Here is a 56,894-nt window from a genome sequence, read left to right as displayed (position 1 = left end):
TCGAAATTAAGTTCGAAAAGAAACTGCCGATGCCACTGCTTGCTGTTGTGGCAGCTGTAGTTGCGCCGCCGCGCGTTTCATTTGATTCATACATTTGAGGCGGTATCATTTGCTCAGGATGTTGCTGCATGTATGGTTGATATTGTGGCGGCGGTGGTGGTTGCTGATGCATCATCGGTTGCCCTTCCATTTGTCGGTAAGGTGGAACCATTTGCATAAAAGGCTCGGTTGGATCGTGTTTTTTAAAAAGCTTAGCAAGAAAACCTTTCTTTTTTTGTGCCATTGGTGGTAGTTGTGGAATTGGATATGGTGTATAAGGTTGCTGCCCTGGATTCGGATACATTTGCCTTGTAGGGGATTTCGGAAACATGTGAGAAATCCTCCTTTCTTCAGTTAGGTATATACACATACAATATGCAATAAAAGGGAAGAAGGTTAGTTTTTGAAGTGAAAACCTAAACTAAAGATGGATTTTACTTGTAGATTTCGATATAATGTAGACTTGACTGATTTGTGCGCGCAGTAGAAATTTTAGAAAGAAGGTGTAACTTATGACACAACAAACTTTTACACAGTATGATTTTAAACCATTTTTAATAGATGCAGTTCGTGAACTACGCTTTACAGAGCCGACAGGAATTCAGCAGAAAATTTTCCCGGTCGTGAAAAAAGGTGTAAGTGTAATTGGACAATCCCAAACAGGTTCTGGGAAAACACATGCATACTTACTTCCTACATTAAACAGAATTAATGCAAGTCGTGAAGAAGTACAACTTGTTATTACAGCGCCTACTCGTGAGTTAGCACAACAAATTTACGAAGAAATCGTGAAATTAACAAAGTTTTGTGCGGAAGACCAAATGATTACAGCACGTTGTTTAATTGGTGGAACTGATAAACAACGCTCAATTGAAAAGTTGAAAAAACAACCTCATATCGTAGTTGGAACATCAGGACGTATTAAAGATTTAGTAGAAGAGCAAGCATTATTTGTTCATAAAGCAAATACGATTATTGTCGATGAAGCAGACTTAATGCTTGATATGGGATTCATTCATGATGTAGATAAAATTGCAGCACGCATGCCTAAAAACTTGCAAATGTTAGTTTTCTCTGCAACAATTCCTCAAAAACTAAAACCGTTTCTGAAGAAGTATATGGAGAATCCAGAGCATATTCATATCAATCCAAAACAAGTTGCAGCTGGAAACATTGAACACTATTTAGTGCCTTCTAAACATCGTAATAAAATTGATTTAGTGCATAAAATGCTACTTCAATTTAAACCGTATTTAGCAGTTGTTTTCACGAATACGAAAAAGATGGCAGACCAAGTTGCTGATGGATTAATGGAACGTGGCTTAAAAGTTGGACGAATTCACGGGGATTTATCACCACGTGATCGTAAAAAAATGATGAAACAAATTCGTGACCTTGAATTCCAATATATTGTTGCGACTGATTTAGCAGCACGTGGTATTGATATTGAAGGGATTAGCCATGTTATTAACTATGAGCTACCATCAGATTTAGATTTCTTCGTTCACCGCGTTGGAAGAACAGCACGTGCGGGGCATTCTGGTATTGCAGTGACGATATATGATCCAGCAAACGAAGAAGCATTAGATAGTTTAGAAAAACAACGTCATATTGAGTTCAAGCATGTAGATTTACGCGGAGATGAGTGGGCCGATTTAGGTGAGCGTCGTCGTCGTAAGAGCCGTAAAAAACCAAATGACGAACTTGATGTTATGGCAACGAAAGTTATTAAAAAACCAAAAAAAGTAAAACCAAACTATAAACGTAAACTTGCAACAGAACGTGACAAAGTGAAGAAAAAATATGGCAATAAAAAAAGATAAGGGGTTTCCCTTATCTTTTTTTTATCCCGCTATTTGTGGGAGGTGTAATCAATATGGATAGAAAAGTATTGATTAAAGTTTCACTTAATCCAGCTAATTTAAATGAAAAGTATAGTCTGTATAAATAGTCATATAAATTTGTGTAGTGCATCTTTTGTGAACAAACAATTCACTACATATTTCTACAAATTATGCTATCATTATATCTATTGTATATTGAAGAGGTGATTGTATGTTAAAGATTGGATCTCATGTTTCCATGAGTGGTAAGAAAATGTTATTAGCAGCAAGTGAAGAGGCTGTTTCATACGGTGCAACAACGTTTATGATTTATACAGGTGCACCGCAAAATACACGAAGAAAACCAATTGAAGAATTGAACATAGAAGCAGGAAGAAAACATATGGAGCTGAACGGAATTGAGGAAATTATCGTCCATGCGCCGTATATTATTAATGTTGGGAATACGACGAAGCCAGAAACATTCCAATTAGGAGTAGACTTTCTTCGCATGGAAATTGAAAGAACATCGGCATTAGGTGTAGCGAAACAAATTGTTCTTCACCCAGGAGCGCACGTTGGTGCTGGAGCAGATGCTGGTATTCAACAAATTATTAAAGGGCTTAATGAAGTATTAACGCCAGAACAGACGGTTAACATTGCGTTAGAGACGATGGCAGGAAAAGGAACAGAATGCGGTCGTAGTTTTGAAGAAATTGCAAAAATTATTGATGGTGTAAAATATAATGAAAAGCTATCTGTATGCTTCGATACATGCCATACGCATGATGCAGGATATGATATTGTAAATGACTTTGACGGCGTATTAAACGAATTTGATAAGATCGTTGGTATAGATCGTTTACAAGTACTTCATATTAATGATAGTAAAAATGTACGCGGAGCAGGAAAAGACCGTCATGAAAACATTGGATTTGGTCACATTGGGTATAAAGCATTGCATCACATTGTACATCATCCACAGTTAATGCATGTACCAAAAATTCTTGAAACACCGTATGTAGGGGAAGATAAAAAAGATAAGAAGCCACCATACAAATTGGAAATTGAAATGCTGAAAAACGGCACTTTTGATGAAGGGCTTCTTGAAAAAATTAAAGCGCAATAAGGAGGGGGAAATCCCCTCCTTATTTTAGTAGTTGCTGAAATAATGTATTTACTTGTTGGGCAGTGGCAGGGGAAGTTACTTTTGCGATTTGTTTTAAGAGCTCTAGTCGCTCGTTGTTATCGTAAATATTAATATTTTTACCCTTCATAAGTAAAACGATTTGATCAGCTTGTGCGGCTGTAATGGGAACTTCATATTCTTTGCTATATTTTAATAACTCTTTTGTAGAAATATGATTTAATTTTTTATTAACAATTTGTTTAATGAGGTTCATCTTATTATCCTCCTTCACGCGTTCTTCTATCGAAATATATGAGCATATAGCTTGTACATATTCGTATGGAGTTTCTTTTTTCATGAGGAAAAGAAGCGTATGTTATAATATAAGGACAAAACTACAGAAAAAGAGTAAAGGGAGGACTTATGGAGCAAAAGCAACATCGAAAAGAAAGTGTTATTCATCTCATTTATCGTTTAGTTATGATTATTTTTGGAGCAGCATGCGCGGCGGTAGCAATTGAACTATTTTTAATGCCAAATAAAATTATTGATGGTGGAATTATTGGTATTTCTCTTATATTAGATTATCTTACTCCTAACATTTGGTGGTTAAGTTTTTCTACTTTAGTCGTTGTTCTCAATATCCCATTTATGTATTCCGGTTATAAGCAAATTGGAAAAACATTTATGTTATCTTCGACATTTGGTATTGTAGCGTTAGCTTTCATTGAGTCAACGTTACATGCGGTACCACCATTTACAACAGAACCTATTTTAGCGACAGTGTTTGGTGGTCTTATTTTAGGTCTTGGTGTAGGACTTGTAATTCGTCATGGTGGATCGCTAGATGGAACTGAAATTATGGGGATTTTATTAACGAAGAAATTACCATTCTCTGTTGGTGAATTCGTAATGTTTGTGAACTTATTTATTTTTGCATGGGCAGCATTTGTGTTTGGTGTGGAACAAGCGATGTATTCTGTTATGACGTACTATATCGCATTTAAAACGATCGATACAGTAATTCAAGGGCTAGATGAAACGAAGGCGGTTTTAATTGTATCTGATCAATATGAGGAAGTATCAAACGCGATTTTGCATCGTCTTGGCCGTGGAACTACAAAGCTTGTAGCGAAAGGTGGTTACACGGATAAAGAAAAAGAAGTTATTTATGCAGTTGTAACGCGTCTAGAAGTGACGAAGTTAAAATCAATTGTGCATGAAATTGATGAAAATGCGTTTGTTACGATTATGAGCACGCAAGAGACAAATGGTGGTAAGTTTAAATCGGCTATTCACTAAAAAGTTTATAGGAATATTTTTCGAAAGCAGAGAATTTTTCTCTGCTTTTTGTTATAATAGTAAGGTTTCTTGAAAAAATAGATATATTTTAGGCAGATTGGTTTACAACTATAATAAGCTGTACTATAATTCAAATAGATATAAATCGGAATCATTCTGAATTAAAATAGGTGAGATGCTATGAATAATATATTAGAAATTGAAGGTTTAACATTCCGATACGAAGATCGGAATGTGTTAGAAAATATTAATTTGCAAGTTCCGAAGGGAGCTTTTTTAGGTTTAGTGGGACCGAATGGTTCAGGTAAATCAACTCTACTTAAGTGTTTATTAGGTGTTTTAAAGCCAAAAGAAGGAAGCATTCGCGTGTTTGGCGTTGATAGTAAGAAGTTTAAGGAATGGAACAAAGTTGGTTATGTATCCCAAAAGGCAAATAGTTTCAATTCTGGTTTTCCAGCAACTGTTTCTGAAGTTGTGTCAATGGGACTTGTTTCGAAAAAAGGGCTTTTTCGCTTTTTCACAAAAGAGGATAAGAAAAAGGTAGAAAAAGCAATTGCTGATGTAGGGATGAGTGAGTTTCAAGGTCGTAACATTGGAGAGCTTTCTGGTGGACAGCAACAGCGTGTATTTATTGCTCGTGCGCTCGTTAGTGATCCTGAATTGCTTATTTTGGACGAGCCTACTGTTGGAATCGATGTAAAAAATGTGGAAAGTTTTTACGAAATATTAGAGGATTTAAACAAAAGGCTCGGGATCACATTAATTCTTGTTACTCATGATATGGGAGCTGTTACTGAAAAAGTAACACATGTTGCATGCCTAAACCAACATCTACATTTCCATGGAAATGTAGAGAAGTTCCGAGAGTTAGAAGATGCAGAAATGTCCGTCTTATATGGACATCATGTTCATCGTTTAGAACACGAACATGAGCATCACGGGAGGATATAATGATACAAGATTTTTTACAATATGACTTTTTACGTAATTCTTTATACGCAGGTATTTTAATTGGACTTGTTGCACCGCTAATTGGTGTGTTTGTTGTTATTCGTCGTTTATCTCTTATTGCGGATGCATTAAGTCACGTGACGTTATCGGGTATTGCAGCAAGTTTATTACTTGAAAAAACCATTTTTACAGGTGGGTTTTTAAACCCCTTATATATGGGGATGATTTTCTCGATTGGTGGAGCGCTACTAATCGAAAAGTTACGAACTGTATATAAGCACTATCAAGAATTAGCAATTCCAATTATCCTTTCGGCAGGGATGGGGGTTGGAGTTATTTTCATTTCACTTGCAAATGGATTTAACACAGACTTATTTAGTTATTTATTTGGTAGTGTCAGTGCTGTAACAAGTACAGATTTAATTATTATTGGGATTGTAGCAATTGTTGTTGTTGCGACAATTATTTTATTATATAAAGAGCTGTTTCTATTATCATTCGATGAGGAATACGCAGTATCAACTGGTTTAAGAGCGAAATGGATTCACTTTATTTTCATTATATTAGTTGCTCTTGTCATTGCAGTATCAATGCGTGTAGTGGGGGTTCTTCTTGTATCATCATTAATGACGTTACCAGTTGCAGCAAGTATTCGTATTGCTAAAGGATTTAAACAAACAATTTTCTTTTCCATTTTATTCGGTGAAATTGCAGTAATTGGTGGAATGTTTGCTTCGTATCAACTTGATCTAGCGCCAGGTGGTACAATTGTTATGATAGCAGTTCTTATTTTAATCGGTGCGATTTTATGGAAGAAGAAAAAAACTGCATAAAGTAGGGATAGGTATGAATCTAACAGAAGCTTTACGCCTAATGAAAGAAAAAGGATACAAACATACTGGAAAAAGAGAAGAGATGCTCAGATTATTTGCAGCACATAATCGTTATTTAACTGCGAAAGACGTTTTAGAGCATATGAAGGACGATTATCCAGGACTTAGTTTTGATACGATTTATCGTAACTTAACAGTTTTTGCTGAGATTGGTGTTTTAGAACAAACGGAATTAAATGGTGAAAAACATTTTCGTTTTACTTGTTCTATTATGGAACATCATCATCATTTTATTTGTTTGGATTGTGGGGGAACGAAAGAGATTACTTCCTGCCCAATGGATTTTATGAATAAAGATTTTACCGGTTATGAAGTAACGGGTCATAAGTTTGAAATATATGGTCGTTGTCCAAAATGTGCAAAGTAAAAGCTCGTCGGTTAAACTGACGAGCTTTTTTACGTAGAAAAGAAGGTTGCTCACAAATATTGTGGCAACCTTCTTTTTATTGTTCTTGTGTCTCTTTTTCTTTTTCTTGCTCAGCAGCCATTTCAGCAGCAATTACGTCGATCTCTTTTTTCAGTTCTTCTACCATTGTTTCTTCTGGTACTTTACGAACGACTTGCCCTTTACGGAATAATAATCCCTCTCCACGTGCACCGGCAATACCGATATCAGCTTCACGAGCTTCACCAGGGCCATTTACAGCGCAACCAAGTACTGCAACTTTAATTGGTACTTGAAGTGTAGAGATGTATTCTTCCACTTCGTTAGCGATGCTAATTAAATCGATTTCAATACGACCACAAGTTGGACAAGAGATAAGTGTTGCTGCGTTAGACGCAAGACCGAATGATTTTAATAGTTCACGAGCAACTTTTACTTCTTCAACTGGATCAGCACTTAATGAAATACGTAGTGTATTTCCGATACCTTTATTTAAGATTGCTCCAAGACCAGCAGCACTTTTTACAGTTCCGGCAAACAATGTTCCGGACTCTGTAATACCTAAATGTAATGGATAATCAAAAGCACGAGCAGCTTTCTCGTATGCTTCAATTGCTAAGTTAACATCAGAGGCTTTCATAGATACGATAATATCGTGGAAATCTAAGTCCTCTAAAATTTTAATATGATGTAGCGCACTCTCAACCATACCATCTGCAGTTGGGTACCCGTACTTTTCTAAAATGTGACGCTCTAATGAACCAGCGTTTACACCAATACGGATTGGAATACCGCGCTCTTTTGCTGCATTTACAACAGCTTCTACTTTATGGCGACGACCAATGTTACCTGGATTGATACGTACTTTATCAATGCCGCCTTCAATTGCTTTTAAAGCAAGGCGATAATCAAAATGAATATCAGCAACAAGTGGAATGTTGATTTGTTTTTTTATATCAGCAATAGCATCTGCTGCGCGTTCATCTGGAACGGCAACGCGGACGACTTGACAGCCGGCTTCTTCTAAACGCTTAATTTCAGCAACTGTTGCTTCAACATCATGTGTTTTTGTTGTTGTCATACTTTGTATAATTAATTCATTATTACCACCGATTGTTAAATTACCGACTTTAACTGGACGTGTTTTTGTACGATGAGTCATTTCATTCACGAATAGATCGCTCTCCTTATAAAAGAAGTTTCTTATTTAGTCCCTCATATCAATGATAGTATACGTGATATAGGGCTATAGAAACCGAAGTACTCGGTTTCACTTTTACTATTGTATCAGCGCCTTTATGTAATTGACAAGGATTAAGTGATAGCTTATTGATATAAGGGGAATTTATAAGACTTTCCAATTTGTATTTTTGTAGCAGATGTACTTTTGTTTAATTGTTTAAAGTCGTCAATGACTTTTTCTATGGAAGGAATTTTTTTCTTGTTAATTTGTTCTGTAATAGAAAGAACTGTCTCACCAGTTTTTACTTCAATTGTTTTATAAGATACATCCGTTTCTTTTTCTGTTTTGTTCTCTTTATTTTGTTGACTGTCTGTGTTTTCTTTTTTAATCGTTTGAGCAGCAGTTGTTTTTTTATATGAACTTAACATCGGTAAAGTACCGATTTTTATATCGTAATAAAATATATAACCGAGAACAAGCACGAATAGGAATATACCTAATCTCTTCATATTCTTCACTCCTTTGCTAGGAATATATGCTTGTCCAAAAAAAAAATGCCTATTTAGGCATTTTTTTCGTTCTTATTTTTCTTTTGGTTTTGGAACTTCTTTAATCGTTAAGTACAGAACAATTAAAACAACTGCGATATAGATGAATGTTGATCCAGGTACGACAATCTTACATGCATCCATAATCATAAAGAAGATTGTTGGGATTGTGTAGCTGTATGCAGTTAGTGTCCAAACTTGTTTATAGGATAGTTTACGTTGACCGCTCATAGCAGAACCGATGAACGCAAGTAAAGTCACGCCTACAAAAGTGATGAATAATTGGAATAGGTACACTAAGAATCCAATAACAAATAATAAAATCGGATAAATATTATCGAATAAAGAAATAAATTCTTGTAGATCTTTTTTCTCAAGAGATGCACCTAACAAATCGTTATAAGAATACGTTTGTGTTTGACCATTTCCCATAGAGACTACTTTATCTTTTAAAACAAATAAACCTGTTTTATTTTGATATTTTTCTAGGTCTGTTGAATTTGGATCAAATACGAAAAGTGCATTTCCTTCTTCTTTTTCAATAGGTTGATCAATATCGGCTTTTAGTTCGCCATTTTCAATTTTAAAATCAGGTAAATCTTTATCGATGACTTGATTTACCATGCTTACACCATCTTGGATAAAACTACCGTACAAAAAAGTTCTTGGAATAGTAGTAATTAAGCAAAGTAGCATAATATACAAAATGGTTTTACCGATTTTTTGAAAACGGAATAGCGCCATATCTTTAGGCGAGTATATGCTTTTTACGAATTGGGTAAATATGGACATAGATTCACTTCCTTTATGTATGTATAAAATCATTGTAACGTAGTAATCTAGAGAATCTCAAGATATATTATATTTACATATAGTGGAGATAACTAAATTTCTTTTTATTAACTTTCTTCTTTTAAATAAGAAAAATACAATTGACACTTTTCTTTTCTATATGGTAAATTTATCTTACCTTTCTTAAAGGGCATATCCGATAGGAATTCCTTTATTTGATATGTTGTTACATACATAATTGTGGACCCTTAGCTCAGCTGGTTAGAGCAGACGGCTCATAACCGTCCGGTCGTAGGTTCGAGTCCTACAGGGTCCATATCCATTTCGCATGTTTATTATGTTAGCAGGAAGCTTCCTTGTAGAAGGAAGCTTTTTTACGGAATATATGAGCATTTTAATTGAAAAGAAGTGGGAATTTTGCTACTTTAATGATAGCAAGACAATGTGATTTATTTGTTTGCACCCTATGGCAATTAGGGTAGAATGAAGTTGTATGTCACTTAAGTGGCAATACATAAACTGGGAGGAATATAACAATGGCAAAACACGAATTACCAAATTTACCTTATGCGTATGATGCTTTAGAGCCTCACTTTGACAAAGAAACAATGAACATCCATCATACAAAACATCACAACACGTACATTACAAACTTAAACGCTGCTTTAGAAGGTCATGCAGAATTAGCTGACAAAAGCGTAGAAGAATTAGTTGCAAACTTAAACGAAGTACCAGAAGCAATCCGTACAGCAGTACGTAACAATGGTGGCGGACATGCTAACCATACATTCTTCTGGACAATCCTATCTCCAAACGGCGGAGGACAACCTGTAGGTGAACTTGCAACTGCAATTGAAGCAAAATTCGGTAGCTTCGATGCATTCAAAGAAGAATTCGCAAAAGCTGGCGCAACTCGCTTCGGTTCTGGTTGGGCTTGGTTAGTAGTAAACAATGGTGAGTTAGAAGTAACAAGCACTCCAAACCAAGATTCTCCTTTAACTGAAGGTAAAACGCCAGTTATCGGTTTAGATGTTTGGGAGCATGCTTACTACTTAAACTACCAAAACCGTCGTCCAGACTACATCGGTGCATTCTGGAACGTTGTAGATTGGAACGCTGCTGAAAAACGTTACCAAGAAGCAAAATAATCGTAATAAATATAGAAAAAGCTAGGGGAGAGCCCCTAGCTTTTTTCTATGCTTTCCTTTTACATAATTGGGCTTGTCTTTGGAAGACTAGAACATGAAGTAAAGGAGAGTTGTGTATGAAATGGAAACATATAATTGGTGACGTTGAAGTGAATCGGGATTTAGTGTTATTGCTCCTTATAGGAGGTTTATACACGCTCGCAATTTCTTTATCGAATACGTTTGTAAATATTTATTTATGGAAACAAACACAAAATTATGTGAATCTTGGCTTGTATAATTTAGCCAGCGTGGTATTACAGCCTCTCACATTTCTTGTAGGGGGGAAATTAGCGAAACGTATCGATCGCTCGATTTTATTACGAATAGGGGTAGGAACGCTCGCAATTTTTTTTATCGTTGTCTTAGTAGCAGGAAAAAGTGCTTCTCAGTATATTTTATTAATGGGGGCTCTTTTAGGAGTAGGATACGGTTTTTACTGGTTGGCTTTTAACTTATTGACATTTGAAATTACGGAACCAGAAACAAGAGATTTCTTTAATGGGTTTCTTGGACTTCTTACATCCTTCTCTGGAATGATCGGACCAATAGCAGCAGGATACACAATTTCACGTATGGAGAAATGGAGTGGTTATACTGTTATATTCTTTCTTTCATTAGTTCTATTTGCAATTGCTGTCGTCTTAAGCTTCTTTTTATCTAAAAGAGAATGTGAAGGGCGTTATGAAATCGTGCAAGTATTGAAAGAACGACGGATTGATAAAAATTGGGGAAAGATTACACGAGCTCATTTTTTCCAAGGATTGAGAGAAGGAACGTTTATTTTTGTCATTTCAGTATATGTTTATTTAGCAACTAATAGTGAGTTCGCATTAGGGAAATACAGTTTAGTGAACTCTGCTGTATCCTTTGTATGTTATTACTTAGTTGCTCGTATGTTAAAGAAGGAGTGGCGAAAAAAAGCAATTTTACTTGGAGGCATTATTTTATATGCTGTCGTCTTTTTAGTTATTTTCAATGTTACATACACGAAATTACTTATTTATGCGGCATGTATTGCAATTGCATATCCTATTTTACTTGTTCCGTACGGATCAATGACATATGACGTAATTGGTAGAGCAAAAAATGCGAGAGAATGGCGTGTGGAATATGTCGTTGTTCGGGAGCTGTGGTTAAACGCCGGAAGAATCTGTTCCATTTTAAGTTTTTTATGTGCTGTACTATTCTTTCCACCTGAAAAAAGTTTACCTTACTTATTATGTATTTTAGGTGCTGGACATTTTCTTATTTATTTTGCAGTTAAAAATGTCAAATATGATGAGGGAAATGCGAGTAAAACAAGTGTTGTAACGCAAGGGAACGCGCAAAACCAAACTGAACCAGAAGGTTAACTTCTCGTTTGTTTTATGCTAGAATAGAAAAAGATGTAAGACAGCAGTGAGGACACCTGTATGAAGGTGTCCCTTTCACATTACATAGCTGTTGGTAGAGGGGGTTTGTATGAGCAAGAAGCAGAAGCAAAATAAGAAAAAGACCCACGTTCCTTTTCGATTAAACGTGTTGTTTTTCTGCGTGTTTTTAATGTTCTCCGCGGTTATTGTAAGGCTCGGATATGTACAAATTGTTCGCGGTGAAGAATATAAGAATGAAGTGGAGAAGAAAGAAAACTCAACGATAAGTAATCCTGTACCGCGTGGGAAAATATTTGACCGTTATGGGCGACCTGTAGTAGATAATGCAGCCGTTCGTACTATTACATTTACAAAAATGAAAGGATCAACTGCAGAAGATCGCTTAGAAACAGCGAAAAAGCTAGCAGATTTGATTGAAGTACCGACAGATAAATTAACAGATCGTGATAAAAAAGATTATTGGCTTGCTATGCATAAAGAGGAAGCTAAAGAAAAAGTTACGAATAAAGATCGTCAAGAGTTTAAAGATAAAAAAATTGATGATAAAGAATTAGACGAGCGTCAGCGAAGTCGTGTAACAGAAGAAGAGATTAATCAATTATCCGCAAAAGATCTAGAAATACTCGCGATTAAGAGTAAGATGGACGGCGGATATGCAATGACACCTCAAGTTATTAAAAAGGATGCTACAGAAAAGGAATATTCGATTATTAGTGAAAACCTAGCAGCATTACCAGGTGTAGATACGAATGTTGATTGGGAGCGAAAATATACGTACGATGATTTATTCCGAAGTGTACTTGGTGGGGTGTCGACATCTGATGAAGGCTTACCGAGAGAAAGACTAGATTACTATCTTGTTCGTGATTATAATCGAAATGACCGAGTAGGAAAAAGTTATCTTGAACAACAGTATGAAGATAGCCTGCACGGTACGAAAGCAGAAGTTAGAAATGTTACAGATAAAAACGGTAATATTTTAGAAACGATTAATGTATCAAAAGGACAAAGTGGTAATGACCTGAACTTAACAATTGATATGGAATTACAAAAGCGCGTGGAAGATATTCTTGCGAAGAATTTAATGGGGTTTAAAGGAAGCGAACCTCTTTTAGATCGCGCATTTGTTGTAATGATGAACCCAAAAAATGGTGAAGTTTTATCTATGGCGGGGAAACAATTAGTTAACGAAGATGGCCAAACGAAAGTAAATGACTTTGCATTAGGTACCATGACAAGTTCTTATCCGATGGGATCAACTGTAAAAGGTGCAACAGTACTTACTGGATATCAAACTGGTGCGATTCAACCAGGGGCAGTACAATTGGATGAACCAATTAAATTAAAAGGTACACCTACGAAGTCGTCTTGGAAAACGATGGGATACATTAATGACCTTACAGCTTTAAAAATGTCTTCTAACGTTTATATGTTTAAAACAGCGATGAATATCGCCGGTGTTCCATATGTGAGAGGTGGTACGTTAGATATACCTCAAAAAGCATTTGATACGATGCGTTATTATTTCGGACAGTTTGGACTTGGTGTAAAAACAGGAATTGATTTACCGAATGAATCTGCTGGTCAGAAGGGTAAGAGTAGTCAACCAGGTTTCTTACTAGATTTATCAATTGGACAGTATGATACGTATACACCGCTTCAATTAGCGCAATATATTTCGACGATTGCCAATGGTGGATATCGTATGCAACCACAAGTTGTAAAAGAAATTCGTCAACCGGCAGTGAAACCAGATGAAGTTGGGAAAGTTGTTCAATCTATGGAACCGAAAGTATTAAATCGTATTGATATGCCGGAATCGCAAATTAAACGTGTTCAAGAAGGATTTAGACAAGTGTATAATGATTCAGGTGGTACAGCTACAAAGTACTTTACAGGTGCAAAATATAAAGCTGCTGGGAAAACTGGTACAGCGCAAACTGTGTATGGTGGAGATAAAGAGATTGGTAGAAATGCAAAAGGTGAACGTGTGGAAACATATAACTTAACATTAGTAGGTTATGCGCCACTTGAAGATCCAGAAGTAGCATTCTCTGTTGTCGTTCCATGGGTACATGATGATAAGACTGGTATTAATGGATATATTGGTCGTGAAATTATGGACGCTTACTTTGATTTGAAAAACAAAGAAGTAAATGGTGAAGCTCCAAAAGATGATAAAGACAATAAAAATAAAGAGCAAGATGATGAATAAAAAAGTTGTAAAAAAGCACACTATCTGAAAAGATAGTGGGCTTTTTTTTATGGTTTATGCATATCGTGTAATAAATGTGGACAAGTATACAACATTGAAAAAACGCGGCCGTATAAATGATACTTGTATATGATGGGATAGGAGATAACTGTTTTATAGGGAAATCATCAGAGGAAATGAATAGCTACTACTGAATTAAAATTGTATCGTATGTTGATTTTTGTGGAACTTTACAAAACTTTTACAAACAATTAAAACCGAATTAATAGTTTAGCAGTATTCTTATATCTGTAATCCTGTTATTTCCGGTTACTTCTAGGAGGAAGAACACGTGAAATGGATGCGTACACCGATTAAGATTTTCGTATTATCAATATGGTTCCTCTGTTTTGAAATGTCTACTGCATTTGCTTTAAATGATACGGGAGAAGTGAGAGTTGATGGATCCTCAACGGTTTTTCCTATTATAGAAGCAGTAGCGGAGGAATATACAAAGGTGGATCCAGACGTGAAAATTTCCATCAGTATTTCTGGAACTGGGGGAGGATTTAATCGTTTCAGTAAAGGAGAAGTAGATATAAATAATGCTTCGAGAGTAATGAAACAAGTCGAGAAAAATGAAATGAAGAAAAACTCTATTCAGTTCACACCTTTTGAGGTTGCTAACGACGGTCTTACGATTGTTGTGAATCGCCATAATACATGGATAGACGATATGTCAGTAGACGAGTTACGACTACTTTGGAGTGAAGATGGAAGAGAGAAGCGATGGTCACAAATTCATTCAACATGGCCACGTGAACAAGTGAAGTTTTATGCACCAGGCGTAGACTCTGGTACGTATGATTATTTTCAAAATGTCATCTTACAAAATCATCGCATTGTAAAAAAAGTCTCTTTGTCTGAAGATGATCAAGTTATTATGCAAGGGGTAATGAATGATAAACATGCCATTGCTTTTGTAGGATATGCTTATTATATGGCTAATCGAGATAAGGTGAAAGCAATAAAAGTAAATGGTGTATTTCCGACGAAAGAGACCATTCAATCAGGTAAGTATAAGCCGTTATCTAGGCCGCTACTTGCTTATGTGAATAATGCATCTATCCGAAATAAAATGAATGTAGCAAACTATGTTGAGTTTATGATTCAGCATGTCGGTAACCTCGCTGAAGAGGTCGGGTATGTAAAATTACGAAAAGAAAAATACAATGAACAGCTGCGTATGTTAACAGAAATAAAAAGGTAATGTCGGGGTGGAAAGGGGTTTTCATCTTTGGCTCATAATGACAAAAGTCAAATTACATTTTCTGTACAACATTTGATTGAAAGAAATATAAAGCAAAGAAAAAAAACGCAGCGAATCAATCGAATAGTGCCTTTATTACTAAAAATAATTGCTAGCGTTTCTATTGTGACGACACTTGGAATTGTTTTTACGCTCTCTAATGAAACAATCATGTTTTTTCAAAAAATATCATTATACTCCTTTTTGACGGAGAAAGAATGGTTACCATTTTTTGAAGATCCTAAATTCGGTATATTACCACTTATATGTGGAACGTTCCTTGTAACAGCAATTGCTATGTTTGTAGCAATTCCTATCGGTTTAGCGTGTGCCGTATTTTTAAGCGAATATGCTTCAAATGGTGCACGGAAAATATTAAAGCCGATGTTAGAGCTATTAGCAGGTATCCCGACAATTGTATATGGTTTTTTTGCATTAACAATTGTTACGCCGCTTTTACAAAGGCTTATACCAGATTTACAGTTTTTTAATGCGATTAGTCCAGGAATCGTTATCGGATTTATGATGATGCCTACAGTTGCATCTCTATCTGAAGACGCGATGAGAGCTGTGGCGAAAGGGACGAAAGAAGCTTCATTAGCACTCGGAGCGACGCGGTTTGAAATGGTAAAACAAGTGGTGTTTCCGTCCGCTTTTACAGGGATTATGGCAGCGATTATATTAGCGGCTTCTCGTGCAATTGGTGAAACGATGATTGTTGTAATTGCAGCAGGATCCACACCGAATGTATCGCTTGATCCAACACATTCTATTCAAACGTTAACAGCCTATATTGTGCAAGTAAGTTTAGGTGATGCTCCGCATGGAACGATTACGTATTACAGCATGTATGCTGTAGGTGCAACGTTATTTTTGTTTACTTTTATTATGAACATCATTTCGCAGTCTATTATGCGCCGTTTTAGGAGGATGACATAATATGCGAATGTTGAATCATAAAAAAATACAAAAAAACATGGCATCACGCTTTTTAAAAGATCGAATTTACAAATTGTTATTTTATATAGCAATTTTATTTTCAATGGTAATTTTGTTTTTGTTACTTTTTCAAATTGTTGAAAAAGGTATAAGTTATCTTTCAATAAATTTCTTTACAAATTTCGCTTCACGTAATCCGAAAGAAGCTGGTATTGCTGCAGCTTTGTCAGGGACAATATTATTTATGAGTATTGTTATACCTGTTTCTTTTATATTTGGAGTTGGAACAGCGCTTTATTTAGAGCAATATGCGAAGGAATCTCTATTTAAAAAAATAATAGAGATTAATAATCAAACGTTAGCAGGAGTACCATCCGTTGTATTTGGATTGCTTGGTTTAACTATTTTTGTATATGCTCTTCATTTAGGAGAGAGTATAGTTGCAGCAGCACTGACGATGAGTTTACTCGTTTTACCAACAGTTGTTGTGGCGAGTCAAGAAGCAATTCGATCAGTACCAAGTGTATTATTAGAGGGTTCTTACGGATTAGGTGCTACGAAGTGGCAAACGATGTATCAAATTGTATTGCCATATGCTTTCCCAGGGATTATAACGGGCTGTACGTTAGCGATATCAAGAGCAATTGGAGAAGCTGCACCACTATTAGTTATTGGGGCACTTGCGTTTGCAAATTATGTTCCATTTAGTATGTTTGATAGATTTACAGTTCTACCAATTCAAATTTTTAATTGGATGAGTAGGCCACAAGAAGAATTTCAGTATGTAGCAGCAGCTGGGATGATTGTTTTGTTAGGTTTGTTGCTATTTATTAATATATTTGTTTTATGGTTACGAAATCGAAAATAAGTTGGAAGTGGATGAAAGGGGAATTCAAATGGTAGCAACAGTAGTAAATGTACAGGTGAAAAACGAAGAGAAAATCGAGACTGCGCCAAAGAAGGTAGTATTTGATACGAAAAACTTAAATTTATGGTATGGGGAAGACCATGCTTTAAAAGATATTAATTTAAGTATTCATGAGAATGAAGTTACAGCCATTATCGGTCCAAGTGGCTGTGGTAAATCAACTTATTTAAAAACATTAAATCGCATGGTAGAGTTAGTACCGATCGTTCGAACTACAGGTGTAATTGAGTATAGAGAACGCAATATATTTGATAAATCATATCCAGTTGAAGAATTAAGAACACATGTAGGAATGGTGTTCCAAAAGCCAAATCCATTTCCAAAATCTATTTATGAGAATGTAGCATACGGTCCAAAAATCCATGGTATTCGTGACAAAAAGACATTAGATGAAATTGTTGAAAAAAGTTTACGTGGAGCAGCGATTTGGGATGAGTTAAAAGATCGTTTGCACGATAATGCATACGGTTTATCTGGTGGACAGCAACAGCGTCTATGCATCGCGCGCTGCTTAGCTATTGAGCCAGACGTTATTTTAATGGATGAGCCAACATCGGCATTAGATCCAATTTCAACATTAAAAGTAGAAGAATTAATTCAAGAGCTAAAGAAAGATTTTAGTATTGTTATCGTAACGCATAATATGCAACAAGCAGCGCGTATTTCAGACAAAACAGCTTTCTTCTTAAGCGGGGAAGTTGTGGAGTATACAGATACAAACAAATTATTTACGACTCCTTCAGATAAGCGTACAGAAGATTATATTACAGGTCGATTTGGTTGATATCGTTTCAAAGCTAAGAGCAAATGCCCTCTTAACAGAGGGCATTTCTTATTTTATCTTACTGTTAATAGAGAAGTAATACTTCTCCTTATCTTAAGGTTTATTACAAGCATAAAAGCCCGATTGATGAGGGTTGATTAAAGTTTCACTTTTATATAATGGCACATAATATTGAGGGGGAAGAAAAATGGTAAGAGAACAGTTTCAAGGTGATTTAAAAGCGTTACAGCAAAAGGTGATCGAGCTTGGAGAATTAGCAAATGCGGCTTTATTGATTGCTATGGAAGGTCTGCATACAAGGGATGTAGAGAAAGCGTTAGAGGTCATTGATGGTGATTACCGCATGGATAATTTAGAAGAGGAAATAAACGATCTTGCGCTTATGCTCATTACGAAGCAGCAACCTGTAGCAAGTGACTTAAGAAGGATTTTTATTTCAATTAAAACAGCGACAGATTTAGAGCGTATTGCAGATCATGCTGTTAATATTGCAAAGGCTACAATTCGTCTTGGGGAAAAAGAAGTGGCTGTTAGTTTGCACAACCTGGATGAAATGTTTGCGGTTGCAAATGAGATGTTGCATTTAGCGTTAGAAGCATATGAACAAGAAAATTTAACTTTTGCGAAACAAATTGCTGAAATGGATGATTCCGTTGATGAAATATATGGAAAAGCAATTCGTGAGTTTATATCTTCGGTTCCGGAACAACCAGAAGCAATTACGCAAATTACACAATTATCATTTGTCGCGAGATATATTGAGCGTGTAGCAGATCATATTACAAATATTGCTGAAAATGTCTTTTATTTAGTAAAAGGAAAGCATTATTTATTGAATGAGTAGGAATTAAAGTAGGTGATGGGAAATCACCTGCTTTTTTTAGTCAAAACATGACAAAAAAAGCTCGTTGTTTCCTTTAGTTTATGATGATAAGATGTATCATAATGTAATGGAAAAATTAGTATATATGTTGGTCGTTAATAAGTATTATTTAACAATTAATAGTAAGCGCTTTCCTGTTGTTTGAAATGTACGTTTTTATAGGTGAGAAATTTAATTATATGGTCTTCTAAATGAGGATTTGTTTAACTAATCAAGTTTATGCAGCTAGTTCATGTGGGATAGGGAATATACATATGGTATATGGAGTTACTGAACATTATATAAGTGGAGGCTGAAGTATATGAAGGGGGTTATTTTAGCTGGAGGAAAAGGAAGACGCCTTAGACCATTAACATGTAATACTCCAAAGCCGATGTTACCATTATTAGAAAAACCAGTTTTAGAATATAATATTGAGTTATTACGTCAGCATGGTATTCGTGAAATTGCAATTACTGTTCAATATATGAGTACGACCATTAAGCAATATTTTGGTGACGGTAGTAAATGGGGAGTTAACTTGTATTATTTTGAAGACTCTCCTCCGCTTGGCACAGCAGGGAGTATTAAACAAGCAGAACAATTTTTAGATGAAACATTTGTTGTGATAAGCGGGGATGCATTAACTGACTTTCAATTATCAGAAGGAATTAGGTTTCATGAACAAAAGAAAAGAATGGTAACAATGTTTGTGAAAGAAGTAGAAAATCCACTCTCATTTGGTTTGGTTGTAATGAATAAAGACCAGGAGGTTACACGATATATAGAAAAGCCGGGCTGGAATGAGGTAGTATCTAATGTTGTGAATACAGGCATATATATTATGGAGCCAGAAATCTTTTCTTACATACCGCCTAGACAATTTTTTGATTTCAGTCATGATGTGTTTCCGTTATTGGCAAACAAAAATGTATTATTCGCATATTTGTCAGAAGGTTATTGGTTAGATATCGGCACATTTAATCAATATCGACAAGCACAATTTGATTTGTTAACGAAAAAGTTACAAGTACCTATTCCTTATACGGAAGTATTACCGATGGTATGGATGGGAGAAGGGGTGACGATTGGTAAAGGGACGAAAATTCATGGCCCCTCTTTTATTGGAGAAGGAGTAAAGATTGGTACAGGAGCTGTAATTGAGCCATATTCTATTATTGGGAAAAATAGTATCGTTTCAAGTTATTCTCATCTTCAAAAAAGTATTGTTTTTGCGAATGCCCACATTGGGAAGTATTGTGAACTATTAGAAACGACAATAGGAGAGCGTACAATAGTTGAAGATGATGTTACACTGTTTCAAAAAAGCGTTGTAGCGGATCACTGTCATATCGGGAGAAGTACGGTAATTAAGCAAAAAGGAAAAGTATGGCCTTATAAGGCGATTGATAGTCATTCGATAGTAGGAGCGGCTGGTATTCAAGAGAGTGAAATGAGTGCAGGGTGGTTACAAAAAAGCCGCATTGTAGGAAGAGGGAATGTTGAAATTACTCCTCAGTTTATCGTAAAGATTGCGATGGCGTATGGTTCTCTTTTTACAAAAGGAGAAAGTATATTAATTGGAAGTCAAGAAAATATAGAAACAACCTCTTATAAAAATTTATTTTTACATGCTATTCATGGTATAGGGATTCATACGATGGAATGTAAAGAAATGAACGAGTCACTTTTTCAATATAGTGTTCATCATTTGCAATGTGCAGGTGGTGTTTTCATTCAAGTGGAGAATGAGAATGAGATTGTTATAAAGTTATACGGTCAAGCTGGCATGCCGTTAACGTATAAGCAGCAAAAAGAGATAGAACAAGTATATATGTCCGAATTGTTTTATTACGTGCATGAGAAAGAAATGGGGCGTAATAAGCTCGCTCATGTTTCTATGAATGAGTATATAGAAGTTATATTGGAGCATATTGATATCGAGAAAATACAGATGCAGAAGTTTCATCTTCTTATTAATAAGAGAAATGATACGTTGCAACATTTACTCATGCTCTTTCTGCAAAGACTTGGTTGTACAGTTACATGGATTTATGCAAGCGAACAAAAAGATCATGTGAAAGCTTTGATGAAATCAAGTAAAGCGAATATGGCTCTTATGTTTTCTGAGCAAGGAAATCATTTCGAGTTATACGATAAACATAGTAATATTTACCAGGGGACAGATTTGGAAGAGGTAGATATTCCAGATTTCTTACTCGAATCGACAGGAAATATTTACCCAATGTCTTTGAAGTTAGGAGAATGTTATCTTCTATTTTATACGCAGGATGAAAGAAAGTCGTTTCAAGTAAGGTGGAAGCGAGATATTTTATATCGGATTGGAAAATTATTTGAGCTAATAGCATTGCAAGGAAAAACGTTCCTCAGCATAGTAGAGCAATCACCTCCGCTCTATTTACTTTATGATGAAGTGGTATGTTCATGGAATGAAAAAGGGGAAATTATGAGGAAATTATTGGATGATATAGAAAGGAAGGGAGAAGGTATATTTGAAGGAGTACAGTTCAAATATACTGAAAAAGAGTGGTCTTATATCGTTTCTGACACAAAACAACCAAAATTTTTGGTGTATTCACATGCTAGAAACCCAGTAATAGCAAGGGAAAACATGAAAAATCTTATAGAAAAAATTAGACAATATCAAAAGGTGTAGAATTTTTATTTTAAAAGTGGTATTATAGTATAGTCTGATTTAAGTTATTAGTACTGGAGGGAAATAAGAATGCGTGTGAATATTACTCTAGCATGTACAGAATGCGGAGATCGTAACTATATCTCAAAGAAAAATAAACGTAACAACGCTGAGCGTATCGAGCTTAAAAAGTATTGCAAGCGTGACAAGAAGTCTACGTTACACCGTGAAACAAAGTAAGCAGTAGGAATATTTTCCTACTGTTTCTTTTTTTATTCGATTCTTATGTTAAAAGTGATACACTATCAGCATAGAGTAAAGTGTCACTGTAAGGGGGAGAATGTGTGAAAGCAGAGAAAGTGCGTTTACGTAAACAAATAATAGAACACATGAATTCTTTATCAGAAGAACAGTATACAACTTTATCAGAACAGATTGCATTTTCGTTGTATGCGCAAAAAGAGTGGGTTGAAGCTAAAACAATTGGAATTACTCTTTCAATGGAAAATGAAGTGAATACATATCCTATTATTGAAAAAGCTTGGGAAGAAGGAAAGAAAGTTGTAGTTCCTAAGTGTAATAAAGGAACAAGAACGATGTCCTTCCGGCAAATTAATAATTTTGATCAATTAGAAACGGTGTATATGAATTTACGTGAACCGATTCCTGGGCTTACGGAAGAAGTGAATATGGATGAAATTGATCTTCAAATTGTCCCAGGCGTAGCTTATACAGAACGAGGAGAGCGAATTGGGTACGGCGGTGGCTATTATGATCGTTATCTCGTGTATTATAAAGGGAGAACGCTATCATTAGCGTATGATTTTCAAATGGTAAAACACATTCCGGTAGAGCCATTTGATAAAAACATAGAAAAAATTATTACAGAAAAAGGAACAATGCTTACAAATAAGCTTGTATAGACAAATAAAAATTGACGAGACTTTTTCTTCTTGATTATAATAAAATATGTGAACGTTTTCTTATTATAATTTTTTATAGTAAGTGAGCATAGAGGGTGATGAAATGGTATCCATTTATGATATTCAGCAATTGCTAAAGAAATTTGGTACGATTATTTATACGGGAGATCGAATTGCAGATTTACAATTAATGCAAGATGAATTGCGTGAATTAAATCAATCACAGCTAATCGATCCACAAGACTATCAAACAGCTTTATTTTTATTGAAGCAAGAAATTCAAAAAGAGCTAAATAAGAATTAGATAAAGGTAGGTAAGCAACATGGAAGAGAAATGGTTAGTTGGTGTTGACCTTGGTGGTACAACGATTAAATTAGCATTTATTAATGTATACGGTGAAATTTTACATAAGTGGGAAATCCCTACGAATACAGGTGAGCAAGGAAAACATATTACACTTGATGTTGCGAAAGCAATTGATAAAAAGCTAGAAGAATTAGGCGAATTGAAGAGCAAGTTAATTGGTATTGGTATGGGAGCTCCTGGTCCTGTACATGTGGCGTCTGGAATGATTTATGAAGCGGTTAATTTAGGGTGGAAAAACTATCCGCTAAAAGATTTATTAGAAGTAGAAACAGGATTACCTGTTGTTATTGATAATGATGCAAACTTAGCAGCGCTTGGTGAAATGTGGAAAGGTGCTGGTGAAGGTGCAAAAGATTTAATCTGTATGACACTTGGTACGGGCGTTGGTGGTGGTGTAATCGCCAATGGTGAGATTGTACACGGCGTGAGTGGTGCTGCTGGTGAGATTGGACATATTACAGTCGTTACAGAAAATGCTTTCCCATGTAATTGCGGAAAGTCTGGTTGCTTAGAAACAGTAGCATCTGCGACAGGTATTGTACGTGTTGCTATGCAAAAAATACAAGAGACTAATAAAGAGAGCATGTTGCGTTCTATGTTAGCCGAAGAAGGACGTATTACATCAAAAGATGTCTTTGAAGCACTTGGACAAGGTGATGAATTAGCAGGTGAAGTAGTAGAAAAAGTAGCTTCTTATTTAGGATTAGCTGTAGCGAACCTTTCTAGTACATTGAACCCAGAGAAAATTGTTATTGGTGGAGGCGTGTCTAAAGCTGGAGATGCGCTATTAGAACCAATTCAACGCTATTTCGAGCAATATGCTTTCTCACGTGCTGTAAAGAGCACGAAGTTAGCTATTGCAACACTTGGTAATGATGCAGGTGTTATCGGAGGAGCTTGGCTTGTAAAAAAGCACAAATACGAAGCGAAGATGATATAAGTTGTGAAATATGAAAAGAGGAAGGGGGAACCCTTCCTCTTTTTTGTGTGAAATCTCGATGAAGAATAAAGTGTAAACGAATTAAGCTGCTGGTGGATACCCGTTATATAGAACAGTCATGATCGTAAACCATCCGAAAACGAGTACAGTTGCAATTGCAAAGCCGCTCGCGAAAAAGTTTTTTTCACGAAGTGTTCTAAGCGTAGCAAATACAGCTAACAGAGTGACAAGTGTAAAAATAATAACAAGGCCCATACAATATCCTCCTCTGTCTACCCATTTCTTATTATGAGTTTTTGGAATATTTACTCTTTTATATTGTACATGTTTTAAAAATGATTGTCGAGATAGCATCCTTTCTTTTCCTCAGAGAAAGAAATGTTGTATCATTAAAAGTAAGTTTAATAACTGGAGGAGATTTTCATATGAAATGGATACAAATGCCGTTAGGCCCATTACAAACAAATGCTTATATTTTAATGAACGATCAAAAAGAGTGCATTATCTTTGACCCTGGTCATGAAGGTGAAAAGCTCGTTACATATGTACAAGAAGAACAATTAAAACCATTAGCTGTTTTATTAACACATGCTCACTTTGATCATATCGGTGCTGTTGATGCGGTAAGAGACACTTTTCATATTCCTGTGTACGTACATAAAGAAGAAGCAGATTGGTTAGGAGATGCAACTGTAAACGGCTCTCAAATTTTTATGATGAACCGCAGTATTACAGCAAAACCAGCGGATCATATTATTGATGCAGAAGGTACATTAACAATTGGATCATTTAATTTTGAAATTTTTGAGACACCAGGACATTCTCCAGGAAGTATTTCTTATTATAGTAAAGAGGCGAATGCTGTATTCTCAGGAGATGTATTGTTCCAAATGAGCATTGGAAGAACAGATTTACCTGGTGGAAGTTTCGCTGAATTAATTGGAAGTATTGAAGAGAAATTATTTGTATTACCAGATGAAACAGCGGTTTTATGTGGACATGGTCCAGAAACAAGCATTGGCTTTGAAAAAGAAAATAATCCGTTTTTACAATAAGGAGTCATTATGGGAATGGAGCTCATTTTAAGAGAATGGATGGGGAAAGAAAAGGATTATTCAATTTCATATAGTACGTATATGAACCTTGTATTGTATACAGAAGGTCATGGATATTATATGAAAGAACGTGAAAAGATTGGAAGACAAGGGGATTTTTTTACAAGTAGCAACGTATCCTCTGTGTTTGCAAAAACTTTTGCTAAACTTTTTATTCGTCTTGTTGAAAATGGTGAAGTTGCTCCGAATATTTGTGAAATTGGCGGAGGAACAGGGAAGTTTGCCTATGATGTTTTACAAGAATGGAAGCAATTATCTCCAAAAACCTTTATTGATTTAAACTATTCAATGATTGAAGTGAGCCCCTTTCATAGAAAATTACAGCAGGAGCACCTTGGCTCATTTTCTAATGTATCGTACTATACCTCCTATAGTGAAATGGGAGATTCTTTCGAGGGAATTCTTTTTTCGAATGAGTTGTTTGATGCATTTCCTGTTGAAATAATTGAGAAAAGAAATGGTATGTTGTATGAAGTACGTATTACATATACAGAGGAAGGAAGCCTTTCAGAAGTATGTAGGCCGTTAGATAAAAGAATTGGTCGCTATTTATTGAAATATAATATTCATATTGCTGAAGGGCAACGTTTTGAAGTACCAATTGTGATGGAGGAGTATATAAAAGAAATTGCGAAATGGTTTCAAAAAGGTATATGTATTACAGTTGATTACGGATACACAAAAGAAGAATGGATGCATCCAGCACACCGTGAAGGAAGTTTGCGAGGGTATTATCAGCATAAGCTAATACGTAACCCACTAGCGCATCCAGGTGAAATGGATCTTACTACTCATATTCATTGGGACGAGCTAAAGGAGATGTTTAGTATGCAAGGAATGAATGCAGTATGGCATAAGAAACAATCTGAGTTCTTGTTAGCTGCAGGGATATTAGAACAGCTTACGAGCCATCAAGATACGAATCCTTTTTCTGAAACGCAAAAACAAAATCGAGCTGTTCGTTCTATGATTTTGAATGGAGGAGTAGGGAGTGCATTTGATGTTGTTATACATACAAAAGATATGCAACATTTACATTTGGATCGGTATGTAACAATATAAAAAACAAGACACAGTATATACTGTGTCTTGTTTTTTAATACGACTTATGTAGTATTATATATTTCCTCTCATGATATATATTTATATTAAAGATATGAGATGAAAAATATAGAATACGTTCTTTTTCTTCGATTATTAGTCCCTAACCTAATAATACGCGAACGAGTTGAATGATTGTTTCATTCTCTACTTTGTAATAAATTTCTAATCCTTTTCTTTCACTAGAAACGATTTTAGCGCTTTTTAATTTTGCTAAATGCTGTGAAATTGTAGATTGTGGCATGTTTAAGCCAGTATACATTGTAGAAACGTTGCTTGGACCGCGCTCGATTAATCCTTTTACGATACATAAACGAACAGGATGAGCTAGCACTTTTAATAATTCTGCATTACTTTCATATAGTTCTAATTCTTTTTGAAAGGTTTCTAACATGTTCTTTTCCACCTCCGTGTGAGCTATTATACCATACTATACATACCAAAAATTTAAAGAAAAGAAAATAGTTGTTGCAGAAAAAAAGTCTTAAAGTAAAGAAATTGTAAGAAAAGAGACCCTGATGTAAATAAAATAGGTAAATTAGCATGTTTTTGTAAAATGACATTTTTGGGTGAAAATTTCGATGCGTTTTAAAAATTGAAAGATATAGATATATTTGTAACACAATTTTATCATGATTTTCTTATTCTTTCAAATGAATATACGAAATTTTTAAAATAATATGATAAAGGAATTATAATGATATATATAGAATATAAAACAGGTTAAAAGAAAAGAAGCTGAATGTAATTCGCTTCTTTATGGTGATAATGAAATATTTGATTACGGCTGATAAATCTTAGGATGATCAATTCATTAGTCATTTATTCTAAAATTCATCTTTTAGCAACGTTAAAAATCTGTGATTCCATATGTTCTCATAAAAATCAATTGTCTCTTTTGCGGACATAAAAGGATTATTCAACGTAGAGGTTGTTTTCTGTACCATAAAGTTTTCGTATCCTAGTCCGTGGGCAAACTTAATCGTAGCATCCATACAGTACTCTGTTTGGGCGCCACAAAATTCAATGCAATTTACAGATAATCGATCTAAAATTTCTTTTAAGTTTGTTTTATAAAATGAATTTGCATGTGTTTTTCTTACAAAAAAATCTTGTTCTTGAACATCTAGATCGGTATGAATAGCCCAAAGTTCTTTCTCGGGTACTAAATCATCATCACAATGTTGAACAAAAAGGATTGGTTTATTTAATTTTCTGTATGAATAAATTCTTTTATTTACTTTTGTTAGTAAGTTCTGTAAATCAAATAAATGCTCCTCGCTATAACATACGCCATTTTGTAAATCGATAACGATTAAAATATCTGAACAAGTATCCATTATTTTCACCCCTTTTTATTTCTTAATATATCAATTAATCCATTATTTAGAAATAGATGATATACTTTTATTTTTTTATGGACTATAAGAAAAGAAGAAATTCAAATGAATATAACTAAAACGCAGAAAAAGAAGATATGAAAACCTAATCTCATATCTTCTTTTTCTCTATGCATTTACAGGTTCTTCTACATAAGAAAGGGCATTTTCAAAATCGGATATTAAATCGTTAACATTTTCAAGACCGACTGATAACCGAAGTAATGAATTAGAGATTCCTCTTTCATCACGAGCTTCTTGCGACAGTGCTGCATGTGACATTTTTGCTGGATAAGAAAGAATTGACTCTACAGCTCCTAAACTAACTGCAAAAACTGGTAATCTTACTTTTGATAAAAATTGGCGGAGTGCATCTTCTGACTGCAAAGTAAACGATAAGACCGCTCCAGCTGATGTTGCTTGAGATTGTTGAATATCAAATCCGAGATGTGTTTGTAATCCCGGATAATAGACATTTTGTACTTTAGCATGCTCTTGTAAATAATGTGCAATTTTATTCGCATTTTTAGCTGAATGCTCGAGGCGTACATGCAATGTTTTTAGACCGCGAAGTACGAGAGAACAATCTTGAGATCCTAAAATAGCACCGAATGCATTTTGTAAAAATCCAAGCTTTTGAGCGAGTTCTGCATCCTTTACTACTGCTAATCCGGCAGTAACATCACTATGACCAGCAATAAATTTTGTAGCACTATGAAGAACGACATCAGCTCCAAGTTCAAGTGGTTTTTGGAATAGTGGTGTCAAAAATGTATTATCAACAAAAGTAAGAGCGCCAATAGATTTTGCGAGTTTAGAAACCTCGCGAATATCTGTCACTTTTAAAAGTGGATTAGAAGGTGTTTCTACATAAAAGAGCTTTGTATTTGGTTTCATGTTTTGTTTTATTTCTTCTAAATTGGTCATATCAACAAATGTATGTGAAACACCGTAACGGGAGAGTACCTCAGTTATCACTCGGTAAGTGCCTCCGTACACATCTTCTGAAATGAGTACGTGATCACCTTGTGAAAGAAGGAGGAATGCAGTGGAAATCGCTGCAATGCCTGATGCAAAGGCGAATCCTTTTGTTCCGCCTTCTAATAAAGCAATGATATCTTCAAGAGCTTCACGAGTTGGATTTCCTGACCTGCTATAGTCATATTTTCCGAACGTATCTACATCAAACTGGTGAAAAGTTGATGTGTTATAAATAGGAACGTTCACAGCGCCTGTTTGCGAGTCATGTTTATATTGGTTGTGTAGTAAGAGTGTATCTATAGAATAGCTCATATTCTTACACCTTCTTTTACGAGTTTAATGGCTTGCTTTAAGTCTTGAATTAAATCGTTACTATTTTCAATGCCAACTGAGAATCGAAGAAGACGATTGCATACGCCGTTTGCTGTTCTAATTTCTTCAGGAATATCAGCATGTGTTTGCGTTGCTGGATAAGTCATTAAACTTTCTACACCACCAAGACTTTCGGCAAATGTAATTAAGGATAAAGATTGTAAGAATGGATTAATCCAAGCTTCATCTTTAAGGCGGAATGAAATCATGCCGCCTCTTCCTGGATAAAATACATCTGTTACCCCGTCTTCATCGCTTAAATACGCAACAACTGCTTTCGCATTTTCTTCATGTTGTCTCATGCGAAGCGCTAACGTTTTCATACCGCGAATTAATAACCATGAGTCAAATGGGCTTAAAACTGCACCTGATGCATTATGATAATGAGCGATTTCCTCGCAAAGTTCCTTTCCTTTTGCAACGACAAGCCCGCTTAGTACATCGTTATGTCCTCCTAAATATTTCGTTGCGCTATGAAGTACAATGTCAGCACCTTCTGTTAATGGTTGCTGTATATAAGGTGTGTAGAATGTGTTGTCTACAATAAGAAGTAGTCCGTGCCTTTTCGCTACAGTTGCGACAGCAGCAATATCAGTAACTTGCATTAATGGATTAGTTGGAGTTTCTATGAAAATAGCCTTCGTTTCAGTTGTGATAGCTTGCTCAATTTGTTTAATAGACTGTGTATTTACGTATCTACATCGAACATTCCACTTTTTTTCATGCTCAGAAAATAATCGATACGTTCCCCCGTATAAATCTTCAGATACAATAAGTTCGTCTCCAGAGCGGAATAGAGAAAGGACGAGGAGAACAGCCGCCATCCCTGAACTACAGGCATAACCTTGTTCGCCATATTCTAAGTCTGCAATCGCCTGTTCTAAAAGACCGCGAGTTGGATTGCCAGTTCGTGAATAGTCAAAGCCAGTAGATTTACCAATTCCTTCGTGACGATAAGCGGTTGAGAAATAAACTGGTGGATTAACCGTTCCAGTTGTAGTTTCACTACGATTTCCGATTTGTGCTAGTTTGGTTTCGATTGTTGACATGTGAAAATTCCTCCTTTTTAAATTGAAACATTAAGTGAATATAAAATAAAAAAAGCCTTCTAAGAAGAAGGCTTTCGGTTTGAATAGAGTCTTCTTCTCATCTGTCAAATCTTTCACAATTTGCTGGAATTAGCACCTTATTAACAAAATGTTAATGGTTGCTGAGGCGTCACAGGGCCAGTCCCTCTACCTCTCTAGATAAGAATGTTCGTATGAAATTTTTATTATGTTTTTAACTTTACAATAAAAGATAATTGAATTGCAACTTTATTTTAAATAATTTTTATTTTTCCGCAAGTGTCATTGACTTTTACTTTTGTGCATGCTAAATTTATTAAAAAATTAACAAACATTGTTAAAAGGGGAACGCATTTCCTTTTAGCTACATAAATAAAATAATAAAGACAACTCTTATTGAGAGCGGTGGAGGGAAAGGCCCTGTGAAACCCGGCAACCTTCAAACGAAATGTTTGAAACGGTGCTAATACCTGCAAAACGAATGTTTTGCATAATAAGAGGAGGAACAATTATGTCCCCCTCTTCAAAGTGAAGAGGGGGTTTTTATATTGATAGAAATGAGGGAGATTCGTGAAATTACTAGATTTATTATCAAAAGGAATTGTAATAGGTGATGGTGCGGTTGGAACGTTATTGCATTCACATGGTTTGCAAAGTAGCTTTGAAGAATTGAACGTATCTGATCCAGATCTAATTATATCCATTCATAAACAATATGTAGCTGCTGGAGGATGTAATTCAAACGAATACGTATGGAGCAAATGAGGCGAAATTACGTATGTATGGTTTAGAAAATCAAGTTACAAAAATTAATAGAGCGGCAGTGAAATTGGCGAAAGCATCTGTGACAGATAAAAATGCAATTTTAGGAACAATTGGTGGTATGAAACATATCGGAGCTGTTACAACGACTGATATGGAAAGGGAGTTTATGTTACTTGAACAGGCGGGGGCTTTACTAGAAGAACAGGTTGATGGATTACTATTAGAAACTTTTTATGATGAATTTGAATTACTTCATGCTGTTAAAGTGTTGCGTAAGCAAACGAATATTCCGATTGTTGCGCAATTAGCATTACATGAAGCAGGTACGACTCAAAATGGAAATGATGTCAATGAAATATTAAAGCAGTTTATAGATTACGGTGCAAATGTTGTTGGATTGAATTGTCAACTGGGGCCGCTTCATATGACGGAAGCTTTCAAAATGATATCGATTCCGCAAAATGGCTATTTATCAGCATACCCAAATGCAGGTCTCCCGAATTATGTAGAGGGACGTTACGTATATGAGGGAAGCCCAGCTTATTTTGAAGCGATGACACCGAAATTTATTGAGCAAGGTATTCGGTTATTGGGTGGCTGTTGTGGTACGACTCCAGAACATATTCAAAGTATGAAGCGCGCTGTTGCGAATATTACCCCTGTAATAGAAAAAGAAACGATTCAAAGGCCAAAAGTCGTTCATACGCATGAGAAACGTTCGAAGGCTCACGTCACTCTAGCAGAGAAAGCAAAAAAACAAACGACAGTTGTAGTGGAATTAGATCCACCGAAAACGTTAGATACACAGCGTTTTTTTGAAGGAGCAAGAGCGTTAAAAAGAGCGGGAGCAGATGCTATTACTCTAGCAGATAATTCATTAGCATCGCCTCGTGTCTCTAATATGGCGATGGGTGCGTTATTAACGAAGCATGATATCCCAGTATTGACGCATTTAACGTGTAGAGATCATAACGTCATTGGACTACAATCTCATTTGTTAGGTTTATCGGCGTTAGGGATGGAAGAAGTGTTAGCTTTAACTGGTGATCCAGCGCGCGTTGGTGATTTTCCCGGTGCCACTTCTGTATATGATTTATCCTCTATTGAGCTTATTAAAATGATTAAAGAAATGAACGATGGACGTTCAATTTTAGGGAAATCAATTGGACCGGCGACAAGGTTTTCTGTAGGCGGCGCATTTAATCCTCACGTGAGGCACTTAAAAGCAGCGGTTAAGCGAATGGAGCGAAAAATAGATGCTGGAGCGGAGTATTTTTTAACTCAGCCAATTTACGATATCAAGTTAATTGAAGAAGTGTATGAAGCGACAAAGCATTTGGAACAACCTATTTTTATTGGAATTATGCCGTTAGTAAGTAAGCGGAATGCAGATTTTCTTCATTTTGAGGTGCCGGGTATTACTCTTCCTGAAGAAATAAGAGAGAGAATGGATGGACATGAAACGAAAGAGGCAGCAATTGAGGAAGGGATTCGCATTTCACAAGAATTGATCGATGCGGCAATGAAATATTTTAATGGTATTTATCTTATTACACCATTTTTAAAGTATGAAATTACAGAACATCTTGTTAAATATGTAAGAGAAAAGCAAGAAGTGAAAGAAGGTATTAATTGATGAAGTGTATAGAAGAAAAATTGAAAAATAGCATTTTAATATTAGATGGTGCAATGGGGACAATGATTCAGCAAGAGGATTTAACTGCTGAAGATTTCGGAGGAGAAGAGTACGAGGGCTGTAATGAATATTTAGTGGAAACAAGACCAGACGTTATTTTAAAGATTCATAAAGCTTATATTGAAGCTGGAGCGGATATTATTGAAACAAATACATTTGGGGCAACGAATATTGTACTAAGTGATTATGAGCTGTCTCATTTAGATGAAGAACTAAATGAAAAGGCAGCACTTTTGGCGAAGCAAGCTGTTAAAGAAAGCGGGAAGGAAGTATATGTTGCGGGAGCGATGGGACCAACAACGAAAGCAATTAGTGTTACTGGTGGTGTGACTTTTGAAGAATTGATTGAGGCTTATACAAGGCAGGCACGAGGATTATTAAAAGGAGAAGTTGATGTATTACTCGTTGAGACGAGTCAAGATATGCGTAACGTGAAAGCAGCTTATATTGGAATTCAAGCCGCTTTTGAAGAACTAAAAAAAACGGTTCCTATTATGATTTCAGGTACGATTGAGCCAATGGGAACGACTCTGGCTGGGCAAACAATTGAAGCTTTTTATTTATCAGTAGAACATATGAAACCATTATCTGTTGGGTTAAACTGTGCGACTGGTCCGGAGTTTATGAGGGACCATATTCGTTCACTATCTGATTTATCGGAGTGTTACATTTCTTGTTATCCAAATGCAGGTCTTCCTGATGAAGATGGACATTACCATGAATCTCCATCTTCTCTTGCTGAAGAAGGATGGGTTAATATTATTGGTGGTTGTTGTGGCACGACACCAGAACATATAAAAGCAATGAAATCCGCGCTAGCATCTCTTAAGCCTCGTGACCACCATGAGAGAGAAGGACATGGAATTAGTGGATTAGAAGCACTGCAATATGATGAGTCTATGAGACCGTTATTTGTAGGTGAAAGAACGAATGTTATTGGGTCACGTAAATTTAAACGATTAGTAGCAGAAGGGAAATTTGAAGAGGCTGCTGAAGTGGCAAGAGCGCAAGTGAAGAAAAATGCTCATATTATTGATATTTGTATGGCAGATCCTGATCGCGATGAAATAGAAGATATGGAAAACTTCTTAGCAGAAGTTACGAAAGTTTTAAAAGTACCGATTATGATTGATTCAACAGATGAAAATGTGATGGAGCGAGCTCTTACTTATATTCAAGGAAAAGCTGTTATTAATTCAATTAATTTAGAAGATGGAGAAGAACGATTTAAAAAAGTGACACCGCTTCTTCAGAAGTATGGTGCTGCTATAGTTGTAGGAACAATTGATGAAGACGGTATGGCGGTTAGTGCGGAGCGAAAGATAGAAATTGCGAAAAGAAGCTATGAATTACTTACAAAGAAGTATGGGATACGCCCGTCAGATATTATTTTTGATGCACTTGTGTTTCCGGTAGGGACAGGTGATGAAGAATATATTGGTTCAGCAGCAGCGACTATAGAAGGAATTCGCCTTATTAAAGAAGCGTTACCAGAGTGTTTAACGATTTTAGGGGTAAGTAACATATCATTTGGTTTACCACCGGCTGGACGTGAGGTATTAAATTCAGTCTTTTTATATCATGCTACGAAAGCAGGGTTAGATTACGCAATTGTGAATACGGAAAAATTAGAACGCTATGCGTCGATTCCAGAGGAAGAAAAACGCCTTGCAGATGCACTACTGTTTGAAACGACGAAAGAGACGTTAGAAGAATTTACAAACTTTTACCGAGTTGCTAAAAAGAAAGATATCGTTGTGCAAGAAACGTTAACGCTTGATGAAAGACTAGCAAATTATATTGTAGAAGGTACGAAACAAGGATTACACGAGGATTTAAGTCTTGCGCTTGAAGAAGGAAGAAAACCTCTTGATATTATTAACGGTCCGCTTATGACAGGGATGGATGAGGTAGGACGACTATTTAATAATAATGAACTTATTGTTGCTGAAGTATTGCAAAGTGCTGAAAGTATGAAAGCTGCTGTAAGCTATTTAGAGCCACATATGGAATCTAGTGATAGTGCGAAAAAAGGGAAAGTATTATTAGCAACTGTAAAAGGTGACGTGCATGATATTGGGAAAAATCTCGTTGAAATTATTTTAGCAAATAACGGATATGAGATTATTAATTTAGGAATTAATGTACGTTCGGATCGAATTGTTCAAGAAGTACAAGAAAAGAAGCCGGATATTATAGGCCTTTCAGGTTTATTAGTAAAATCAGCGCAACAAATGGTAACGACTGCTGAAGATTTAAAAGCAGCAAATATTGATGTTCCCATTGTTGTAGGTGGTGCAGCGTTAACGAGAAAGTTTACAGATAATCGGATTTCACCATCATATAAAGGGCTCGTTTGTTATGCGAGTGATGCGATGACGGGGCTCGATATTATTAATAAGCTTCAAAAAGAAGAAGAGCGTGAGAAGATGAAACAGGATAAAAAAGAACGTCATCTTCATATCGTAAAAAAAGAGGAGAAGAAAGTAGAAATTCCAGCAGTAATTGAGCCATTACCGAAGGCTGAAGTTATCGTGCCTGATTCAACAAAACGAATTGTATTACGCGATATTCCGGCCCTTCATCTCGCTCCATTTTTAAATAGACAAATGCTACTTGGGCATCACCTTGGATTAAAAGGAAATGTGAAGAAGCTTTTGAAAGAGGGAGATAAGAGAGCACATGAATTAAATGATTTAATAGATGAATTATTGCAGGAAGGACAATCTTGGTTAAAGCCGAAAGCAGTGTATCAATTTTTCCCAGCGCAAAGCGACGGACAAAACATTGTAATATATGATCCAGAAGATCATACGCGTGTTATAGAGCGTTTCACATTCCCTAGACAAGGAAAGGCTCCCTATCGTACTTTAGGTGATTATTTGCGCCCAATAGGAGATGAGATGGACTATGTTGCTTTCTTATCTGTTACGGTTGGGGAAGGAGTTCGGGACATTGCAGAAGAGTGGAAGGCGAAAGGTGATTACCTACGTAGTCATGCCATTCAATCGTTAGCGCTTGAATTAGCGGAAGGACTTGCTGAAAAAACACATATGCTCATTCGTGACCGCTGGGGCATTCCGGACTCACCGGAACTGACGATGGAAGAACGTTTCCGTACGAAATATAGAGGAATAAGAGTGTCATTTGGTTATCCGGCGTGTCCAGAACTTGCAGATCAAGAAAAGCTATTTCGCTTAATTCATCCAGAGGAAATAGGTATTTCATTAACAGAAGGATTCATGATGGAGCCAGAAGCGTCCGTAACGGCTATGGTATTTTCTCACCCTGAGGCAAGATATTTTAGTGTATTATAGTCTAGAAGGGGGAGACGTATGAAGAAAATAGTCTTTACAGGTGGCGGTTCGGCAGGACATGTAACACCTAATTTAGCCATTATCCCATATTTACAGGAAGACAACTGGGATATCTCTTATATTGGTTCTCATCAAGGTATTGAGAAAACGATTATAGAAAAGGAAGGCATTCCCTACTATAGTATTTCGAGTGGAAAGCTACGTCGTTATTTTGATTTGAAAAATATAAAAGATCCTTTTCTTGTAATGAAGGGTGTTATGGATGCGTATGTAAGGATTCGAAAACTAAAACCAGATGTGATTTTTTCAAAAGGCGGTTTCGTATCTGTACCAGTCGTAATTGGAGGATGGCTAAATAGAGTACCAGTTTTATTACATGAATCTGATATGACACCAGGACTAGCAAATAAAATTGCGCTTCGTTTTGCTTCGAAAATATTTGTTACGTTTGAAGAAGCAGCGAAACATTTACCGAAAGAAAAAGTAATATATACGGGATCTCCTGTACGTGAAGAAGTGCTGAAGGGAAATCGTGAAAAAGGTTTAGCGTTTTTAGGTTTTTCACGTAAAAAGCCAGTTATTACGATTATGGGAGGCAGCTTGGGCGCGAAAAAAATTAATGATACGGCTCGAGAAGCATTACCAGAACTTCTTAAAAAATATCAAATTGTTCACCTTTGCGGAAAAGGTAACCTTGACGAAAGTTTACAAAATAAAGAAGGATATAGACAATTTGAATATGTACATGGAGAACTGCCAGACATATTAGCGGTAACAGATTTTGTTATTTCACGCGCGGGCTCCAACGCAATTTTTGAATTTTTAACATTACAAAAGCCGATGGTTTTAATTCCATTATCGAAATTTGCAAGCCGTGGAGATCAAATATTAAATGCAGAGTCCTTTGAAAGGCAAGGGTATGCCTCCGTATTATATGAAGAAGATGTAACTGTAAAATCTCTTATAAAGTATGTCGAAGAATTGAATCAAAATAATGAAAAGTATAAAACAGCACTAAAAAAATATAATGGAAAAGAAGCAATTAAAACAATCATTCAAAATATTTCAGAGGCATGATGAAACAATCATGCCTCTTTTAGTAGGGTGAAAGATTCCAAGAATTGATATTTTTATGTTACAATAAAGTGAAACTTTAATCAGTTGGGTTCATCCCACATCTAACTTCTTTACTGTTATTGAATTTTGAGGAGGGAGTCTTACTGCCCTCAAATAGCGGGATAACAAATGGGTTAATAGGGAAATTCCAATTAATGAGGCGTGAAAATACGAATGGATTAGGAGTGACTGTGTTGGAGCTAAGTCTCTATGAAAATACTGCACTTATTATATGCTTTGTGTTGTACGTTGGTAGTGTTATTGTTTATATTTCAAGGAAATTTTCGCAAGAAAGAGAGCTTGAAAAGTCAGAGATAACAGCTGAACTAGAAATGTTAGCTGATGAAAGTTATAAAAAACAAAAAATAAAAGAAGACCATGAAGCATCCCATCATTTAAACGCAAATAAGTTTTAAAGATGGGGATTTTTTTTGAAGTTGTTCTTTATTATAGCTATAACAAATAACGCTAAAAAGGAGTTTCCCCATACATAATGAAGGAGTGTATATAAATGAATTTTTATATCGCCTCAGGTTTCCAAAATAAACATCTTGTACATTCCGTAGCAAATGAACTGAAACATGCAGGATGGCACCATACATATGATTGGACCAAAAACGAAAGAGCAGCGAATGAAGAACGATTAAGAGAAATTGGTCAGGCAGAACGAAATGCTGTAAAAGAAGCGGATGTATTTTTACTTATATTAGATGGTGGAAACGGGAGTCATACAGAGTTTGGAATGGCGATTGCACTAGAGAAAACGATATATGTATATCATGCAGGAAACCCGCTCCAAACAACGTTCTATCACTTGCCAGAAATAAATATTTTTGAAGGAGATGTAGCTGAGTTTGCATCTTATGTTATGAATCATGTGAAATAATAGTAACTACCTAAAAGGTTATAAAAGTGATCTTTTGGGTACAGTGATGATAAGAAACGTATATAAAGGAGTACATAATATGAAATTAGAAAATGGATGGGAAACGAGCTTTTTAGAAGTCGTACAAAATAGTGAATTTAAGAAAGAGGCACTTCTTAGTCAATTGCTTTGTCAGGATAGTGAAGAAGTAGAAGAGCTTGTGGATGATTACGGCTACGAAGAACTTGTTGAACGTGAACATGATGATGAGTTAGCTGAAATCTTAGGAGAAGAACTTTTTAGTGAGATGGAACGCCAAGTATTCTTATCTTCAAATCCAGAAGAAAAACTTATTTCATTCGTCAATGGATTAGGTTTTCATGTGCTAGATTGGATCGTTCTTCTTGAAACAGAATTTGGCATTGATAGTGCAAACTTTACATCAGATGCTGTGAAGGTGTTAGAAAAGCGTTTCAGACAGTTTCCATACATAGAGGACAAGACAATTTTTGATATGACATTTGGAGAATCGATGGATGTATTAGAATCTGTTACAGGATTACAACTAAAGGAAAAGATGAACGTATAATGAAAAAAGAACGTGATTGGATCACGTTCTTTTTTTACATAATAATAATTTTATCATCTAGTTTTGTCTGCCCGGTAAGAAGTGCGTTTAAATATTCCACTTTTCTTATACAAGCTTGTATATGTCTTTCAATCTCTTGTAACTCTGCTTGGTGATGCGTTTCAATCGGATGAATTTGTACGTTGAATTTTTCAAATTGACTACTATATGTTATTTCTGCATAGCCGCTCATAATATCGGTTTCGTTATGAAATAAAAATTGCTTCGTTTTGTCACAGAATGATACATCCTGAAAGCCATATACTTTTAATGCTTCAATTACTTTTTTAATCATTTTTGTATTCATTTTTTAACCCTCTTTACGAAGTTCTACTTATATATTATAACATAAAAAATTACATAGAAAGCGCTTCCAAGAGTATTTTATTATAAACTTTACGTTTCAATCACAAAAATGAAACAAAGAAAAAATAATTGTAAAGAAGGAAGGACTCTTTTATTGTTTCGTCATATATATATAGAAATAGTGCAATGAAAGGAAATTTTCCGAGGTGGAGATCGTATTTCCAATTTGAGCGCAGTAAAAGAGGTGAGAATTTTGAACTTTGATATTGTAGGACAAAAAGCATATATAAAAGATGGACCGCATCGGAACCGAATTGGAATTGTAAAGAAAAACGAGACAAAATTAGCATCGCAGTTTGCTATTGTAATTGGAGAACAAATCATTGATGTAGAGCTCAAGGATATCGTGTTAGTTGGAGTAGACGTAGGACAATTTCATAAATGGTGCGAACAAAATGGTTATTTGTGAAAAGGACGGGCTGTGAGATAATGAAATATATTTGAGGAAAGAGGATATGTTATTATATTCTCTTTTTCTATGTTTAAGGAGGCGAAAATGAAATATAAAGAACAGGAGTTTACGTTGGAGTTAAAAGAGAACATTCAATGTATGGAGAAGGAAATAGAGCGAATATCACTTAAACTGCATAAAGAGTATGCGCATTTATACATAGAAAAACATATGGAATTAGATATGGGATTTGCAAGAGAAAAAGAGAATCCCTTTGAGGTGGGTTATTATTCATCAGTTGCCATAGCTATATTAGATGAAGAAAAAGAGATGATTGAATTTCACTATATTCCAATTTGGAAATGCGAAAGAATCTTGTTAGGAATGTCAATTCAATCAAACATTTTTGGGAGTAAGAATTCTCAAGATAAAATCTATAAAGAGGGAACGGAATAAAAAAGACGCTAACAATTGTATGTTAGCGTCTTTTTTTCATTATGAAGCAATTTCACCAGTTTTTGTATCATCTTGATTGTACGTATCTTGATCTAATTCACCAAGCCATTTACTTGAAATAAGACCTGCTGTCATAGAACCACTTACGTTAAGAGCTGTACGCCCCATATCGATTAATGGCTCAACCGAGATAACTAGAGCAACAATACCGATTGGTAAGTTCATTGTAGATAGTACGATTAAAGCTGCGAATGTTGCGCCGCCACCAACTCCGGCAACACCGAATGAGCTAATAGCGATAACAGCGATTAAAGTTAAAATAAATTGTGGTTGTAATGGATCAATTCCTACAGTTGGAGCGACCATCATTGCAAGCATTGCTGGATAAATACCTGCGCAACCGTTTTGTCCGATAGATACCCCAAATGAAGCTGCGAAGTTTGCAATTCCTTCGGAAATACCAAGCTTTTCTTTTTGAGCTTCAATATTTAATGGCATCGCACCAGCACTAGAGCGAGATGTGAATGCAAAAGTTAGTACAGGGAACACTTTTTTCAAATATTGAATTGGATTTAAACCAGACAATGCAATTAATAATAAGTGAATGATAAACATTACGATAAGTGCTACGTAAGAGGCTAACACGAAGTTACCAAGTTTTAAAATAGCATTTATATCGCTACCAGCAACTGTTTTTGCCATAAGAGCTAATACGCCGTATGGAGTAAGGCGTAAAATTAATGTTACCATACGCATTACGATTGCATATACAGCATCAAGCATTTTCTTAAATAGTTCTGCTTGTTCTGGATATTTTCGTTTTACACCTATAAAGGCAATGCCGATAAAGGCTGCAAATATTACGACAGAAATTGTTGATGTTGGACGAGCGCCTGTTAAATCAAGAAACGGATTTGTAGGTAATAGCTCTAATAATTTATCTGGAATTGTTGTCTTTTCAATAGAAGTAAATCTTTCTTCAACTAGTTTCAGACGAGCAGATTCTGCATCACCTTGTTGCAAGCCTGTTGCAGATACATCAAATCCTGCACTTGCAGCGATACCGACAGCTGCAGCGATTCCTGTAGTAAGAATTAAAATTCCGATAATAAGACCACTGATTTTACCAAGGTTTTTCGTTAACTGTAATTTTGTAAAGGCTGAAATAATAGATACTAAAATAAGTGGCATAACGATCATTTGAAGTAATTTCACATAACCGTTACCGATTAAGCCAAACCAAGTATTTGATTCAATAATTACTTTAGAAGTTGGTTCATAAATAAATTGTAATATAAGACCGAATATAATTCCGACTCCTAAAGCAGTAAATACACGTTTATTAAAAGATACATGCTTACGTTGCATATAATATAATACGCCAACTAAAATGAGCATGACTGCAACGTTAATTCCGACAAGCAGTGTATTCATGTTGATTCCCCCTAATTCCAATCTGTTATATAGAATATAAGGCAATAAAACCTATAAGTCAACTAGGAAATTCCGGAATTAAAAAAAGATGGCAAAATGCCATCTTTTAATGTCCAGCCCCAGGGACAAGTAAAAACGTCGTGTAGTATGTAAATCCTATGAAGAAAACAGTTAAATATGCCCCAAATACGTATATATACATACGCTCTGTTAATTTTAAATAGCTTAAAAGTACGAAGAAACCTGTTTGTCCTAAAAATAGTAGTGCGGTCTGTTGCATATCCCCTACGTAAAACATAACCGAGAAAATTCCAGTCCAAAAGCCGAGAACGCGAAACATGCGCTCCATGCCATCTCCCTCCTTTTCTAAAAAAAGTAAACCTCACCTCATTATAGTTTATTTTTCTTACTATTGTAAATATTCATTCATATAAAAAGAAGCCAATTATTATTGGCTTCTTTTTATATGAGAAATTAAATTGTTAGTTTATAATTACAAGATTTACATCCATCTAATAGACTATCATTTCCAGTTAATTCCATGTTAGGGAATAGGATTTCAAAAATTCCTTTCATCATATCTCCGTGCATGTTACAAATTTCAGTTGGATGATGAACAGCAACTTCTTTAAATGGACAATTGTGTACATCATAGAAAATTTTTGTTCCATCTGCACTTAATTCAAATGCAGGTGATAAGCCAGCTGTTGAGAAAGCTTCTTTTGCAATTTGAACTTTTTGTTCCACTGTTAAAGCATCTTCACTCACATTTAAACGTTGCATATGTTGTTGCATTAATTCAGCTCCGAATTGTTTTCCTGTTTCGTATAGCGCTTTCTCACCAGCAGCGCCAAGGCTAAGTAAAGAATTAAATGCGATTCTTGCTAACAATTGATAATCACGGAATGGAAATTGTAATTGGATAACATCTTCAGATAAGACATACAATCTGCTCGGTCTTCCGCCTTTTCCAGTTTTCTTCGTTTCCGATTTTAGCATATGAACATCTTCTAATTTAGATAAATGTAAACGCGCTACGTTTGGATGAATATCGAATTCATCTGCAATTTCTTGTACCGTTACGTAACTATGTTTTTGCGAAATATATTTATAAATGTAATAACGAGTTGGGTCAGATAATACACCTGTAATTTTTAAAGCTTGTTCCATGAGGATCTCCACCTTTATCACTTTATCCAAGATAATAACATTATAATACAGATAAACATTATTATAGGTAATTTCAGACAATAATTCGGAAATTGTTCATAATTTCACAAATATATTTTTCCTTTTTACTCTATTGAAAATACAAAAGTCCAAATTTTTATTGTGCATGTTTTCATGCTATATACATAGTGAGGAGGGAAAAGTGATGAATGGGATTGAAATTTTTGCGAATACAATTTTAAAAGAAGCGTGTAGGGTACAAGCGTCAGATTTACATATTGTGCCCCGGCAGAAGGATGTAGCAGTGCAACTACGTATAGGAAAAGATTTAATGACGAGCCAGTGTATTGAAAAGGAGTTTGGAGAAAAACTTGTCTCACATTTCAAATTTTTAGCATCTATGGACATAGGAGAGAAACGGAAGCCACAGAATGGTTCGTTGTATTTGCAAATTGATGGACAAGAAGTGTATTTACGCCTTTCAACACTTCCAACAGTATATCAAGAAAGTCTCGTTATTCGCCTTCATTTACAAGCATCTGTTCAGCCCTTATCACATCTTTCGTTATTTCCAAGTACGGCAGCAAAACTACTCTCGTTTTTACGCTATTCACAGGGGCTACTCGTGTTTACTGGACCGACTGGATCTGGGAAGACGACGACAATGTATGCATTATTAGAAGTAATTAGAAAAAAGAAAACACGTCGCATCATTACACTTGAAGATCCGGTTGAAAAAAGAAGTGACGATGTATTACAAATTCAAATAAATGAAAAAGCGGGTCTCACATATGAAACAGGATTAAAGGCTATTTTACGTCATGATCCAGATATTATTTTAGTCGGTGAAATCCGGGATGAGGAAACAGCAAAAATAGCTATAAGAGCAAGTTTGACAGGACATTTAGTAATGACAACGCTGCATACGAATGATGCGAAAGGAGCAATCATTCGTTTCATGGATTATGGTATAACGAGGCAAGAGATTGAACAGTCTTTATTGGCTGTAGCTGCACAGCGACTTGTCGAATTGAAGTGTCCGTTTTGCAGAGGAAAGTGCTCAACTTTATGTAAATCAATGAGGCAAGTAAGGCAAGCAAGCATTTATGAGCTACTATATGGACATGAGTTAAAACAAGCACTTAAAGAAGCAGATGGAGAATGTGTTACTTACAAACATGAGACTTTAGAATCGTCAATACGAAAAGGATATGCTTTAGGTTTTTTAGAAGAAGATGTTTATGTTTAAGAAAACTTGGGGTTTAAGTGATCAAGTAGTATTGTTGAAACGTTTAGGAGAATTATTAGAAAAAGGCTACTCTCTTTTACAAGCATTAGAATTTTTACAGTTTCAATTACCTGTAGAAAAGAAAGTACAATTGCAGCGCATGATTGAGGGGTTAAAAGATGGGAAAAGTCTACACGATTCTTTTCATCAGTTAAAGTTTCATCAGGACATGTTAAGTTATCTATTTTATGCCGAGCAACATGGTGATATTTCTTTTGCTTTGCAACAAGGAAGTGCACTTCTTTATAAGAAAGATAAGTATAGGAAAGACATGATGAAAATAATGCAGTATCCTATGTTCTTGATGTTTTTTCTACTAATCATGCTTTTTATTTTTAACCTCATTTTATTACCTCAGGTTGAAATGGTTTATAGTTCGTTCGGTTCTAATACACCACTACTTACAGAACAAATTTTAAGTGCAATAAAACTGCTACCATACATTATTTTAACCGCTATTTTAACTGTTATTATTGGATGTAGTTTATACATGTTGTATTTTAGGAAACTTCCACATATTAGACAGGTAAAAATCATGCTTCGTATTCCTCTCATCAAAACACTTCTTATTTTAAAGCATTCACATTATTTTGCTACTCAGTTGAGTGGTTTATTAAATGGTGGACTATCAGTATGCGAAGCTTTAACAATAATGATGGAGCAAAGATATCATCCGTTCTTTCAATATGAAGCGAATCGGATTGAAAGACAATTAATTGGAGGAGAACAGTTACAATCTATCATTGCTAAAAGTGGGTATTACGAGAAAGAACTTTCTTATGTTATTACGCATGGACAAGCAAATGGCAATTTAGGGATTGAATTAGGTGACTATAGCGATCTTATTATGGAAAAGATGGAACGAAAAATTAAACATATGTTAGTTATCATTCAGCCTATTTTATTTACATGTATTGGAGGAATCGTTGTCCTTATGTATTTAGCGATGATTATGCCGATGTTTCAAATGATGAATTCTATTTAGGGGGCATTTGTATGCAGAATGAGGAAGGATTTACTCTGTTAGAGATGCTATTAGTAATGGTTGTCATAACTATATTATTACTATTAATTATTCCAAATGTAGTTACACAGCGTTCATCGGTCCAAGGAAAAGGGTGTGCAGCTTACATGAAATCTATAGAAGCGCAAATACAAGTATATCAATTACAACATAATAAAATTCCATCGTTAAAAGAACTGGCAGATGAAAAGTATATTACAACTGATAAGTGTCCGAATGGCGAATCTATTCATATATCAGATGATGGCACAGTATCAATTAGGGCATTGTGAAACAACAAGGGTTTACTTTTTTAGAAATGTTACTCGTTTTATTTGTTATTTCTGTATTAAGTATAGTTACGTATTTTAGTGTTCATTCCTTATACGAGCGACAAAAAGTTGAACAATTTTTGAGACAGTTTTCAAATGATATTTTGTATATGCAGCAATTAGCGATAAACCGTCAAAAGCACTACACATTACGTTGGCATAAAGATAGAAATATGTATGCTATAAAAGAGTCAGGTACAAAGTATTATATCGTTAAGCGAGAGTATGAAGAAGATATACAAATTGATTTGCATACGTTTCCAAATCCGATGACATATAATCCAAGTGGAAATATTAATAGAGGTGGTACGATTATAATTTCGTATAGAAATTATAAATATGAAATTGTATTTCAGCTTGGAAGAGGGAGATTTACGTATCGTGAAATGTCAAAAAGGATCCATAATGGCTGAAATGATTGTATCGTTAAGTGTTTTAATGATGGCTGTATCGTTACTACTACCGCAAACAGTATTAGTTATGCAAGAAAGAAAAAATATACAAATTCGTTATAAGGCAACTGGATTATTAAAAAAAGAAGCAGCTATATATATGTATGGAAATGAAGAAAAGCGAATAATAGAAAAGAATATAAATGGAATTGTGTATTACACATATTGGGGAGGCAATGAAGTTTGTACCATGTGGAAAGATGTGAAAGACAGAATGATGGAACAATGCTTTTATGTAGGAGAAAAAATAAATTAGAATTTGGTTTTTCATTAATAGAAATGATTGTATGTCTGTTTCTATTATCAATATTTTTTTTGCTCTTTCCCCGCCTACATTTCATTGAAATGGAAAATAAACAGTCGAAAGGGTTAAATGATTGGGAGTGGGATGTGTATTTAGGGCAAATGCAATTGGAGTTTCGTGAAGTATCATCTGGAGAACAGCTAGCATTTGAAAATGGAGAAAGTATTTTACAATTCCGATCGCGTAATGGGAGTGAAGTATCGTATGAAAAAGAGAATAGTCGTCTTATAAGAAAGGTAAATAGGCGCGGGAGGGAAGTTGTTTTACAAAATATTGGAACGGTTTCTTACAAACTAACACCTCATGTACTCATTATAAATGTGAAAGATACTAGTGGGAAAATATATGAAGGTGTAGTTATGCGATATAGCGAAATAGGAATAAACGTATGAGAAAGCAAAAGGGATTTACAATGCCTGGAACGATTATCTTTCTTATTTTATTAACTTCTTTTTTTATATACGAAACAAATATGTTGTTTACAGATAAAAATTTTTATATAGGAATAGAACAAAAATTTTTATTGGATGAATTACTTAACCGATCTATTACAGATATAAAAAAAGACTTACAGCAAAAAGAAAAAGAAGGTACATTTTTCTTTCAGTATGAAAAGGGAGAAGCGAGTGGAAATTATGTCTTTGAAAATGATTTAATTCTCGTTGCTTTGCAGTGTACACTCAAACAGGAAGCTTTCTATACGGTGAGTTTTCGGTATAGAAAAAAGGATGGGAAAATAGTCGATTGGATAGAAGGATAATATGTAAAATATATATATAGATAAACCAGGATTTCCTATTGTAAATTGAATTGATTTTTTAGAAGAAATGGATAAATATAATGATTAAAAGTTTAAATTTTCTCAAAAAAGAGAAAGGTAGAAAGAATATGATATATTCATGCTATCCAATCATTATTTTTAGGGAGAATAGGGAAATGACAAACAACAATCAAATAGGTGAAAATAAGGAACAAACTATTTTTGATCATAAAGGAAATACGATTATGACAGAAGATAGAGAAATACACATTATTTCAAAATTCGAAGAACCTCTTATTGTCGTATTAGCAAATGTACTAAGTGATGAAGAGTGTGATGAATTGATTGAAATGTCTAAAAATAAAATGGAGCGTTCTAAAATTGGTTCATCACGTGATGTAAATGATATTCGAACAAGTAGCGGTGCATTTTTGGAAGACAATGAACTTACTTCAAAGATTGAAAAACGAATTTCATCTATCATGAATGTTCCGGTGGCGCACGGAGAAGGATTGCACATTTTAAATTATGAAGTGGATCAACAATATAAAGCACACTATGATTATTTTGCGGAACATAGTAGATCAGCTGCTAACAATCGTATTAGTACGCTTGTAATGTATTTAAATGATGTAGAAGAAGGCGGAGAAATGTACTTCCCAAAATTAAATCTTTCTGTACCCCCTAGAAAGGGAATGGCAGTATACTTTGAGTATTTTTATCAAGATAAATCACTAAACGAGCTTACGTTACACGGAGGGGCACCTGTAACGTAAGGCGAGAAATGGATTGCAACGCAGTGGGTGAGAAGAGGTACTTATAAGTAAAAGCGAGTGTTACGTTTTGTTCTTTATAGTATAAGAACAAAACGTTTTTTTATTAAACAAAGTAGCATCTTTCGTTATAATAACAATTAATAAATGACGATTGAGAGGACAAGAAATGAAATCTATATACATAACCGGCTACATGGGAGCAGGGAAAACAACAATTGGAAAAGCGTTAAGTAAAGAACTTCAAATGGATGTTGTAGATACTGATCAAAAAATCGAAGAGAAGCAAGAGAAGGCAATTCGAAAAATTTTTGCCGAAGAAGGCGAAATGGCTTTTCGGGAATATGAAAGCGAAATGTTACGTGCGCTACCAGTCCATAATGTTATTATTACAACTGGTGGGGGAATTATTGAACGAGCGGAAAATCGCAAGTGGATGAAAGAGAACGGAACTGTCGTGTATTTATATTGTGATCCGCATGTAATTGCAGAAAGGCTTCGGGAAGATACGACACGTCCACTATTTCAAAAGAAAGATATAGATGCATTCGTAAAGAAATTTGAATCACGCCGAGCTTATTATGAAGAGGCTCATATTCATATCGATACGACAAATAAGTCTGTAAAGCAAATTATGAATGAATTAAAGGAAAAGATTAATGTATAAAAAAGTGGACATACTAATCAAGTAGAGGTGATGATAATATGTCTACTAATGATTATGTTCGCTTTGTGACGCAGCAGTTTGTGTCGTATATGGATGCTCCAAAAGAAGATCGAAAACAAAAGAAAGAACAACGCCGTGCTGAAAAAGAGCCATTTATGAATAAGTGGTTTGGTGTTATGCCGCTGAGTGCTGCTTTGTTTTACCGAAATGTAAAAAGTAAAAGAAAAAAATCAAGTTAAATTTTAGTCATATGTTTAGCAAACCAAAAATCCCCTAGTGTCTTATTACACTAGGGGATTTTTATTTACTGCACGGATTCTTGTTCTTCCGTAACGGCATGTATTTTATTGTTCACCCATACGAATCCTATTCCGATACAAATAGAAATGCCCCAGCCGACAGCGGTCATAATCGCTCTCATTTCACCATAGCCATCTACACCAAAAACAGAGATGAAATAAATTTTTAAAAAGCTTTTTAATATAAATTGCAGTCCGAAAAATAACGTTAAATATTGCAGTGCTGGATATATACGACTATCACGATAAAGCTCACGACTTTTATCGCGGTCATGGCCTTGCAGTGCGGCAATATCCGCAGCGAAATATAACATGAGTGGTTTTTTTATGAAAATTGTACAGATGACGATAATACCGAGTACGATGTGATAATATGCATCATTCCACAACATTCGTTCAGCTGACCCAGATAATAAATCTACCGTTGTATTAGAAATGAGTGTAATTAAAATAAAGAACCCTGTCACGTTAAACTGTTTTTCTTTTTTAAAGGTATACAGTGTATAAATAATCCCCGGAACAGAGGAAAGTAACATCGCGTAATAAGGATCGATATAAGGTTTTGCAAATTTCCAAATGAGGAATGGGATTACGAGATAAAAGACAAGATCTAATATAGCTTTTTTATTTTGATTCATACAAAGCCTCCTTAAGTCATACATATATTTTATAATATAATTTCTGAAAATTGTATAAGGTTTAATGGGAAAAGAAAAAATATATCAATTTTCGAGGGGTTAGTAGATTGAAAAAAATTGCCCCTAGCGTAGTAAGTTTTTTTAGTATATAATAAAGGAAACGCTTTCATTTTGATTTGTTCACAAAATGGACGGAAAATCACATATTTACTATCGATATGTTGCTTTATAATGAAACTAATTAAATATACATGCATACAATATTGTGAAATAAATAACATAAATAATCTATATAAATGTAAACGTTATCAAAAGAGAGAGGTGGAGACAATGAGTAAATTTTTCTTCAATCATAATCCAGCAACAGTAGAGGATGGAAGGCTTGTTAAATATGCTGAAATTATTTATGGAGAAGGTGGCCGTTCTGTATTAGAAAATTTAATGGTGAAGGCATCTATCAGATTGCGTGATCGTTATCCGAATAAATCTGACGAGCAGATCTCGAACCTAGTAAATAAAGGCATCCATGATATGTTTCAAAAATATGTGAGCGAGTAAGAGTGGCCAATGGCTGCTCTTATTTTTTTGTATAAGGATTGTAACTCTAGCTGAAAATAAACATGTATTCTGAAAAACGTAAAAAGGAGTGGGAAAGATGAGCAATGGAATTGGACGTTCGAAAGAAAATCTTCCAACTGATGCAAATCATGTGAGCGCGAAGGATCGTGCGTATCAAAAACGCATGGCAAAGCAAAAACAACAAGAGCGTAATGAGGATAGAGAATAACTCGAAATAAAGCTCCTTCTAAAGCAGAAGGAGCTTTATTTTGATAGAAAATGATTCGCGGTAACATAAAAGAGTCCACCGTTAATAATTTGCACTGTAATACGTGGTTCATACTGTTCTTGCAGAGCTTGTTTTTCAATTTCATAGCTCTCAGGAAGTTCGTCACTTTCTTCATAAAAACGGTTTAAAAGGTCTAAATCATGATTCCAACGCACTCTTGCTTCTTTTGCCCACGTATGGTCATCTTCTGCAATTATATTTTTTAAAGCGTCTTCTATGCGTTGTAAACCACTTTGAGGTTTAATGATGGGCGAGAGCGTAAAACAAAAATCAGGTATTTTTGGTGTAAGTTTAATGTTTGTTAATGTTTCATGAAAGTTTGCCATCATTGTTCCAGAAATGAGATGAATACCAATCGAGTGAAGGATGTCTTTTTTTCGATCACATTGATAGGAAACTTTTATATTAATACCGAGCCAAGGGTGGAGCGGTGTATGTGTTGCCCCATTATGTCTTACATCCTCATATAAACGTATGTATGAGCCTAATTCTTTTGTCGTTTGGAAAATTTGATGTAGACGTGGTGAACCGTAGTGAATAAGCTCACCATCATTTTCTTCATTTTCTGGATTTGTAATAAGAGTAAGGCGCATCGGATTCGGTACGCCTCCTGTTTTCTCAAGATAGTGCCAATAAAAAGGGCGATTCATTAATAATTTATCCATCTCAATTGTTAACTGTACATCTAATAAATGAGGAGAACGTTCTAAAATTTCACAGTTATTCGCCTCAAAGAAATTGTATAAGTAATTATGAATTTCATGTTGCTGCATAGCCTTGCACCTCAGCTTCATTTCGTTTCGCAAAGTCGATAATAGATGTTAAGTTTTCCATCTTAATTCTAATTTCACCTTCGCTTTTTGATTGCGCGAAAATTTCTTGAATGTGCGCGTCGATGTTTTTCATATTAATTCTCGTTAAAATTTCATCGAGTTCACCGATAACACGCTCGAATAAGTTGATTTTTTCATATAACAGTTTCAGAATATGTTCTTCAACAGTATGCTTTGTAGCTAAGTTATAAATATGAACATCATTTTTTTGACCGAGACGGTGAATACGTCCGATTCTTTGCTCAAGACGCATTGGATTCCATGGCAAATCATAATTGATCATATAGCTACAAAACTGTAAGTTAATCCCTTCACCACCAGCTTCAGTTGCAATTAATACTTGTGCGTGGTTTTGGAAAAGCTCCTTCATCCAATCTTTCTTCCCGCGTTTAAACCCGCCGCGGAATGGAACGGAAGAAATACCGTGTTGTTGTAAAAACCATTGTAAGTACATTTGTGACGCTCGATATTCTGTGAAGATAACGACTTTATCGTCAATTTCTTTTATAAGCTCAAGAGCTTTATTTGCTTTTGAGTTGAAAGGAATATGATTAATTTTGTCCATTAGCACATCGATATGTGGATCTTTTATATAATGTTCGTTTTCTTTCTGTCTTTTTTCTACATGCTTTTTCAATGAATAGTAAACAGCCTCACGACTACTACACGCTTCCCGTTTTAAAGTTAACGATGAGAAAGCAGATGTGAAGGCGTCTTGTCCTCGCCAATTTTCGATATCATTATATAGAGCTTGTTCTTGTTCATTAAACTCAACAAAAATTGTACGTACATGTCTCTTCGGCCAATCGATACCGGTATTATGTCGTCTATTTCGCACCATTACTTTATTAATGAGAGCTTTTAAGTCTTCATCTGATTCGGCTGAGCGATTTTTGGAAGCGTAATATTCTTCAAAGTTGGATTGATTGCCTAAATGTCCTGGTTTTAATAAAGAAACAAGGTTAAAAATTTCATCAATCTTATTTTGAACAGGAGTAGCGGTTAGTAATAAACAAAACTTCTTTTTTAATCGTTGTGCAAATTCATAGTTTTTTGTTTTATTATTTTTCAGTTTATGTGCTTCATCGATAATAATAAGGTCATATTCCAAGTTCAACACGATATCGCGATGTGGTGAACGTTTCGCAGTATCAATTGATGATACGATTACGTCAGCTTGTTCCCATGAGTAGCTTTTCTTTTGTGCTACAGCGGGAATGAAAAACTTTGTATTCAGTTCGTATGCCCATTGTGATACGAGAGAAGCTGGGACAAGTATAAGTACCTTTTTCACAAGCCCGCGGACCATGTATTCTTTCAAAATAAGTCCAGCTTCGATTGTTTTTCCAAGGCCTACTTCATCTGCTAGAATCGCTTTACCGTTCATTTGTTCAATCACATTTTGAGCGACTTCTAATTGATGCGGAAGCGGTGTGAAATGGGATAAATGTTTCGGTGCTTGTAGTCCATCAAAAGTAGGAACAAGTAACGATTTTTCTGTTTCATAAGCTAAGTGATATAAATCCCAGTTTGTCCAAGGACCATCTTCGTCAATTCTATTTAAAAAATTGTTTTGCCATGTCCGATCTACGGAAATATCGACATTCATTACAACTCTCCCACCTTTTATAAACTAAAGTAATTATTTTTTAATGTATGATGATTTGCCTTAAAAGAAGGCATAATTATCGTTATTAAAGGCTATATGATAGACAATAATAAAGTATTAAATCTCAAAAGCTGTATTTATTGTGTTTTAACATAAAAAATTCTAAATTATTTTTTATGCTAGAATATTGATGAAATATAGCGAATGATGTTAGGATAATGGTGTGAAATGTGTGGAATCTTTCGTATTTTATCCAAGAAAGTGATTTTTTATTTACGCTTTCATAAAAAAATATAATGAGATTCCGTATATCCTATCTTTTCAGAATGAAAATGTTTAGAAAAGGGAAGCAACTTTTATTGATTTGTCAAAGCATAAGGGGGAGAGAGCATGATTACATTACAACGTACACCGTTATTTGATGTATACGCGAAGTATGGTGGAAAAACAATCGACTTCGGTGGTTGGGAATTACCAGTTCAATTTTCAAGCATTAAAGAAGAACACGAAGCTGTACGTACAGCTGCAGGTTTGTTCGATGTATCTCATATGGGAGAAGTTGAAGTAAAAGGTGTAGATAGTTTAGCATTTTTACAACGTGTTGTTACAAATGACGTATCTACCTTAAAGGTAGGGGGCGCACAATATACAGCTATGTGCTACGAAAATGGTGGTACAGTAGATGATTTATTAATCTACAAACGTGGTGAAGAAGACTATTTATTAGTAATCAATGCATCAAATATCGAGAAAGATTACGAATGGCTAGCAAGTCATGTAATTGGCGATGCGACAGTAGTCAATGTTTCTAGTGAAGTTGCACAGCTTGCAATTCAAGGACCAAAAGCAGAAGGCATTTTACAAAAAGTTGTGTCAGAAGATTTGAAAGAAATTAAGTTCTTTAAATTTAAAAACGATATTCTTGTAGATGGAATTCCAGCACTTGTATCTCGTACAGGTTACACAGGTGAAGATGGATTCGAAATTTACTGTAAGAGTGAAGATGCTGCAAAACTTTGGGAGAAACTTCTTGAAGTTGGAGCAGAAGAGGGCTTAAAAGCATGTGGTTTAGGTGCTCGTGATACACTTCGATTCGAAGTAACATTACCACTTTATGGACAAGAATTATCAAAAGATATTACACCGATTGAGGCTGGAATTGGCTTTGCGGTAAAAACAAATAAAGAAGCAGACTTCTTTGGAAAAGCAACGTTAAAAGAGCAAAAAGAAAACGGTGCGCCTCGTAAATTAGTCGGCATCGAAGTAATCGAACGTGGAATTCCTCGTACGCATTACCCTGTATTTATTGGTGAAGAAAAAATTGGGGAAGTAACGAGTGGTACACAATCTCCAACGTTAAAGAAAAGCATTGGTTTAGCACTAATTGATGTAAAATACGCAGCAGTTGATACAGAAGTAGAAATTGAAATTCGTAATAAACGCGTCAAAGCAGTAGTTGTTCCAACACCATTTTACAAACGTTCAAAGTAACGGGGAGAGGGGTAGATTTCATGTTGCATCGTTATCTTCCAATGACAGAAGAAGACAAAAAAGAAATGTTACAAACGATCGATGAATTATTCTCTGATATTCCAGAGAGTGTTCGTTTTAAAGGGGATTTAAAAATTAAAGAAGCAAAATCAGAGCCAGAGCTTTTAAAAGAGCTATCTCAAATGGCTAGTAAAAATGCTAACTTAAAAGAATACGCTTCTTTCTTAGGAGCAGGCGTATACGATCATTATGCTCCAGTAATTGTAGATCATGTTATTTCTCGCTCAGAATTTTATACAGCTTACACACCATACCAACCGGAAATTTCACAAGGGGAATTACAAGCAATCTTTGAATTCCAAACAATGATTTGTGAATTAACAGGAATGGATGTAGCAAACTCTTCTATGTATGACGGGGGGACAGCTTTAGCTGAAGCGGCAATGTTAGCAGCTGGCCATACTCGCAAAAAGAAAATTCTTGTATCTAGCGCGGTTCATCCAGAATCAAGAGCAGTGCTTGAAACGTATGCAAAAGGTCAAAATCTTGAAGTTGTTGAAATTAATCATAAAGATGGTGTAACAGATTTAGACGTATTACAAAGTGAAGTAGATGATACAGTTGCTTGTGTAATCGTTCAATATCCAAACTTCTTCGGACAAGTTGAAAAATTAGCTGATATTGAAAAAATCGTTCATCAACAAAAATCATTATTTATCGTTTCTTCAAATCCATTATCATTAGGCGCATTAACACCACCAGGGAAATTTGGTGCTGATATTGTAATCGGTGATGCACAACCATTCGGTATTCCAACGCAGTTTGGTGGACCGCACTGTGGTTACTTTGCAACAACGAAAGCATTTATGCGTAAAATTCCAGGACGTCTTGTTGGACAAACTGTAGATTCAGATGGTAAACGTGGATTTGTATTAACGTTACAAGCACGTGAACAGCATATTCGTCGTGATAAAGCGACATCTAACATTTGTTCAAACCAAGCGTTAAATGCATTAGCAGCTTCTGTTGCAATGACGGCACTTGGCAAACAAGGTGTGAAAGAAATGGCACGTCAAAACATTTCTAAAGCACAATATGCAAAACGTCAATTTGAAGCGAAAGGCTTCACAGTAACATTTGCTGGACCATTCTTCAATGAGTTTGTTGTAGATTGCAAACGTCCAGTGAAAGAAGTAAACGATGCATTATTACAAAAGAATATTATCGGCGGTTACGATCTAGGCCGTGATTATAAAGAGCATGAAAACCATATGCTTGTAGCAGTAACTGAGCTTCGTACAAAAGAGGAAATTGACACACTTGTAAACGAAATGGGGGCTATCCAATGAAGAACCAAGACCAAGCACTTATCTTTGAAGTGAGTAAAGAAGGACGCATAGGATATAGCTTACCCAAATTAGATGTAGAAGAAGTGAAACTAGAAGATGTGTTTGAGAGCGATTATATTCGAGTAGAAGATGCAGAGCTACCAGAAGTATCTGAACTTGATATTATGCGCCACTATACAGCACTTTCAAACCGTAACCACGGTGTGGATTCTGGATTCTATCCACTTGGATCTTGTACGATGAAATATAATCCGAAAATTAATGAGAGTGTAGCTCGTTTCGCAGGATTTGCAAATATTCATCCGTTGCAAGATGAAAAGACAGTACAAGGTGCAATGGAATTAATGTACGACTTACAAGAGCATTTAATTGAAATTACAGGTATGGATACTGTTACTTTACAACCAGCAGCTGGTGCACACGGAGAATGGACAGGTTTAATGTTAATTCGTGCATACCATGAAGCGAATGGTGACTTTAACCGTACGAAAGTAATTGTGCCTGACTCTGCTCACGGAACGAACCCAGCATCTGCAACTGTAGCTGGTTTTGAAACAATTACAGTAAAATCAAATGAAAATGGCCTTGTTGACTTAGAAGACTTAAAACGTGTTGTAAACGAAGAAACAGCAGCACTTATGTTAACAAATCCTAATACATTAGGTCTATTCGAAGAAAATATTTTAGAAATGGCAGAAATCGTCCATAATGCAGGCGGTAAATTATACTATGATGGTGCAAACTTAAATGCGGTATTAAGCCAAGCACGCCCAGGAGATATGGGATTTGACGTTGTGCATTTAAACCTTCATAAAACATTTACAGGTCCTCACGGCGGTGGTGGCCCAGGTTCTGGTCCAGTAGGTGTGAAAGCTGATTTAATTCCGTACTTACCAAAACCGATTTTAGAGAAAACCGAAAATGGTTATCACTTCAACTACGACCGTCCAGAAGCAATTGGTCGTGTGAAACCATTCTATGGTAACTTCGGAATTAACGTTCGTGCATACACGTATATTCGCTCTATGGGGCCAGATGGATTGCGTGCAGTAACTGAGTATGCGGTATTAAATGCGAACTATATGATGAGAAGATTAGCGCCATTCTACGATCTTCCATTCGATAGACATTGTAAACATGAATTTGTATTATCAGGTCGTCGTCAAAAGAAACTTGGTGTACGTACATTAGATATTGCAAAACGTCTGCTTGATTTCGGTTATCATCCACCAACAATTTACTTCCCATTAAATGTGGAAGAATGTATTATGATTGAGCCGACAGAAACAGAATCAAAAGAAACATTAGATGGTTTCATTGATAAGATGATTCAAATCGCTAAAGAAGTAGAAGAAAATCCAGAAGTTGTACAAGAAGCACCGCATACGACAGTCATTAAACGTTTAGACGAAACGATGGCTGCACGTAAACCAGTTTTACGTTATGCGAAGCCAGCTCCTGTACAAGTTTGATTAAAATAACAAAGGAAGAACTCGCTGAGGCGGGTTCTTTTTTTGTATGGATAATTTGTCCCGCATTAACGGACAGTAAACTCCCAACTCAAAACTTAGCTGGTGCAAAGAAGCCAGGTGGGAGATAAACTGTCCGTAAATGCCCGATTGGTTCAACTAATAATCAGTGGGGATGAACAAAAATCCCCACTGATTAAAGTTTCACTTTATGCAGAAATAGTGAAGAAAATGTTAAAAAAATATGTTTTTTGTTTCCTAATGGTGTAAAGGTGTAGTTTTATAGGTAGTTTTGTTGAAAAAGTCGGTTTGATAAAAGTATTTATTTTTGTTAGAATTTTATTGAAATTAAGAAGATGTGATGAGGCAAAGATTACTCATTTTTATGTATATGTGAAAAAACGAACAAGACGGGGGTGAAATTTTGGGATATCGATGTTATAGAATGGTATACCATTTAGAAAATGGAGAAACAATTAAAGATGTAAAAGAATTTTGCTATCGAGACCAAGGAAAAGTGTTAGAAAGAGTAGCAAATCGTGTAATGGATAATAGAGAAGTGACGGCGATTGATAAACAAGGAACAATCATTTCAATAGCATGTGAGGACATTGTAAAGGTGGAACTGGATTACATAACAGAAAGTTAACCTTGAGTCATATCGAATTATTCGATAAAATAAACTGTTGAATGGTGAAGTGAGAAGAGAGGAGTTTATCATGGGTAGTACAAGACACTTTTATATGTTTATCTTAGCGTTTGTTCTTGTTGTGGCATTAACGATTTACTTAATCGTTGACAGCAGCTGGTACAACACAGTTCATCCGGCATTCCTTCTGTTTATGTATATAGGAATTGCAGTAGTAAGTTTCGGAATGAGAGACGAGATGTTAGATCGCTTTGAAAAGTGATACATATACGAAAGACCAACAGGAAATGAAGTGCACCCCAATTGTTAGACACATAACTAACAATTGGAGGTGCATTTTTTATGGCTAAATTTTCTTCAAAAGATAAAATAAAAGCAGTAAAACGATATCTAGAAGGTACG

At 35.4% G+C, this 56,894-nt stretch carries 62 protein-coding genes, 1 tRNA gene, 2 pseudogenes and 2 riboswitches (1 of these 67 running past the window's edge); of the genes and pseudogenes, 47 read left to right on the top strand and 18 right to left on the bottom strand.

Annotated features, from left to right (window positions below):
- Nucleotides 1-370, bottom strand: the 5' portion of a protein-coding gene (locus MR169_RS01600) for a YqfQ family protein (protein WP_242318794.1). The gene continues 311 nt to the left of window position 1, outside the view; 370 of the gene's 681 nt are visible here — the first part of the coding sequence; the start codon lies at nt 368-370; the stop codon falls past the left edge of the window.
- 181 nt (nt 371-551) lie between these two features.
- Between MR169_RS01600 and MR169_RS01595 the strand changes: the two genes are divergently transcribed.
- Nucleotides 552-1,862: a DEAD/DEAH box helicase gene (locus MR169_RS01595; RefSeq protein ID WP_242318793.1), complete on the top strand. Its 1,311-nt coding sequence runs from the start codon at nt 552-554 to the stop codon at nt 1,860-1,862.
- A gap of 232 nt (nt 1,863-2,094) precedes the next feature.
- Nucleotides 2,095-2,991 carry a deoxyribonuclease IV gene (locus MR169_RS01590; RefSeq protein WP_000912460.1) on the top strand — a complete coding sequence of 299 codons (897 nt, stop codon included), beginning with the start codon at nt 2,095-2,097 and terminating at the stop codon, nt 2,989-2,991.
- Nucleotides 2,992-3,010: 19 nt separating this feature from the next.
- Here the strand turns inward: MR169_RS01590 and MR169_RS01585 are convergent, their stop codons facing one another.
- Entirely contained in the window at nt 3,011-3,265 is a 255-nt protein-coding gene (locus MR169_RS01585; protein WP_001048954.1) for a DUF2624 domain-containing protein, read from the bottom strand.
- A 149-nt stretch (nt 3,266-3,414) separates the two neighbouring features.
- Between MR169_RS01585 and MR169_RS01580 the strand changes: the two genes are divergently transcribed.
- The 4 genes from MR169_RS01580 (at nt 3,415) to MR169_RS01565 (ending at nt 6,504) form a co-directional block, all read left to right on the top strand.
- Nucleotides 3,415-4,293 carry a YitT family protein gene (locus tag MR169_RS01580; RefSeq protein ID WP_000435963.1) on the top strand — a complete coding sequence of 293 codons (879 nt, stop codon included), beginning with the start codon at nt 3,415-3,417 and terminating at the stop codon, nt 4,291-4,293.
- 180 nt (nt 4,294-4,473) lie between these two features.
- Nucleotides 4,474-5,244, top strand: coding sequence for a metal ABC transporter ATP-binding protein (locus MR169_RS01575; RefSeq protein ID WP_001059662.1), 771 nt, complete (start codon nt 4,474-4,476; stop codon nt 5,242-5,244).
- Nucleotides 5,244-6,077 (top strand): metal ABC transporter permease, encoded by an 834-nt coding sequence (locus MR169_RS01570; RefSeq protein ID WP_000613815.1) that lies wholly within the window; start codon nt 5,244-5,246, stop codon nt 6,075-6,077. Before MR169_RS01575 ends, MR169_RS01570 begins: the two co-directional genes overlap by 1 nt.
- A 13-nt stretch (nt 6,078-6,090) precedes the next feature.
- Nucleotides 6,091-6,504, top strand: a complete 414-nt coding sequence (locus MR169_RS01565; RefSeq protein WP_001054516.1) for a Fur family transcriptional regulator — start codon at nt 6,091-6,093, stop codon at nt 6,502-6,504.
- A 76-nt stretch (nt 6,505-6,580) separates the two neighbouring features.
- On the opposite strand, the gene ispG is transcribed toward MR169_RS01565, so the two are convergent.
- The 3 genes from ispG to yqgB all read right to left on the bottom strand — a co-directional run bounded on the left by ispG (nt 6,581) and on the right by yqgB (nt 9,045).
- On the bottom strand, nt 6,581-7,684 hold the full coding sequence (ispG, locus tag MR169_RS01560; protein ID WP_242318847.1) for a flavodoxin-dependent (E)-4-hydroxy-3-methylbut-2-enyl-diphosphate synthase: 1,104 nt from the start codon (nt 7,682-7,684) through the stop codon (nt 6,581-6,583).
- A gap of 164 nt (nt 7,685-7,848) precedes the next feature.
- On the bottom strand, nt 7,849-8,214 hold the full coding sequence (gene yqfZ, locus MR169_RS01555; RefSeq protein ID WP_000825416.1) for a protein YqfZ: 366 nt from the start codon (nt 8,212-8,214) through the stop codon (nt 7,849-7,851).
- A 72-nt stretch (nt 8,215-8,286) separates the two neighbouring features.
- Nucleotides 8,287-9,045 carry a protein YqgB gene (gene yqgB / locus MR169_RS01550; RefSeq protein WP_000021900.1) on the bottom strand — a complete coding sequence of 253 codons (759 nt, stop codon included), beginning with the start codon at nt 9,043-9,045 and terminating at the stop codon, nt 8,287-8,289.
- Between the two features lie 242 nt (nt 9,046-9,287).
- On the opposite strand from yqgB, the gene MR169_RS01545 reads away from it, so the two are divergent.
- The 14 genes from MR169_RS01545 to glcK all read left to right on the top strand — a co-directional run bounded on the left by MR169_RS01545 (nt 9,288) and on the right by glcK (nt 23,510).
- Nucleotides 9,288-9,361 (top strand) — tRNA-Ile (locus tag MR169_RS01545).
- Between the two features lie 220 nt (nt 9,362-9,581).
- Nucleotides 9,582-10,193: a superoxide dismutase [Mn] gene (gene sodA / locus MR169_RS01540; protein WP_001052031.1), complete on the top strand. Its 612-nt coding sequence runs from the start codon at nt 9,582-9,584 to the stop codon at nt 10,191-10,193.
- A 116-nt stretch (nt 10,194-10,309) separates the two neighbouring features.
- On the top strand, nt 10,310-11,587 hold the full coding sequence (locus MR169_RS01535; RefSeq protein ID WP_000871386.1) for an MFS transporter: 1,278 nt from the start codon (nt 10,310-10,312) through the stop codon (nt 11,585-11,587).
- Nucleotides 11,588-11,696: 109 nt separating this feature from the next.
- Entirely contained in the window at nt 11,697-13,823 is a 2,127-nt protein-coding gene (locus MR169_RS01530; RefSeq protein ID WP_242318792.1) for a peptidoglycan D,D-transpeptidase FtsI family protein, read from the top strand.
- A gap of 331 nt (nt 13,824-14,154) precedes the next feature.
- A complete protein-coding gene (locus tag MR169_RS01525; RefSeq protein ID WP_242318791.1) occupies nt 14,155-15,072 on the top strand; it encodes a PstS family phosphate ABC transporter substrate-binding protein in 918 nt (305 codons plus the stop codon).
- A 27-nt stretch (nt 15,073-15,099) separates the two neighbouring features.
- Nucleotides 15,100-16,050 (top strand): phosphate ABC transporter permease subunit PstC, encoded by a 951-nt coding sequence (gene pstC, locus MR169_RS01520; RefSeq protein ID WP_016118634.1) that lies wholly within the window; start codon nt 15,100-15,102, stop codon nt 16,048-16,050.
- A 1-nt stretch (nt 16,051) separates the two neighbouring features.
- Nucleotides 16,052-16,918: a phosphate ABC transporter permease PstA gene (pstA, locus tag MR169_RS01515; RefSeq protein WP_001242564.1), complete on the top strand. Its 867-nt coding sequence runs from the start codon at nt 16,052-16,054 to the stop codon at nt 16,916-16,918.
- 28 nt (nt 16,919-16,946) lie between these two features.
- Complete coding sequence (pstB, locus tag MR169_RS01510) at nt 16,947-17,762, top strand: phosphate ABC transporter ATP-binding protein (protein ID WP_000226681.1); 816 nt, start codon at nt 16,947-16,949, stop codon at nt 17,760-17,762.
- A 187-nt stretch (nt 17,763-17,949) separates the two neighbouring features.
- Nucleotides 17,950-18,606, top strand: coding sequence for a phosphate signaling complex protein PhoU (phoU, locus tag MR169_RS01505; RefSeq protein ID WP_000251240.1), 657 nt, complete (start codon nt 17,950-17,952; stop codon nt 18,604-18,606).
- Nucleotides 18,607-18,946: 340 nt separating this feature from the next.
- Nucleotides 18,947-21,301: a sugar phosphate nucleotidyltransferase gene (locus tag MR169_RS01500; protein WP_000679341.1), complete on the top strand. Its 2,355-nt coding sequence runs from the start codon at nt 18,947-18,949 to the stop codon at nt 21,299-21,301.
- Between the two features lie 69 nt (nt 21,302-21,370).
- Nucleotides 21,371-21,520 carry a 50S ribosomal protein L33 gene (gene rpmG / locus MR169_RS01495; protein WP_001265616.1) on the top strand — a complete coding sequence of 50 codons (150 nt, stop codon included), beginning with the start codon at nt 21,371-21,373 and terminating at the stop codon, nt 21,518-21,520.
- A gap of 104 nt (nt 21,521-21,624) precedes the next feature.
- A complete protein-coding gene (locus MR169_RS01490; protein WP_242318790.1) occupies nt 21,625-22,203 on the top strand; it encodes a 5-formyltetrahydrofolate cyclo-ligase in 579 nt (192 codons plus the stop codon).
- 103 nt (nt 22,204-22,306) lie between these two features.
- Entirely contained in the window at nt 22,307-22,507 is a 201-nt protein-coding gene (locus tag MR169_RS01485; protein ID WP_000253699.1) for a YqgQ family protein, read from the top strand.
- 19 nt (nt 22,508-22,526) lie between these two features.
- Nucleotides 22,527-23,510 carry a glucokinase gene (gene glcK, locus MR169_RS01480; RefSeq protein WP_000391701.1) on the top strand — a complete coding sequence of 328 codons (984 nt, stop codon included), beginning with the start codon at nt 22,527-22,529 and terminating at the stop codon, nt 23,508-23,510.
- An 81-nt stretch (nt 23,511-23,591) separates the two neighbouring features.
- Here glcK and MR169_RS01475 read toward each other — a convergent pair whose 3' ends face one another.
- On the bottom strand, nt 23,592-23,765 hold the full coding sequence (locus tag MR169_RS01475) for a DUF2759 domain-containing protein (RefSeq protein WP_000524852.1): 174 nt from the start codon (nt 23,763-23,765) through the stop codon (nt 23,592-23,594).
- Between the two features lie 170 nt (nt 23,766-23,935).
- Between MR169_RS01475 and MR169_RS01470 the strand changes: the two genes are divergently transcribed.
- Nucleotides 23,936-24,565, top strand: coding sequence for an MBL fold metallo-hydrolase (locus tag MR169_RS01470; protein WP_000871238.1), 630 nt, complete (start codon nt 23,936-23,938; stop codon nt 24,563-24,565).
- A 9-nt stretch (nt 24,566-24,574) separates the two neighbouring features.
- Nucleotides 24,575-25,687: a class I SAM-dependent methyltransferase gene (locus tag MR169_RS01465; RefSeq protein WP_000525141.1), complete on the top strand. Its 1,113-nt coding sequence runs from the start codon at nt 24,575-24,577 to the stop codon at nt 25,685-25,687.
- 142 nt (nt 25,688-25,829) lie between these two features.
- Here MR169_RS01465 and MR169_RS01460 read toward each other — a convergent pair whose 3' ends face one another.
- The 4 genes from MR169_RS01460 to metI form a co-directional block, all read right to left on the bottom strand.
- Nucleotides 25,830-26,120: an ArsR/SmtB family transcription factor gene (locus MR169_RS01460; RefSeq protein ID WP_000894377.1), complete on the bottom strand. Its 291-nt coding sequence runs from the start codon at nt 26,118-26,120 to the stop codon at nt 25,830-25,832.
- 433 nt (nt 26,121-26,553) lie between these two features.
- Complete coding sequence (locus tag MR169_RS01455) at nt 26,554-27,066, bottom strand: cysteine hydrolase family protein (RefSeq protein WP_000379179.1); 513 nt, start codon at nt 27,064-27,066, stop codon at nt 26,554-26,556.
- 168 nt (nt 27,067-27,234) lie between these two features.
- On the bottom strand, nt 27,235-28,398 hold the full coding sequence (metC, locus tag MR169_RS01450; RefSeq protein ID WP_242318789.1) for a cystathionine beta-lyase: 1,164 nt from the start codon (nt 28,396-28,398) through the stop codon (nt 27,235-27,237).
- Nucleotides 28,395-29,507 (bottom strand): cystathionine gamma-synthase/O-acetylhomoserine thiolyase, encoded by a 1,113-nt coding sequence (metI, locus tag MR169_RS01445; protein WP_000103892.1) that lies wholly within the window; start codon nt 29,505-29,507, stop codon nt 28,395-28,397. Before metI ends, metC begins: the two co-directional genes overlap by 4 nt.
- A 94-nt stretch (nt 29,508-29,601) precedes the next feature.
- Nucleotides 29,602-29,712: riboswitch (SAM riboswitch) on the bottom strand.
- Between the two features lie 203 nt (nt 29,713-29,915).
- A riboswitch (SAM riboswitch) is annotated at nt 29,916-30,025 on the top strand.
- Between the two features lie 70 nt (nt 30,026-30,095).
- On the opposite strand from metI, the pseudogene MR169_RS01440 reads away from it, so the two are divergent.
- The 6 genes and pseudogenes from MR169_RS01440 to MR169_RS01415 all read left to right on the top strand — a co-directional run bounded on the left by MR169_RS01440 (nt 30,096) and on the right by MR169_RS01415 (nt 37,873).
- Nucleotides 30,096-31,926 (top strand): annotated as a pseudogene (locus MR169_RS01440) (bifunctional homocysteine S-methyltransferase/methylenetetrahydrofolate reductase).
- Nucleotides 31,926-35,303 (top strand): methionine synthase, encoded by a 3,378-nt coding sequence (metH, locus tag MR169_RS01435; protein ID WP_242318788.1) that lies wholly within the window; start codon nt 31,926-31,928, stop codon nt 35,301-35,303. The pseudogene MR169_RS01440 and the gene metH overlap by 1 nt, the downstream one beginning before the upstream one ends.
- Nucleotides 35,304-35,321: 18 nt before the next feature.
- Nucleotides 35,322-36,380, top strand: a complete 1,059-nt coding sequence (gene murG, locus MR169_RS01430) for an undecaprenyldiphospho-muramoylpentapeptide beta-N-acetylglucosaminyltransferase (RefSeq protein ID WP_000724777.1) — start codon at nt 35,322-35,324, stop codon at nt 36,378-36,380.
- A 194-nt stretch (nt 36,381-36,574) separates the two neighbouring features.
- Nucleotides 36,575-36,835: a DUF3966 domain-containing protein gene (locus MR169_RS01425; RefSeq protein ID WP_001250699.1), complete on the top strand. Its 261-nt coding sequence runs from the start codon at nt 36,575-36,577 to the stop codon at nt 36,833-36,835.
- A gap of 95 nt (nt 36,836-36,930) precedes the next feature.
- On the top strand, nt 36,931-37,305 hold the full coding sequence (locus MR169_RS01420; RefSeq protein ID WP_016118628.1) for a nucleoside 2-deoxyribosyltransferase: 375 nt from the start codon (nt 36,931-36,933) through the stop codon (nt 37,303-37,305).
- 79 nt (nt 37,306-37,384) lie between these two features.
- Nucleotides 37,385-37,873 (top strand): hypothetical protein, encoded by a 489-nt coding sequence (locus MR169_RS01415; protein ID WP_000764267.1) that lies wholly within the window; start codon nt 37,385-37,387, stop codon nt 37,871-37,873.
- 34 nt (nt 37,874-37,907) lie between these two features.
- On the opposite strand, the gene MR169_RS01410 is transcribed toward MR169_RS01415, so the two are convergent.
- A complete protein-coding gene (locus tag MR169_RS01410) occupies nt 37,908-38,219 on the bottom strand; it encodes a hypothetical protein (protein WP_001093237.1) in 312 nt (103 codons plus the stop codon).
- 252 nt (nt 38,220-38,471) lie between these two features.
- On the opposite strand from MR169_RS01410, the gene MR169_RS01405 reads away from it, so the two are divergent.
- Together MR169_RS01405 and MR169_RS01400 are read left to right on the top strand one after the other, a co-directional pair.
- Nucleotides 38,472-38,687: a DUF3912 family protein gene (locus tag MR169_RS01405; protein ID WP_001008326.1), complete on the top strand. Its 216-nt coding sequence runs from the start codon at nt 38,472-38,474 to the stop codon at nt 38,685-38,687.
- An 87-nt stretch (nt 38,688-38,774) separates the two neighbouring features.
- Nucleotides 38,775-39,125: a hypothetical protein gene (locus MR169_RS01400; protein ID WP_242318787.1), complete on the top strand. Its 351-nt coding sequence runs from the start codon at nt 38,775-38,777 to the stop codon at nt 39,123-39,125.
- Nucleotides 39,126-39,164: 39 nt separating this feature from the next.
- Here MR169_RS01400 and MR169_RS01395 read toward each other — a convergent pair whose 3' ends face one another.
- From MR169_RS01395 to MR169_RS01385, 3 genes are all read right to left on the bottom strand, one after another.
- Nucleotides 39,165-40,559, bottom strand: coding sequence for an L-cystine transporter (locus MR169_RS01395; protein WP_001094336.1), 1,395 nt, complete (start codon nt 40,557-40,559; stop codon nt 39,165-39,167).
- 106 nt (nt 40,560-40,665) lie between these two features.
- Nucleotides 40,666-40,908: a DUF2626 domain-containing protein gene (locus tag MR169_RS01390; protein WP_000440721.1), complete on the bottom strand. Its 243-nt coding sequence runs from the start codon at nt 40,906-40,908 to the stop codon at nt 40,666-40,668.
- Between the two features lie 125 nt (nt 40,909-41,033).
- Nucleotides 41,034-41,729 carry a helix-turn-helix transcriptional regulator gene (locus tag MR169_RS01385; RefSeq protein ID WP_242318786.1) on the bottom strand — a complete coding sequence of 232 codons (696 nt, stop codon included), beginning with the start codon at nt 41,727-41,729 and terminating at the stop codon, nt 41,034-41,036.
- Nucleotides 41,730-41,934: 205 nt separating this feature from the next.
- Between MR169_RS01385 and comGA the strand changes: the two genes are divergently transcribed.
- The 10 genes from comGA to MR169_RS01335 all read left to right on the top strand — a co-directional run bounded on the left by comGA (nt 41,935) and on the right by MR169_RS01335 (nt 47,547).
- Complete coding sequence (comGA, locus tag MR169_RS01380) at nt 41,935-42,978, top strand: competence type IV pilus ATPase ComGA (RefSeq protein ID WP_001013185.1); 1,044 nt, start codon at nt 41,935-41,937, stop codon at nt 42,976-42,978.
- The gene (gene comGB / locus MR169_RS01375; protein WP_242318785.1) at nt 42,971-44,002 is read left to right on the top strand and encodes a competence type IV pilus assembly protein ComGB; all 1,032 of its coding nucleotides are present in this window, start codon (nt 42,971-42,973) and stop codon (nt 44,000-44,002) included. Before comGA ends, comGB begins: the two co-directional genes overlap by 8 nt.
- 11 nt (nt 44,003-44,013) lie before the next feature.
- Complete coding sequence (comGC, locus tag MR169_RS01370; protein WP_001178683.1) at nt 44,014-44,313, top strand: competence type IV pilus major pilin ComGC; 300 nt, start codon at nt 44,014-44,016, stop codon at nt 44,311-44,313.
- The gene (gene comGD / locus MR169_RS01365; protein WP_000813143.1) at nt 44,310-44,765 is read left to right on the top strand and encodes a competence type IV pilus minor pilin ComGD; all 456 of its coding nucleotides are present in this window, start codon (nt 44,310-44,312) and stop codon (nt 44,763-44,765) included. Before comGC ends, comGD begins: the two co-directional genes overlap by 4 nt.
- Nucleotides 44,758-45,060, top strand: coding sequence for a hypothetical protein (locus MR169_RS01360; protein WP_000829473.1), 303 nt, complete (start codon nt 44,758-44,760; stop codon nt 45,058-45,060). Before comGD ends, MR169_RS01360 begins: the two co-directional genes overlap by 8 nt.
- Nucleotides 45,030-45,500, top strand: a complete 471-nt coding sequence (gene comGF, locus MR169_RS01355) for a competence type IV pilus minor pilin ComGF (RefSeq protein ID WP_000923099.1) — start codon at nt 45,030-45,032, stop codon at nt 45,498-45,500. Before MR169_RS01360 ends, comGF begins: the two co-directional genes overlap by 31 nt.
- Complete coding sequence (gene comGG, locus MR169_RS01350; protein WP_001231273.1) at nt 45,497-45,868, top strand: competence type IV pilus minor pilin ComGG; 372 nt, start codon at nt 45,497-45,499, stop codon at nt 45,866-45,868. The genes comGF and comGG overlap by 4 nt, the downstream gene beginning before the upstream one ends.
- Before the next feature lie 176 nt (nt 45,869-46,044).
- Nucleotides 46,045-46,644 carry a 2OG-Fe(II) oxygenase gene (locus MR169_RS01345; RefSeq protein WP_242318784.1) on the top strand — a complete coding sequence of 200 codons (600 nt, stop codon included), beginning with the start codon at nt 46,045-46,047 and terminating at the stop codon, nt 46,642-46,644.
- Between the two features lie 166 nt (nt 46,645-46,810).
- Nucleotides 46,811-47,308: a shikimate kinase gene (locus MR169_RS01340; protein WP_000836650.1), complete on the top strand. Its 498-nt coding sequence runs from the start codon at nt 46,811-46,813 to the stop codon at nt 47,306-47,308.
- 38 nt (nt 47,309-47,346) lie between these two features.
- Nucleotides 47,347-47,547, top strand: a complete 201-nt coding sequence (locus MR169_RS01335; RefSeq protein WP_000106083.1) for a YqzE family protein — start codon at nt 47,347-47,349, stop codon at nt 47,545-47,547.
- Between the two features lie 65 nt (nt 47,548-47,612).
- Here the strand turns inward: MR169_RS01335 and MR169_RS01330 are convergent, their stop codons facing one another.
- Nucleotides 47,613-48,245: a VC0807 family protein gene (locus MR169_RS01330; protein WP_001073111.1), complete on the bottom strand. Its 633-nt coding sequence runs from the start codon at nt 48,243-48,245 to the stop codon at nt 47,613-47,615.
- Nucleotides 48,246-48,386: 141 nt separating this feature from the next.
- Nucleotides 48,387-48,502: pseudogene (locus tag MR169_RS01325) on the bottom strand (GTP pyrophosphokinase).
- A gap of 73 nt (nt 48,503-48,575) precedes the next feature.
- Between MR169_RS01325 and MR169_RS01320 the strand changes: the two are divergent.
- Both MR169_RS01320 and MR169_RS28145 read left to right on the top strand, forming a co-directional pair.
- Entirely contained in the window at nt 48,576-48,803 is a 228-nt protein-coding gene (locus MR169_RS01320) for a hypothetical protein (protein WP_000032702.1), read from the top strand.
- Between the two features lie 97 nt (nt 48,804-48,900).
- Nucleotides 48,901-49,032, top strand: coding sequence for a hypothetical protein (locus MR169_RS28145; RefSeq protein ID WP_000064668.1), 132 nt, complete (start codon nt 48,901-48,903; stop codon nt 49,030-49,032).
- A 35-nt stretch (nt 49,033-49,067) separates the two neighbouring features.
- Here MR169_RS28145 and MR169_RS01315 read toward each other — a convergent pair whose 3' ends face one another.
- Both MR169_RS01315 and MR169_RS01310 read right to left on the bottom strand, forming a co-directional pair.
- On the bottom strand, nt 49,068-49,865 hold the full coding sequence (locus MR169_RS01315) for a YqhG family protein (RefSeq protein ID WP_001183964.1): 798 nt from the start codon (nt 49,863-49,865) through the stop codon (nt 49,068-49,070).
- Nucleotides 49,852-51,534: a DEAD/DEAH box helicase gene (locus MR169_RS01310; protein WP_242318783.1), complete on the bottom strand. Its 1,683-nt coding sequence runs from the start codon at nt 51,532-51,534 to the stop codon at nt 49,852-49,854. Before MR169_RS01310 ends, MR169_RS01315 begins: the two co-directional genes overlap by 14 nt.
- 390 nt (nt 51,535-51,924) lie before the next feature.
- On the opposite strand from MR169_RS01310, the gene gcvT reads away from it, so the two are divergent.
- From gcvT to MR169_RS01285, 5 genes are all read left to right on the top strand, one after another.
- On the top strand, nt 51,925-53,025 hold the full coding sequence (gene gcvT, locus MR169_RS01305) for a glycine cleavage system aminomethyltransferase GcvT (protein WP_242318782.1): 1,101 nt from the start codon (nt 51,925-51,927) through the stop codon (nt 53,023-53,025).
- Between the two features lie 20 nt (nt 53,026-53,045).
- Nucleotides 53,046-54,374 (top strand): aminomethyl-transferring glycine dehydrogenase subunit 1, encoded by a 1,329-nt coding sequence (gene gcvPA / locus MR169_RS01300; RefSeq protein ID WP_242318781.1) that lies wholly within the window; start codon nt 53,046-53,048, stop codon nt 54,372-54,374.
- Nucleotides 54,371-55,846: an aminomethyl-transferring glycine dehydrogenase subunit 2 gene (gcvPB, locus tag MR169_RS01295; RefSeq protein WP_000795702.1), complete on the top strand. Its 1,476-nt coding sequence runs from the start codon at nt 54,371-54,373 to the stop codon at nt 55,844-55,846. Before gcvPA ends, gcvPB begins: the two co-directional genes overlap by 4 nt.
- Nucleotides 55,847-56,288: 442 nt before the next feature.
- Nucleotides 56,289-56,492, top strand: a complete 204-nt coding sequence (locus MR169_RS01290) for a DUF3929 family protein (RefSeq protein ID WP_000262496.1) — start codon at nt 56,289-56,291, stop codon at nt 56,490-56,492.
- Between the two features lie 70 nt (nt 56,493-56,562).
- Nucleotides 56,563-56,754 (top strand): hypothetical protein, encoded by a 192-nt coding sequence (locus tag MR169_RS01285; protein ID WP_000535933.1) that lies wholly within the window; start codon nt 56,563-56,565, stop codon nt 56,752-56,754.
- Nucleotides 56,755-56,894: the final 140 nt, after the last annotated feature.

Source organism: Bacillus cereus group sp. BfR-BA-01349, assembly GCF_022663795.1.
GTDB classification, from domain to species: Bacteria; Bacillota; Bacilli; order Bacillales; family Bacillaceae_G; genus Bacillus_A; species Bacillus_A cereus.
Note: the sequence above shows the minus strand (reverse complement) of the source record. Positions and strands in the feature narration are given on the sequence as shown.

What these genes read in the sequence shown, in the direction of transcription:
- MR169_RS01595 (WP_242318793.1), top strand. Translation starts at nt 552, where the DNA reads ATGACACAACAAACTTTTACACAGTATGATTTTAAACCATTTTTAATA.
- MR169_RS01590 (WP_000912460.1), top strand. Translation starts at nt 2,095, where the DNA reads ATGTTAAAGATTGGATCTCATGTTTCCATGAGTGGTAAGAAAATGTTA.
- MR169_RS01585 (WP_001048954.1), bottom strand. Translation starts at nt 3,265, where the DNA reads ATGAACCTCATTAAACAAATTGTTAATAAAAAATTAAATCATATTTCT.
- MR169_RS01580 (WP_000435963.1), top strand. Translation starts at nt 3,415, where the DNA reads ATGGAGCAAAAGCAACATCGAAAAGAAAGTGTTATTCATCTCATTTAT.
- MR169_RS01575 (WP_001059662.1), top strand. Translation starts at nt 4,474, where the DNA reads ATGAATAATATATTAGAAATTGAAGGTTTAACATTCCGATACGAAGAT.
- MR169_RS01570 (WP_000613815.1), top strand. Translation starts at nt 5,244, where the DNA reads ATGATACAAGATTTTTTACAATATGACTTTTTACGTAATTCTTTATAC.
- MR169_RS01565 (WP_001054516.1), top strand. Translation starts at nt 6,091, where the DNA reads ATGAATCTAACAGAAGCTTTACGCCTAATGAAAGAAAAAGGATACAAA.
- ispG (WP_242318847.1), bottom strand. Translation starts at nt 7,684, where the DNA reads ATGACTCATCGTACAAAAACACGTCCAGTTAAAGTCGGTAATTTAACA.
- yqfZ (WP_000825416.1), bottom strand. Translation starts at nt 8,214, where the DNA reads ATGAAGAGATTAGGTATATTCCTATTCGTGCTTGTTCTCGGTTATATA.
- yqgB (WP_000021900.1), bottom strand. Translation starts at nt 9,045, where the DNA reads ATGTCCATATTTACCCAATTCGTAAAAAGCATATACTCGCCTAAAGAT.
- sodA (WP_001052031.1), top strand. Translation starts at nt 9,582, where the DNA reads ATGGCAAAACACGAATTACCAAATTTACCTTATGCGTATGATGCTTTA.
- MR169_RS01535 (WP_000871386.1), top strand. Translation starts at nt 10,310, where the DNA reads ATGAAATGGAAACATATAATTGGTGACGTTGAAGTGAATCGGGATTTA.
- MR169_RS01530 (WP_242318792.1), top strand. Translation starts at nt 11,697, where the DNA reads ATGAGCAAGAAGCAGAAGCAAAATAAGAAAAAGACCCACGTTCCTTTT.
- pstA (WP_001242564.1), top strand. Translation starts at nt 16,052, where the DNA reads ATGCGAATGTTGAATCATAAAAAAATACAAAAAAACATGGCATCACGC.
- pstB (WP_000226681.1), top strand. Translation starts at nt 16,947, where the DNA reads ATGGTAGCAACAGTAGTAAATGTACAGGTGAAAAACGAAGAGAAAATC.
- phoU (WP_000251240.1), top strand. Translation starts at nt 17,950, where the DNA reads ATGGTAAGAGAACAGTTTCAAGGTGATTTAAAAGCGTTACAGCAAAAG.
- MR169_RS01500 (WP_000679341.1), top strand. Translation starts at nt 18,947, where the DNA reads ATGAAGGGGGTTATTTTAGCTGGAGGAAAAGGAAGACGCCTTAGACCA.
- rpmG (WP_001265616.1), top strand. Translation starts at nt 21,371, where the DNA reads ATGCGTGTGAATATTACTCTAGCATGTACAGAATGCGGAGATCGTAAC.
- MR169_RS01485 (WP_000253699.1), top strand. Translation starts at nt 22,307, where the DNA reads ATGGTATCCATTTATGATATTCAGCAATTGCTAAAGAAATTTGGTACG.
- glcK (WP_000391701.1), top strand. Translation starts at nt 22,527, where the DNA reads ATGGAAGAGAAATGGTTAGTTGGTGTTGACCTTGGTGGTACAACGATT.
- MR169_RS01475 (WP_000524852.1), bottom strand. Translation starts at nt 23,765, where the DNA reads ATGGGCCTTGTTATTATTTTTACACTTGTCACTCTGTTAGCTGTATTT.
- MR169_RS01470 (WP_000871238.1), top strand. Translation starts at nt 23,936, where the DNA reads ATGAAATGGATACAAATGCCGTTAGGCCCATTACAAACAAATGCTTAT.
- MR169_RS01465 (WP_000525141.1), top strand. Translation starts at nt 24,575, where the DNA reads ATGGGAATGGAGCTCATTTTAAGAGAATGGATGGGGAAAGAAAAGGAT.
- MR169_RS01460 (WP_000894377.1), bottom strand. Translation starts at nt 26,120, where the DNA reads ATGTTAGAAACCTTTCAAAAAGAATTAGAACTATATGAAAGTAATGCA.
- MR169_RS01455 (WP_000379179.1), bottom strand. Translation starts at nt 27,066, where the DNA reads ATGGATACTTGTTCAGATATTTTAATCGTTATCGATTTACAAAATGGC.
- metC (WP_242318789.1), bottom strand. Translation starts at nt 28,398, where the DNA reads ATGAGCTATTCTATAGATACACTCTTACTACACAACCAATATAAACAT.
- metI (WP_000103892.1), bottom strand. Translation starts at nt 29,507, where the DNA reads ATGTCAACAATCGAAACCAAACTAGCACAAATCGGAAATCGTAGTGAA.
- metH (WP_242318788.1), top strand. Translation starts at nt 31,926, where the DNA reads ATGAAGTGTATAGAAGAAAAATTGAAAAATAGCATTTTAATATTAGAT.
- murG (WP_000724777.1), top strand. Translation starts at nt 35,322, where the DNA reads ATGAAGAAAATAGTCTTTACAGGTGGCGGTTCGGCAGGACATGTAACA.
- MR169_RS01425 (WP_001250699.1), top strand. Translation starts at nt 36,575, where the DNA reads ATGAGGCGTGAAAATACGAATGGATTAGGAGTGACTGTGTTGGAGCTA.
- MR169_RS01420 (WP_016118628.1), top strand. Translation starts at nt 36,931, where the DNA reads ATGAATTTTTATATCGCCTCAGGTTTCCAAAATAAACATCTTGTACAT.
- MR169_RS01415 (WP_000764267.1), top strand. Translation starts at nt 37,385, where the DNA reads ATGAAATTAGAAAATGGATGGGAAACGAGCTTTTTAGAAGTCGTACAA.
- MR169_RS01410 (WP_001093237.1), bottom strand. Translation starts at nt 38,219, where the DNA reads ATGAATACAAAAATGATTAAAAAAGTAATTGAAGCATTAAAAGTATAT.
- MR169_RS01400 (WP_242318787.1), top strand. Translation starts at nt 38,775, where the DNA reads ATGAAATATAAAGAACAGGAGTTTACGTTGGAGTTAAAAGAGAACATT.
- MR169_RS01395 (WP_001094336.1), bottom strand. Translation starts at nt 40,559, where the DNA reads ATGAATACACTGCTTGTCGGAATTAACGTTGCAGTCATGCTCATTTTA.
- MR169_RS01390 (WP_000440721.1), bottom strand. Translation starts at nt 40,908, where the DNA reads ATGGAGCGCATGTTTCGCGTTCTCGGCTTTTGGACTGGAATTTTCTCG.
- MR169_RS01385 (WP_242318786.1), bottom strand. Translation starts at nt 41,729, where the DNA reads ATGGAACAAGCTTTAAAAATTACAGGTGTATTATCTGACCCAACTCGT.
- comGA (WP_001013185.1), top strand. Translation starts at nt 41,935, where the DNA reads ATGAATGGGATTGAAATTTTTGCGAATACAATTTTAAAAGAAGCGTGT.
- comGB (WP_242318785.1), top strand. Translation starts at nt 42,971, where the DNA reads ATGTTTAAGAAAACTTGGGGTTTAAGTGATCAAGTAGTATTGTTGAAA.
- comGC (WP_001178683.1), top strand. Translation starts at nt 44,014, where the DNA reads ATGCAGAATGAGGAAGGATTTACTCTGTTAGAGATGCTATTAGTAATG.
- MR169_RS01360 (WP_000829473.1), top strand. Translation starts at nt 44,758, where the DNA reads ATGGCTGAAATGATTGTATCGTTAAGTGTTTTAATGATGGCTGTATCG.
- comGF (WP_000923099.1), top strand. Translation starts at nt 45,030, where the DNA reads ATGCTTTTATGTAGGAGAAAAAATAAATTAGAATTTGGTTTTTCATTA.
- comGG (WP_001231273.1), top strand. Translation starts at nt 45,497, where the DNA reads ATGAGAAAGCAAAAGGGATTTACAATGCCTGGAACGATTATCTTTCTT.
- MR169_RS01345 (WP_242318784.1), top strand. Translation starts at nt 46,045, where the DNA reads ATGACAAACAACAATCAAATAGGTGAAAATAAGGAACAAACTATTTTT.
- MR169_RS01340 (WP_000836650.1), top strand. Translation starts at nt 46,811, where the DNA reads ATGAAATCTATATACATAACCGGCTACATGGGAGCAGGGAAAACAACA.
- MR169_RS01335 (WP_000106083.1), top strand. Translation starts at nt 47,347, where the DNA reads ATGTCTACTAATGATTATGTTCGCTTTGTGACGCAGCAGTTTGTGTCG.
- MR169_RS01330 (WP_001073111.1), bottom strand. Translation starts at nt 48,245, where the DNA reads ATGAATCAAAATAAAAAAGCTATATTAGATCTTGTCTTTTATCTCGTA.
- MR169_RS01320 (WP_000032702.1), top strand. Translation starts at nt 48,576, where the DNA reads ATGAGTAAATTTTTCTTCAATCATAATCCAGCAACAGTAGAGGATGGA.
- MR169_RS28145 (WP_000064668.1), top strand. Translation starts at nt 48,901, where the DNA reads ATGAGCAATGGAATTGGACGTTCGAAAGAAAATCTTCCAACTGATGCA.
- MR169_RS01315 (WP_001183964.1), bottom strand. Translation starts at nt 49,865, where the DNA reads ATGCAGCAACATGAAATTCATAATTACTTATACAATTTCTTTGAGGCG.
- MR169_RS01310 (WP_242318783.1), bottom strand. Translation starts at nt 51,534, where the DNA reads ATGAATGTCGATATTTCCGTAGATCGGACATGGCAAAACAATTTTTTA.
- gcvT (WP_242318782.1), top strand. Translation starts at nt 51,925, where the DNA reads ATGATTACATTACAACGTACACCGTTATTTGATGTATACGCGAAGTAT.
- gcvPA (WP_242318781.1), top strand. Translation starts at nt 53,046, where the DNA reads ATGTTGCATCGTTATCTTCCAATGACAGAAGAAGACAAAAAAGAAATG.
- gcvPB (WP_000795702.1), top strand. Translation starts at nt 54,371, where the DNA reads ATGAAGAACCAAGACCAAGCACTTATCTTTGAAGTGAGTAAAGAAGGA.
- MR169_RS01290 (WP_000262496.1), top strand. Translation starts at nt 56,289, where the DNA reads ATGGTATACCATTTAGAAAATGGAGAAACAATTAAAGATGTAAAAGAA.
- MR169_RS01285 (WP_000535933.1), top strand. Translation starts at nt 56,563, where the DNA reads ATGGGTAGTACAAGACACTTTTATATGTTTATCTTAGCGTTTGTTCTT.